Source organism: Mesorhizobium sp. P170090 (genome assembly GCF_057786115.1).
This window is the reverse complement of sequence record NZ_JBYNWH010000001.1, coordinates 6,094,043-6,149,915: the sequence shown is the minus strand read 5'-3', so window position 1 is coordinate 6,149,915 and position 55,873 is coordinate 6,094,043. Positions and strand designations below refer to the sequence as shown.

At 62.7% G+C, this 55,873-nt stretch carries 55 protein-coding genes and 1 tRNA gene (2 of these 56 cut by a window edge); 27 read left to right on the top strand and 29 right to left on the bottom strand.

The window, feature by feature from the left end:
* The 5 genes from AC3EML_RS29670 to AC3EML_RS29650 form a co-directional block, all read left to right on the top strand.
* Positions 1 to 512: the 3' portion of a DUF308 domain-containing protein gene (locus AC3EML_RS29670; RefSeq protein ID WP_023704144.1), read on the top strand. Its footprint begins 64 nt before the window's first position; 512 of the gene's 576 nt are visible here — the last part of the coding sequence; the start codon falls outside the window, past its left edge; the stop codon is at positions 510 to 512.
* A gap of 117 nt (positions 513 to 629) precedes the next feature.
* On the top strand, positions 630 to 839 hold the full coding sequence (locus tag AC3EML_RS29665; protein WP_023671091.1) for a hypothetical protein: 210 nt from the start codon (positions 630 to 632) through the stop codon (positions 837 to 839).
* 59 nt (positions 840 to 898) lie between these two features.
* Entirely contained in the window at positions 899 to 1,168 is a 270-nt protein-coding gene (locus AC3EML_RS29660; protein WP_023726509.1) for a PilZ domain-containing protein, read from the top strand.
* A gap of 187 nt (positions 1,169 to 1,355) precedes the next feature.
* Entirely contained in the window at positions 1,356 to 1,904 is a 549-nt protein-coding gene (locus AC3EML_RS29655; RefSeq protein ID WP_023754306.1) for a dihydrofolate reductase family protein, read from the top strand.
* A 684-nt stretch (positions 1,905 to 2,588) separates the two neighbouring features.
* Complete coding sequence (locus AC3EML_RS29650; RefSeq protein WP_023671095.1) at positions 2,589 to 3,023, top strand: hypothetical protein; 435 nt, start codon at positions 2,589 to 2,591, stop codon at positions 3,021 to 3,023.
* A gap of 311 nt (positions 3,024 to 3,334) precedes the next feature.
* Here AC3EML_RS29650 and AC3EML_RS29645 read toward each other — a convergent pair whose 3' ends face one another.
* From AC3EML_RS29645 to AC3EML_RS29615, 7 genes are all read right to left on the bottom strand, one after another.
* Positions 3,335 to 4,147, bottom strand: a complete 813-nt coding sequence (locus AC3EML_RS29645) for an SDR family NAD(P)-dependent oxidoreductase (RefSeq protein WP_352521463.1) — start codon at positions 4,145 to 4,147, stop codon at positions 3,335 to 3,337.
* Positions 4,144 to 5,139, bottom strand: a complete 996-nt coding sequence (locus AC3EML_RS29640; protein ID WP_352521462.1) for a sugar phosphate isomerase/epimerase family protein — start codon at positions 5,137 to 5,139, stop codon at positions 4,144 to 4,146. The genes AC3EML_RS29645 and AC3EML_RS29640 overlap by 4 nt, the downstream gene beginning before the upstream one ends.
* Before the next feature lie 26 nt (positions 5,140 to 5,165).
* Entirely contained in the window at positions 5,166 to 5,933 is a 768-nt protein-coding gene (locus AC3EML_RS29635; RefSeq protein WP_352521461.1) for an SDR family NAD(P)-dependent oxidoreductase, read from the bottom strand.
* A 44-nt stretch (positions 5,934 to 5,977) separates the two neighbouring features.
* Positions 5,978 to 7,084: an ABC transporter ATP-binding protein gene (locus AC3EML_RS29630; protein ID WP_023828263.1), complete on the bottom strand. Its 1,107-nt coding sequence runs from the start codon at positions 7,082 to 7,084 to the stop codon at positions 5,978 to 5,980.
* A 25-nt stretch (positions 7,085 to 7,109) separates the two neighbouring features.
* Positions 7,110 to 8,015 carry a carbohydrate ABC transporter permease gene (locus AC3EML_RS29625; protein WP_023671100.1) on the bottom strand — a complete coding sequence of 302 codons (906 nt, stop codon included), beginning with the start codon at positions 8,013 to 8,015 and terminating at the stop codon, positions 7,110 to 7,112.
* Complete coding sequence (locus tag AC3EML_RS29620; protein WP_023671101.1) at positions 8,008 to 8,943, bottom strand: carbohydrate ABC transporter permease; 936 nt, start codon at positions 8,941 to 8,943, stop codon at positions 8,008 to 8,010. The genes AC3EML_RS29625 and AC3EML_RS29620 overlap by 8 nt, the downstream gene beginning before the upstream one ends.
* 80 nt (positions 8,944 to 9,023) lie before the next feature.
* On the bottom strand, positions 9,024 to 10,289 hold the full coding sequence (locus tag AC3EML_RS29615) for an ABC transporter substrate-binding protein (RefSeq protein WP_023700959.1): 1,266 nt from the start codon (positions 10,287 to 10,289) through the stop codon (positions 9,024 to 9,026).
* 145 nt (positions 10,290 to 10,434) lie between these two features.
* Here AC3EML_RS29615 and AC3EML_RS29610 point away from each other — a divergent pair, with 145 nt between their 5' ends.
* Positions 10,435 to 11,640 (top strand): ROK family transcriptional regulator, encoded by a 1,206-nt coding sequence (locus tag AC3EML_RS29610; RefSeq protein WP_023707591.1) that lies wholly within the window; start codon positions 10,435 to 10,437, stop codon positions 11,638 to 11,640.
* 29 nt (positions 11,641 to 11,669) lie between these two features.
* On the opposite strand, the gene AC3EML_RS29605 is transcribed toward AC3EML_RS29610, so the two are convergent.
* Both AC3EML_RS29605 and AC3EML_RS29600 read right to left on the bottom strand, forming a co-directional pair.
* A complete protein-coding gene (locus AC3EML_RS29605; protein ID WP_033001303.1) occupies positions 11,670 to 12,710 on the bottom strand; it encodes an aminopeptidase in 1,041 nt (346 codons plus the stop codon).
* A 239-nt stretch (positions 12,711 to 12,949) separates the two neighbouring features.
* Entirely contained in the window at positions 12,950 to 13,183 is a 234-nt protein-coding gene (locus AC3EML_RS29600; RefSeq protein WP_023686482.1) for a hypothetical protein, read from the bottom strand.
* Between the two features lie 185 nt (positions 13,184 to 13,368).
* On the opposite strand from AC3EML_RS29600, the gene AC3EML_RS29595 reads away from it, so the two are divergent.
* The gene (locus tag AC3EML_RS29595; protein ID WP_023671106.1) at positions 13,369 to 15,369 is read left to right on the top strand and encodes an AI-2E family transporter; all 2,001 of its coding nucleotides are present in this window, start codon (positions 13,369 to 13,371) and stop codon (positions 15,367 to 15,369) included.
* 129 nt (positions 15,370 to 15,498) lie between these two features.
* On the top strand, positions 15,499 to 15,657 hold the full coding sequence (locus tag AC3EML_RS29590; RefSeq protein WP_023671107.1) for a hypothetical protein: 159 nt from the start codon (positions 15,499 to 15,501) through the stop codon (positions 15,655 to 15,657).
* Positions 15,658 to 16,086: 429 nt separating this feature from the next.
* Here the strand turns inward: AC3EML_RS29590 and AC3EML_RS29585 are convergent, their stop codons facing one another.
* Positions 16,087 to 16,455, bottom strand: a complete 369-nt coding sequence (locus AC3EML_RS29585; protein WP_023671108.1) for a response regulator — start codon at positions 16,453 to 16,455, stop codon at positions 16,087 to 16,089.
* Positions 16,456 to 16,610: 155 nt separating this feature from the next.
* On the opposite strand from AC3EML_RS29585, the gene AC3EML_RS29580 reads away from it, so the two are divergent.
* The 4 genes from AC3EML_RS29580 (at position 16,611) to AC3EML_RS29565 (ending at position 24,258) form a co-directional block, all read left to right on the top strand.
* Positions 16,611 to 18,404: a PAS domain S-box protein gene (locus tag AC3EML_RS29580; RefSeq protein ID WP_352521459.1), complete on the top strand. Its 1,794-nt coding sequence runs from the start codon at positions 16,611 to 16,613 to the stop codon at positions 18,402 to 18,404.
* A gap of 192 nt (positions 18,405 to 18,596) precedes the next feature.
* Positions 18,597 to 18,890: a hypothetical protein gene (locus tag AC3EML_RS29575; RefSeq protein WP_023704064.1), complete on the top strand. Its 294-nt coding sequence runs from the start codon at positions 18,597 to 18,599 to the stop codon at positions 18,888 to 18,890.
* A 470-nt stretch (positions 18,891 to 19,360) separates the two neighbouring features.
* Positions 19,361 to 19,516 (top strand): hypothetical protein, encoded by a 156-nt coding sequence (locus tag AC3EML_RS29570; RefSeq protein ID WP_352521458.1) that lies wholly within the window; start codon positions 19,361 to 19,363, stop codon positions 19,514 to 19,516.
* Between the two features lie 110 nt (positions 19,517 to 19,626).
* Complete coding sequence (locus tag AC3EML_RS29565) at positions 19,627 to 24,258, top strand: autotransporter outer membrane beta-barrel domain-containing protein (RefSeq protein ID WP_352521457.1); 4,632 nt, start codon at positions 19,627 to 19,629, stop codon at positions 24,256 to 24,258.
* 160 nt (positions 24,259 to 24,418) lie between these two features.
* Here AC3EML_RS29565 and AC3EML_RS29560 read toward each other — a convergent pair whose 3' ends face one another.
* The 6 genes from AC3EML_RS29560 to AC3EML_RS29535 all read right to left on the bottom strand — a co-directional run bounded on the left by AC3EML_RS29560 (position 24,419) and on the right by AC3EML_RS29535 (position 30,701).
* Positions 24,419 to 25,651 carry a MalY/PatB family protein gene (locus AC3EML_RS29560; RefSeq protein ID WP_352521456.1) on the bottom strand — a complete coding sequence of 411 codons (1,233 nt, stop codon included), beginning with the start codon at positions 25,649 to 25,651 and terminating at the stop codon, positions 24,419 to 24,421.
* Between the two features lie 49 nt (positions 25,652 to 25,700).
* The gene (locus tag AC3EML_RS29555; RefSeq protein WP_488505415.1) at positions 25,701 to 26,825 is read right to left on the bottom strand and encodes an amino acid ABC transporter permease; all 1,125 of its coding nucleotides are present in this window, start codon (positions 26,823 to 26,825) and stop codon (positions 25,701 to 25,703) included.
* Positions 26,826 to 26,843: 18 nt separating this feature from the next.
* Entirely contained in the window at positions 26,844 to 28,031 is a 1,188-nt protein-coding gene (locus tag AC3EML_RS29550) for an amino acid ABC transporter permease (protein ID WP_488505373.1), read from the bottom strand.
* Positions 28,032 to 28,202: 171 nt separating this feature from the next.
* Positions 28,203 to 29,216, bottom strand: coding sequence for an amino acid ABC transporter substrate-binding protein (locus AC3EML_RS29545; RefSeq protein ID WP_023735055.1), 1,014 nt, complete (start codon positions 29,214 to 29,216; stop codon positions 28,203 to 28,205).
* Positions 29,217 to 29,368: 152 nt separating this feature from the next.
* Positions 29,369 to 30,328, bottom strand: coding sequence for a LysR family transcriptional regulator (locus AC3EML_RS29540; protein ID WP_352521454.1), 960 nt, complete (start codon positions 30,326 to 30,328; stop codon positions 29,369 to 29,371).
* A 283-nt stretch (positions 30,329 to 30,611) separates the two neighbouring features.
* Positions 30,612 to 30,701: transfer RNA gene (locus AC3EML_RS29535), tRNA-Ser, on the bottom strand.
* Positions 30,702 to 31,060: 359 nt separating this feature from the next.
* On the opposite strand from AC3EML_RS29535, the gene AC3EML_RS29530 reads away from it, so the two are divergent.
* From AC3EML_RS29530 to AC3EML_RS29520, 3 genes are all read left to right on the top strand, one after another.
* Positions 31,061 to 31,807 carry a hypothetical protein gene (locus AC3EML_RS29530; RefSeq protein WP_023671118.1) on the top strand — a complete coding sequence of 249 codons (747 nt, stop codon included), beginning with the start codon at positions 31,061 to 31,063 and terminating at the stop codon, positions 31,805 to 31,807.
* 116 nt (positions 31,808 to 31,923) lie between these two features.
* Positions 31,924 to 32,247 (top strand): hypothetical protein, encoded by a 324-nt coding sequence (locus tag AC3EML_RS29525; protein ID WP_023671119.1) that lies wholly within the window; start codon positions 31,924 to 31,926, stop codon positions 32,245 to 32,247.
* Positions 32,248 to 32,499: 252 nt separating this feature from the next.
* Positions 32,500 to 33,489, top strand: a complete 990-nt coding sequence (locus tag AC3EML_RS29520) for a BMP family lipoprotein (protein ID WP_352521453.1) — start codon at positions 32,500 to 32,502, stop codon at positions 33,487 to 33,489.
* 398 nt (positions 33,490 to 33,887) lie between these two features.
* Here AC3EML_RS29520 and AC3EML_RS29515 read toward each other — a convergent pair whose 3' ends face one another.
* Positions 33,888 to 34,301, bottom strand: coding sequence for a hypothetical protein (locus AC3EML_RS29515; protein ID WP_023671121.1), 414 nt, complete (start codon positions 34,299 to 34,301; stop codon positions 33,888 to 33,890).
* Between the two features lie 13 nt (positions 34,302 to 34,314).
* Positions 34,315 to 34,521 carry a SlyX family protein gene (locus AC3EML_RS29510; protein WP_196813821.1) on the bottom strand — a complete coding sequence of 69 codons (207 nt, stop codon included), beginning with the start codon at positions 34,519 to 34,521 and terminating at the stop codon, positions 34,315 to 34,317.
* 221 nt (positions 34,522 to 34,742) lie between these two features.
* Here AC3EML_RS29510 and AC3EML_RS29505 point away from each other — a divergent pair, with 221 nt between their 5' ends.
* From AC3EML_RS29505 to deoA, 6 genes are all read left to right on the top strand, one after another.
* A complete protein-coding gene (locus tag AC3EML_RS29505) occupies positions 34,743 to 36,275 on the top strand; it encodes an ABC transporter ATP-binding protein (protein WP_023671123.1) in 1,533 nt (510 codons plus the stop codon).
* Entirely contained in the window at positions 36,272 to 37,411 is a 1,140-nt protein-coding gene (locus AC3EML_RS29500) for an ABC transporter permease (RefSeq protein ID WP_352521452.1), read from the top strand. Before AC3EML_RS29505 ends, AC3EML_RS29500 begins: the two co-directional genes overlap by 4 nt.
* A 1-nt stretch (position 37,412) precedes the next feature.
* Positions 37,413 to 38,384: an ABC transporter permease gene (locus AC3EML_RS29495; protein WP_023683182.1), complete on the top strand. Its 972-nt coding sequence runs from the start codon at positions 37,413 to 37,415 to the stop codon at positions 38,382 to 38,384.
* Positions 38,385 to 38,491: 107 nt separating this feature from the next.
* Complete coding sequence (cdd, locus tag AC3EML_RS29490; protein ID WP_023683183.1) at positions 38,492 to 38,884, top strand: cytidine deaminase; 393 nt, start codon at positions 38,492 to 38,494, stop codon at positions 38,882 to 38,884.
* 12 nt (positions 38,885 to 38,896) lie between these two features.
* Positions 38,897 to 39,712 carry a purine-nucleoside phosphorylase gene (locus tag AC3EML_RS29485; RefSeq protein ID WP_352521451.1) on the top strand — a complete coding sequence of 272 codons (816 nt, stop codon included), beginning with the start codon at positions 38,897 to 38,899 and terminating at the stop codon, positions 39,710 to 39,712.
* The gene (gene deoA, locus AC3EML_RS29480) at positions 39,712 to 41,031 is read left to right on the top strand and encodes a thymidine phosphorylase (RefSeq protein ID WP_352521450.1); all 1,320 of its coding nucleotides are present in this window, start codon (positions 39,712 to 39,714) and stop codon (positions 41,029 to 41,031) included. The genes AC3EML_RS29485 and deoA overlap by 1 nt, the downstream gene beginning before the upstream one ends.
* Positions 41,032 to 41,040: 9 nt before the next feature.
* Here deoA and AC3EML_RS29475 read toward each other — a convergent pair whose 3' ends face one another.
* The 3 genes from AC3EML_RS29475 to AC3EML_RS29465 form a co-directional block, all read right to left on the bottom strand.
* Complete coding sequence (locus tag AC3EML_RS29475; protein WP_023740923.1) at positions 41,041 to 41,598, bottom strand: TIGR02281 family clan AA aspartic protease; 558 nt, start codon at positions 41,596 to 41,598, stop codon at positions 41,041 to 41,043.
* A 129-nt stretch (positions 41,599 to 41,727) separates the two neighbouring features.
* Positions 41,728 to 42,357, bottom strand: a complete 630-nt coding sequence (gene upp / locus AC3EML_RS29470) for a uracil phosphoribosyltransferase (protein WP_023671129.1) — start codon at positions 42,355 to 42,357, stop codon at positions 41,728 to 41,730.
* 121 nt (positions 42,358 to 42,478) lie between these two features.
* Positions 42,479 to 43,450: an adenosine deaminase gene (locus AC3EML_RS29465; protein ID WP_352521449.1), complete on the bottom strand. Its 972-nt coding sequence runs from the start codon at positions 43,448 to 43,450 to the stop codon at positions 42,479 to 42,481.
* 133 nt (positions 43,451 to 43,583) lie between these two features.
* On the opposite strand from AC3EML_RS29465, the gene ubiE reads away from it, so the two are divergent.
* The 3 genes from ubiE to coaBC all read left to right on the top strand — a co-directional run bounded on the left by ubiE (position 43,584) and on the right by coaBC (position 47,500).
* Positions 43,584 to 44,360 carry a bifunctional demethylmenaquinone methyltransferase/2-methoxy-6-polyprenyl-1,4-benzoquinol methylase UbiE gene (gene ubiE, locus AC3EML_RS29460; RefSeq protein WP_023691856.1) on the top strand — a complete coding sequence of 259 codons (777 nt, stop codon included), beginning with the start codon at positions 43,584 to 43,586 and terminating at the stop codon, positions 44,358 to 44,360.
* Between the two features lie 31 nt (positions 44,361 to 44,391).
* Positions 44,392 to 45,966: a 2-polyprenylphenol 6-hydroxylase gene (ubiB, locus tag AC3EML_RS29455; protein WP_352521448.1), complete on the top strand. Its 1,575-nt coding sequence runs from the start codon at positions 44,392 to 44,394 to the stop codon at positions 45,964 to 45,966.
* 67 nt (positions 45,967 to 46,033) lie between these two features.
* Positions 46,034 to 47,500, top strand: coding sequence for a bifunctional phosphopantothenoylcysteine decarboxylase/phosphopantothenate--cysteine ligase CoaBC (gene coaBC / locus AC3EML_RS29450; RefSeq protein ID WP_352521447.1), 1,467 nt, complete (start codon positions 46,034 to 46,036; stop codon positions 47,498 to 47,500).
* Positions 47,501 to 47,620: 120 nt separating this feature from the next.
* On the opposite strand, the gene AC3EML_RS29445 is transcribed toward coaBC, so the two are convergent.
* From AC3EML_RS29445 to AC3EML_RS29410, 8 genes are all read right to left on the bottom strand, one after another.
* Positions 47,621 to 49,057 (bottom strand): MFS transporter, encoded by a 1,437-nt coding sequence (locus tag AC3EML_RS29445; protein WP_352521446.1) that lies wholly within the window; start codon positions 49,055 to 49,057, stop codon positions 47,621 to 47,623.
* Between the two features lie 193 nt (positions 49,058 to 49,250).
* Positions 49,251 to 49,730: a DUF992 domain-containing protein gene (locus tag AC3EML_RS29440; protein WP_023683192.1), complete on the bottom strand. Its 480-nt coding sequence runs from the start codon at positions 49,728 to 49,730 to the stop codon at positions 49,251 to 49,253.
* Positions 49,731 to 49,819: 89 nt separating this feature from the next.
* Positions 49,820 to 50,293, bottom strand: a complete 474-nt coding sequence (locus tag AC3EML_RS29435; RefSeq protein WP_023671136.1) for a DUF992 domain-containing protein — start codon at positions 50,291 to 50,293, stop codon at positions 49,820 to 49,822.
* Between the two features lie 258 nt (positions 50,294 to 50,551).
* On the bottom strand, positions 50,552 to 51,406 hold the full coding sequence (locus tag AC3EML_RS29430) for a tetratricopeptide repeat protein (protein WP_023700994.1): 855 nt from the start codon (positions 51,404 to 51,406) through the stop codon (positions 50,552 to 50,554).
* 203 nt (positions 51,407 to 51,609) lie between these two features.
* Entirely contained in the window at positions 51,610 to 51,888 is a 279-nt protein-coding gene (gene rpsU / locus AC3EML_RS29425; RefSeq protein WP_023671138.1) for a 30S ribosomal protein S21, read from the bottom strand.
* A gap of 176 nt (positions 51,889 to 52,064) precedes the next feature.
* Positions 52,065 to 52,451 carry an SET domain-containing protein gene (locus AC3EML_RS29420; protein WP_023671139.1) on the bottom strand — a complete coding sequence of 129 codons (387 nt, stop codon included), beginning with the start codon at positions 52,449 to 52,451 and terminating at the stop codon, positions 52,065 to 52,067.
* 105 nt (positions 52,452 to 52,556) lie between these two features.
* On the bottom strand, positions 52,557 to 53,315 hold the full coding sequence (locus tag AC3EML_RS29415) for an SDR family oxidoreductase (RefSeq protein ID WP_352521445.1): 759 nt from the start codon (positions 53,313 to 53,315) through the stop codon (positions 52,557 to 52,559).
* 134 nt (positions 53,316 to 53,449) lie between these two features.
* Positions 53,450 to 53,818 carry a YrdB family protein gene (locus tag AC3EML_RS29410; protein ID WP_352521444.1) on the bottom strand — a complete coding sequence of 123 codons (369 nt, stop codon included), beginning with the start codon at positions 53,816 to 53,818 and terminating at the stop codon, positions 53,450 to 53,452.
* Between the two features lie 202 nt (positions 53,819 to 54,020).
* Here AC3EML_RS29410 and AC3EML_RS29405 point away from each other — a divergent pair, with 202 nt between their 5' ends.
* The 3 genes in view from AC3EML_RS29405 to AC3EML_RS29395 are tightly spaced (at most 12 nt apart) and all read left to right on the top strand, a layout consistent with a single transcriptional unit that may run on beyond the window.
* A complete protein-coding gene (locus AC3EML_RS29405) occupies positions 54,021 to 55,274 on the top strand; it encodes a sarcosine oxidase subunit beta (RefSeq protein WP_023686460.1) in 1,254 nt (417 codons plus the stop codon).
* Positions 55,274 to 55,696 (top strand): hypothetical protein, encoded by a 423-nt coding sequence (locus AC3EML_RS29400; RefSeq protein WP_352521443.1) that lies wholly within the window; start codon positions 55,274 to 55,276, stop codon positions 55,694 to 55,696. Before AC3EML_RS29405 ends, AC3EML_RS29400 begins: the two co-directional genes overlap by 1 nt.
* A 12-nt stretch (positions 55,697 to 55,708) precedes the next feature.
* Positions 55,709 to 55,873, top strand: the 5' portion of a protein-coding gene (locus AC3EML_RS29395) for a sarcosine oxidase subunit delta (protein ID WP_023683197.1). 147 nt of this gene lie beyond the right edge of the window; 165 of the gene's 312 nt are visible here — the first part of the coding sequence; its start codon is at positions 55,709 to 55,711; its stop codon lies beyond the right edge, outside the window.

Here is a 55,873-nt window from a genome sequence, read left to right as displayed (position 1 = left end):
TTGCCGTGGCGGCGGCCTGGGTGCTGCTGGCCTTTACTGCCTCCAGGACAATGCCGTCCCTGGCAGCCATCATGTTGGTCGCCTATCCCGCCTGGGATGCGCTGGCCAATTTCGTCGACGCCCAGCGCAGCGGCGGGCTAAGCCGCAACAAGACGCAGCTGCTGAATTTGGTCATCAGCATCATCACCACGGCGGCGGTCGCCATTGCTCTGGGCAAAAGCATGAATGCGGTGCTCGCGGTGTTCGGCGTCTGGGCGGTCCTGTCGGGCCTTTTTCAGTTGGCAACCGCAGTCCGGCGCTGGAAGTCCGGCGCGCAGTGGGCAATGGTGCTGAGTGGCGCCCAGTCGGCGCTGGCCGGCATCTTTTTTGTGAGGATGGCTGGCAGCGCTGCGACGGTCGGCATCACCGATGTCGCGCCCTATGCCGCGTTCGGCGCCTTTTACTTCCTGGTCTCGGCAGCCTGGCTGACGGTGAGCGACGCGCGGCGCAAGGCGGCTGAGGCCGCCGGCTGAGGCGCCGATCGTTCGAAACGGGATTTGTGGTCGGCGCCGCCCGCGCGGCGCCCTCGACAGGTGAGTTGAGTTTCCCTGCCGCGGTCGTATGTTGTTGACCGTAGTGGAGGATCACAAATGCCCATTCGACGCAAAGCCACCGAGGCCGGCGTTTTGCAGCCATCCGAACTCGAGCTGTTGGGCCGTGTATTCGAGCAGCTTAAGCGCGACGGTCAGTCGCCCGAAGCACGCGACGCCATCGCATCCCGGATTATCGCGAACTATATGGCCGGCGTGGTCGACGAAGCCGAGCTCGTCAGTCTTTCGAGGCAACCGCTGGGCCGGTAGTGCGCTTTCCATTCCGGGTTCAGAAGAGTTTCAGGTCGTCAAATCAGAGGGATAAGGCAATGCCGGCTGACCCACCGATAGAGCGACGGTCGCATATCCGTGATCTTGTTCTGAAGGAAGCGACAATCCGCGTTGGCGACGCCAGTATCAATTGTCTGGTTTGTAACCAGCACGCCCACGGTGCGGAGCTGCGGGTGAAGGCCGATATCGCAATCCCCGACCGTTTCGTGCTTCACGTGCCGGTCGATCATACCAGCTATCGCGCCGTGGTGCGGTGGAGACGGAACGAGCGACTTGGGGTGCAACTCGATTCGGGACGGCAGGCGTAGATGGCGGTAGCCGGGACGGATCACCCAGCTGTTCAAGTGCAGGGTTGATGGGACAAGGCAGGGCTCGTTTGCGGCACGAACGCTTCTTTCCATGCTGCTTGCGATTTGCAATCAGTTGCGATAGCGTCTGACTGCTTGCAAATTACAAGCGGTTAATCCGTGAACCGACTATGTGAAGGCGCTGCTTATGGCCAAACTTATCTTGGGAATGAACGTTTCCATCGATGGCTATGTCGATGACCTTGCCGGAAATCTGGTCATGGGCGCACCAAGCCAGAAGCACTTCGAGTACTGGATCGAGACGATTCGCAACCATACCGGCGCTGTGTATGGCCGCCGGATGTACGAGGTCATGCGCTATTGGGACGATGATCACGCGGAATGGGACGCTCCGCTTCGCCAGTTCGCGACACTCTGGCGCAAGCTGCCCAAATGGGTCGTTTCGCGCACACTTTCACGGGTAGGCCCAAACGCCACCCTCATCTCCGGCGATATTGAAGCGCAGATTCGCGAGATCGCGGCCCGCACGGAGGGTACCCTGAGCGTTTCCGGTCCGGAACTGGCCGGCCTTATGACCAGGCTGGGGCTGATCGAGGAGTATCACCTGCACGTGAGGCCGTTCGTGCTCGGCAAAGGCAAGCCTTTCTTCCACGAGGCAAGGCCTGCGCTGCAACTGGTGTCGAGCACATTGATCGATGACGATACGGTTCATATGATCTATGTGCCGCGAGGCTGAACGATAAGGCGCTTCAGCGCCAACATGCGAACCTGGAGAGGGCCTGGTCCCGGCCTTCGCGCCGAGGTCTCACATGTCAGCTTGCGTGCTGGGTACCCAAGCAGCAGAGGGTCTGCTGTCGGCCCAAAATCTGCCGGTCAGCAATGCGCCCCATGCCGGTCAAAGAGGCCTTGCCGCCGTTCCTCCATAAGCAGACATTGCAGACCTACAAGGACATCGCTTTTACGCCCGAAGCGCCGCTTGGGTTGGTCCTTCAGTGACCTGGCGGCCCAAGGGCGTCGTCCTCCACCGCCCGACCTCGTCCGCAACTCATCGTTGCCGCCAGCGGCTCTGCTCCTGGCCTTCCCGCGATGACCGAGCGGGTAGTGAAACATCATGGTCAAGCCTGAAAAGCAAGGTCCAACGTAGCCGCCTTTCCGGGCCTGCGTCATCATCGTCCAGCAGTTCAGGATCCTGCGTGCGCCAGCCGGGTCCGTCGGGTCGGCCGGCCGCACAGTTTTTTTCATCCCGCTGGAACATTGGCGAAGGAATGCAGTTGGTGTCGCTGCAGATGCCGCCGCGTGGTGCCTGTGGGCGATTGGTGGCAACACCTGATCGGCCGCCGCTCCTTTACGAGGCGGCTTAGCGTGTGAGCCAATCCTGCAGCAAAGGCCTTGGGATTGGAACGACCAACAGGAGGCAGTCATGAAGCACCAGACACTCGATCAACTCCAGTCAGTCGCGGACATCAGTCCACTATCGCCGGCTCTGCTGGCTACAAGGACGCAACGGATAGAGCGGTGGGCGGAACTGCTCTATCGAAATCCGACGCGCTCCCTTGTGGCTCTCACCGGGACTGAGCATCTGCATCCCTCTGTCCGCGGAGAAGCGCGCGCGGTCGGATCGGCGATCAGTGTCGCCTTTGACGATCCACTGCTGCGTGCATCGGGCATGCAATCGGATACCTACGGGGAAGCCAGACGCTTCTTCGAACTCTCCGATTGGCAGTTGCATGAGATCGTCTGCAGTTGCCACACCGGCGCCACCATGCAGGCTGGCTGGGCCGCCGGGCGTGTCCGCAGGGTCCTCAATGGGAGCAAGATATTGGCTTGGCTGAGAAAAGGATTCATGCCGCACTGAGACACAGCGCTCGCGCCTGAAGAAGCATGCAGGCTCCAGCAGAGATTGCGTCGGCTCCGCGAAGGCATGGCTGACCTCAATGGAGTAGGGCGGCCGAGTTGCTTGCGACTTCAGAAATGACGTTCACCATTGCTTAGTGGACCTCTGGTGCGTCACATGTGCGCTTCGTCAGCGGTATAGCCTGCCAATCCCTCCACAGCCGTTTTGACGCTGCGAAAAGCTCGAGGCGTGAGGGGGCAATTTAACCCAGGAATCCCGAAAACGGACCTTCCGCTTTCGGCCCCGAAATTGAAATCCGAGGCACCCCGCCATCACCCCGGAAAGATCGTAAACCCGCCATCGACGCGGAGCACCTGCCCATTGATAAATCGTGCGCGGGGGCCGGCTAGAAAGGCCACCGCCTCGGCAATCTCCTCCGGCTCGGCATAGCGGTTCAGCGACTTCTTGCTCGAATCCATGCGCTCCGGATCGACCGTGCGGGTCGCCTGGAAGCGTGCCGTCTTCGTGGCGCCTGGGCTGACCGCGTTGATGCGCACGCCGTCGTCGATCAGTTCCTTGGCGAGACAGCGCGTGTAATGCACGACCGCGGCCTTCAAGGTGGAGTAGACGACCTCGGGCGAGCAGCCGAGATGTGCCGCCGCCGACGCGATGTTGATGACGGAGCCGCCGCCGCGCCGTTTCATCGGCGGCACGAAGGCCTGGCAGACCAGCATCGTGCCGATCAGATTGTTCTCGGTGAGCACGCGGATGTCGTCCAGTTCGATGTCGAGGGCGTTGTTGGGGTTCGGCTTGCCGCCCTTGGCGCCGATGTCGCCGCCGGCGCAATTGACCAGCACATGCACGTCGCCGAGATCGGCCTCGATCTTGCGCTTCATCTCGGCCACCGCCTTCTGGTCACCAATGTTGCCGGTTACCGACGTGACCTTCGTGCCGTGCCGCTTCAGGCGTTCGACCACTTCGCCGAGATTGGCGAACTCGCCATATTTGGCCGGCGCTTCCTCGTCCATGTCGTGGATTGCGACATTGGCGCCGAGTTCGGCCAGGCGCTCGGCCATCACGCGGCCGAGGCCACGGCCGGAGCCGGTTACGAAGGCGGTCAGTCCATCGAGTTCACGTGCCGTCATCGGATCTTCTCCATCAAAACAAATTTGCGCATGTTGGCGGCGCTGCGCCGGATCATGTCGAGCTCATAGGAAACCAGGGAAGCATCGGCTTCGCGCTCCCAGGGGGTGCTTGTGTCGGCATCGTCGGGCAGCCGGTTGCGCTGGGCTGCCGCCAGGCAGGCGGCAAACTCGCGCGCCGTCTTCGGGGGATATCCCTGCCACCAGTCGTCACTGAGATAGCGGACATGCCGCGCCTCCAGGGCGCCCGGTTCGAGAACGGCGGTCATGCGATCGTGGTGCTGGCCAAGAATGGCGAACAGCTCGGCAAACGGCACCGCACCGTCGCCGATGGCACAACGGATCAGCCGGTAGCCTTCGGTCGTGAACTGCACGCGGTAATCCTTGAGGTGGACATGGCGGACATATGGGGCGATCACCTTCGTGAAATCGAGCGGCGCTTCGCCGACCGGAAATGTGTTGCCGGTGTCGAAGGTGACGCCCACACTGTCACCACCGACGGCGCAGAAATCGACGAGTTCCCGGCTGGTAAAGTCCTGGTGGTTTTCGATCGCAAGGACATACCCTTCGGTATTCGCGCGGGGACCCCATTCCACCAATCGCTCTCGAATGATGCCGACGTACTCGCTCCATTTTTCGCCGGCGGCGTTGCGGTCGCCGCAGAGAATGGGCGTCAGCGCCGTCCGGATGATTTTGGCCTTGAGCAGGCGCGCGGCCCGAAACGCATCGTCGAGCGGTTCGCCCACCAGCAGGCCGCCGCTGACGACCGGCGTGATGCCAATACCGGCGAGCCGTTCGCGCAGCGCGATCACCGCGTCGTCGGAAAGCTCGGTCAGCCATGGCACCCAGATCTCCAGCACGCGCGCGCCGAGATCGGTCGCGAGCGCGATGAAACCTTCGAGCCCCGCTGGCTGCGGATTGGCGCGTGGCGTGCCGCGGCCCTGGAGGCCGAGATGATAGGTCAGGCCGTAGGGGTTCAGGCCGACCTCGAGCATGAAGCGATCCTTTGAGTCAGGTGTGGTCATCTCAGGCCGGCATCCACGGTGATCGACTGCTTGGTGATCATGCGGCTGTCATCGGCGGCGAGGAACAGCACCGTGCGCGCGATCTCCTCGCCGAGCAGAACCTTGCGGATCACCTGGCGCTGCACGACCTGATCGACCGAACCTTGGGTCTTGTACCAAAGCTCCCGCTGCCGGTCGGTGATGACGGCGCCCGGCTCGATGGCGTTGACGCGGATGTTGTCGGGGCCAAACGCCCGCGCCAGCGCGAAGGTCAGCCCGACCACCGCAGCCTTGGCCGCCGCATAGGGCGCCATCTCTGAGGCGCCGAAACGCCAGGCGATCGAGGAAAAATTGACGATCGAACCAAAGCCCACTTCCTTCATGTGCGGATGCACGGCCTGGGCGGCAAAGAAGTGGTGCCTGAGGTTCACATCCTGGGCATGGTCCCATGTCGCCTGGGTCACGTCGGCGACCGGCTGGCGATTGTCATCGGCGGCGTTGTTGACCAGCACCGCGACAGGCCCTAGGCGGTCGCGCACCGTGCCGATCGCGGCCTGGAGGGCGGGGATATCGGTCACATCGCAGCGCAGGAACAGGGGCGCGTGCGCTGCCGCGGCGGCGAGTTCCCGCGCGAGCGCCTCGCCGGCCTCCTGCTGCAGATCAAGAAACGCCACTCGTGCGCCATTGGCGGCGAAGGCGCGGACCGTGTCGGCGCCGATGCCCGACGCACCGCCGGTGATCAGCACGACACGCTCGGACAGGCTCGGATAGGTGGCGAAGGACAAGGCGGAACTCTTTTCAGATCAAGCTTCGGTCAGATCGGGTCAGATCAGATCAGGCGTTGGGTCGTCGGGTCGAACAGGCAGGCACGCGCCATGTCGATACCGAGCGTCACCGTCTCGCCCATAAGCGGCGTGCCGTCGGGGTCGAAACGGCCGGTGATCTCCTTGCCGCCCAGGCGCAGGACGGCCATGGTCTCCGCGCCTGTCGGCTCGACCAGTTCGACCACTGCATTGATCTGCGCGATGCCCGGCTTGCGGCGCGCAAGGTCGGGATCGAAGCGGTAGATGTGCTCGGGACGGATGCCGAGCACGAGCTGTCGCGGCGTGTCGGATGGGAGCGCCTGGACCATCGGCAGGCTGGCCGTCTTGCCGTCGGCGGTCTGCAACACAACAGTGGCGCGACCGCCTTCCTGGCTCAGTTCGGCTGGCAGAAAATTCATCGCCGGCGACCCCATGAAGCCGGCGACGAACATGTTGGCCGGACGGTTGTAGATCGTGGCGGGATCGTCGAATTGCTGGACCTCGCCCTGGTGCATCACGGCGATGCGCGATGCCAGCGTCATCGCCTCGACCTGGTCGTGGGTGACGTAGACCGTGGTCTTGCCGACGCGGTGATGCAGCTTCTTGATTTCGGTGCGCATGTCGACGCGCAGCTTGGCATCGAGATTGGAGAGCGGCTCGTCGAACAGGAACAGTTTGGGATCGCGCACCAGCGCCCGGCCCATGGCGACGCGCTGGCGCTGGCCGCCCGAAAGCTGTCCGGGCTTGCGCCCTAGCAGCGGTTCGATCTGCAGGAAGGCGGCAACCCGCTTGACGGCCTCGTCCTGCTGCGGCTTCGGGACGCGGCGGCTTTCCATGCCGAAGGTGATGTTCTCGCGCACCGTCATCGTCGGGTACAGGGCATAGGACTGGAACACCATGGCGATGTCGCGGTCCTTCGGCGCCACCGAATTGACCAGCCGCCCGTCGATGCGGATCTCGCCGGAGGTAACGGATTCGAGCCCGGCGATCATCGCCAGCAGAGTGGACTTGCCGCAGCCGGACGGTCCGACCAGCGCGATGAACTCGCCGTTCCGCGCTTCGAGATCGATGCCCTTCAGCACCTCGACCGCGCCGAAGTTCTTGCGCAGCGATCGGATGATCAATGTCGACATGCAATGCCCTTCACTTGATCGCGCCTCATTTGATGGCACCTTGCGTCAGGCCGCGAACAAAATACTTGCCGCCGAAGAGATAGATCAGCAGCGGCGGCAGCGCGCCGATCAGCACGGCGGCGCTCATGACATCGTAGGCGCGCACATTGGTGCCGCTTGCCGTCAGCGCGACGAGCGCTGCCGTGATCGGCTGTTGCTGCCCGGAGGTGAAGACGACGCCGAACAGATATTCGTTCCAGATGCCGGTGAACTGCCAGATCACCGTGACGATCAGGATCGGTGAGGAGAGAGGCAGAATGATCTTGCGGAAGATGCGCCAGAAGCCGGCGCCGTCGATGCGCGCCGCCTTGATCAGGTCGTCGGGGATGCTGACGTAGTAGTTGCGACAGAACAAAGTGGTGAACGAAATGCCCTGGATGACGTGGATGAGGACGAGCCCGTAGACCGAATTGCTGAGGCCGAGATTGCCGAGGATGAACGCCCACGGCATCAACGAAATCTGGCCCGGAATGAAGACGCCGAGCAGCATGCAGGTGAACAAAGCTTCCGAACCTCTGAAGCGCCATTTCGACAGGATGTAACCGTTCATCGCGCCGACCGCCGTCGAGATGATCGTGGCCGGGATCGTCATCTTCAGGGAGTTGTAGAAGTTGCGCTGCATGCCCTCGCAGGTGCCGCCGATGCAATAGGTGCTCCAGGCCTGGCCCCAGGCATCGAGGCGGAAGCTGCGCGGCAGCGAGATCAACCCGTTGCGCGCGATCTCCTGCTGGTCGCGGAATGAATTCAGCACCACCACCAGCAACGGGACCAGGTAGATCGCCGCGAAGACGACCAGCAGCCCATAGATGGCGAAGCGGGTGAGAAAATGCCGGCGCGACGCGACTGCGGCAGCGCGACGGTCGAGCGACTGGTCCAGGGAGACGTCAGCCATGGCCGGCTTCCTTGCGCCGGCGCCAGACCACCCAGAATGAATAGGGCACCAGCACCACGGCAACAGCGGCAAGCATCATGATGGCGGCGGCCGCACCTTCGCCGATCTGGCCGCGTTGGAACATCAGGTCATAGACGTAGATGGCGGGGAAGGTGGTCGAGATCCCCGGGCCGCCTTTGGTCAGGGCCGCCACGAGGTCGAAGGTCTTGATGGCGAACTGGATCTGGATGACGGCGACCGCCAGGAAGATCGGCGCAATGGTTGGCAGAAGCACCTTGCGATAGATGCGGAACGTCGATGCGCCGTCGATCTGCGCGGCCTTGACGAGGTCCTGATCCACCGAGCGCAGGCCGGCCAGGAACAGCGCCATGGCAAAGCCCGAGGCCTGCCAGACACCGGTGATGATCACCGCGTAGATCGCATAGTGCCGGTCGCTGGCGAGTGCGAAACTGAAGCTCGCCCAGCCGAAACCGCGCACCATGGCCTGGATGCCGTCGGTCGGATTGTAGAGCCAGCTCCAGACCGTGCCGGTGACGATGAAGGAGACGGCCAGCGGATAGAGGAAGATCGTGCGCCAGGCCGCTTCGCCGCGCACGCGCTGGTCGATCAGGATCGCCAGCAGCAGTCCCACCGCCATCGAGCCGACGATGTAGAAAGCGCTGAAGAAAAACAGGTTGTTGTAGGCGATGTTCCAGCGCCGGTTCGCCCACAGCGACGCGTAGTTCTCGAGGCCGACGAAGCCGTAGGTCGGCAGCAGCGAGGAGTTGGACAGCGAGATATAGAGCGTCCAGCCGGTGAACACGAAGACGTAGACGAAGCTCGCCACAAGTGAGGGGCCGAGCACGAGCAAGGGCATCGCGGAGCCCAGCCGCTCGCGCCAGGGGCGGGCGGGCGTCGGTACCGACAGGATCAGGTCGTGATTTGACATTCAGAGTACAGCATTGGCAGAGCACGGGACTGAAAGGGAGGACGGCCGGGCGGATAGGCATCGCGCCCGGCCATTCCCGTCTATTTCTGTGCTTCCGCCGCGTCGGCCATCGCATTGGCGCCATCCTCGGGCGACATGTCCGGCGTCGCCACGAACTCGGTAATGGAGTCCATGATCGCGCCGCGCATCTTCTGCGGGATGGTCATATTGTGCGCCATCGAGCGGACCAGCGTGCCCTCCTTGATCGAAGCCTGCAGATCCTTCTGCGAGAGCTGCTGGCACGGATTGAAGCCCTTCGACAGATCGATATCCAGGCGTGCGGGGATCGAGCCCTTGGCCTGGTTGAAGACCGTCTGGAAGTCGGGCGACAGGATCAGGCTGGCCAGCAGCTTCTGGCCGTCGATGTAATCCTGGTCCTTCTGCTTGAAGAACACGACCGAGTCCGAGTTGAGGATGAAGCCGGGTTTGCCCCAATCGGTCGGCGCCTGGGCGCAGACATAGTCGGTGCCTTCCTTGAAGCCGGCGGCGGTCAAAAGGCCGATCGTCCAGTCGCCCATGATGTGGAACGCCGCGTCGCCCTTGCCGACGAGCGCCGACATCGAATCCCAGTCGCGGCCGACCATGCCCGGATCCATGTACCTGCTCGTCATCAGGCGCATCTGCGTGAAGGCCTTGACCATCCCCGGGCTGCGCATGGACTCGACATCGCCTTCGACGAAGGCCTTGCGGTAGAGATCGATGTCCTGGCCGTAGAGCACGACCTCGAACACCGTCGAATCCGTCCAGTCGGCGGTCGAATGCGAGATGCAGATCTTGCCTGTGGCGACGATCTTGTCGCAGGCCGCATTGAACTCGGCCCAGGTCTTCGGCATTTCCGCCACGCCGGCCGCCTGCATGACCTTGGGCGAGGCCCAGAGCCAGTTGATGCGGTGGATGTTCATGGGCGCGGCGACCCATTTGCCGGTCGGCTTCATCACCGGAAGCAATTCCGGCGCCACCACTTTCTCCCACCCTTCCGAGGCCGCCAACTCGTCGAGATCGGCGGTCATGCCGGTCTCGTTCCATTCGGCGATCTCAGGGCCCTTGAGCTGCACGGCAGGCGGGGCATTGCCGGCGATCACGTCGGCGCGCAGCTTGGCCAGCGTATTGGCGGTGTGGCCGGCGATCGAGGTCTGTTCCCATTTGCCGCCCTTGGCGGTGAACATCTCGCCGAGCTTGGCGATCGCCTGGGCGTCCGATCCGGTCGCCCACTGGTGCAAAAGGTTCGTCTTGGGTTCGGCGAAGGCTGCCCCGGCGAAAAATGTGCACGCAGCAGCGGCCGCAAGCGCGGTCATGACGGACTTCATCGTTTCACTCCCATATCGTGTTGCACGGTTCGTCTCGACCGCTTATGGCCGCGGTTTGAAGCCGCCGCCGGCGAGATGCGTCAATCTCGAGTTCTTTCCAAGATGACATATTGGAGCTATCAGTCAACGATGTTTATGTTGAGCCATGACAAAACCTTCGCTTAGAACCTGGCTGATCGACAGACCCTCCGCGTCGCCGGAGAGCATGATCGTGCGCTGCCTGAGCGAGCGCGGCGCACTCTCCGCGTTGCAGATCGCACGCGCCACCGGTCTGGCGCGCTCGACGGTGTCAACCGCGCTTAACGGCTTGAAAAGGTCTGGAATGGTGATCGAAGCCCCGACCAGCCGCGACGGCATCAGAGGCATCGGCAGGCCAGCCGCGGCGGTGACGCTCAATCCGACAGCGGGCACCTGCGTCGGCATTCACCTGGCTCTTCAGCAGATACGGCTCATCGTCGCCGATGTCTCGCATTCCGTCATTGCCGAACAAAATATTCCAATGGCGCTGGACTACCAGCCGCAACAGGCGGCCCAGGCGGTCAAATCGGCGATTGCCCAATCCTACAGGGAAAATGGTCTGCCGATGGCGGGGCTCCTGGGGGTTGGTGTCTCCGTCTCCGGCCCTGTCAGCCGCGATGGAGTGGTGCTGCGCGCAAGCATGGTTCCAACATGGGCCGGCGTCAACATACGAGATGTGTTCGGACCCGTCCTGGAACAGCCGATCTTCGCCGACAATGAGAGCAACTGCGCGGCCATTGCCGAGCTGATGTGGGGTGCGGCCGTCGGCCAGGACGATTTCGTGCTGTTCAAGATCGATCTGGGTGTCGGCGGCGCCATTGTCCAGCATGGCCGGCTGGTGACGGGCGTCGCCGGCGGCGCCGGCGAATTCGGGCACATCAGCATCGATCCCGGCGGCGACCTTTGCCGCTGCGGCAATCGCGGATGCCTGGAGCTCTACGCGAGTTTTACCCGGCCGCTGGAACAGATTTCGCGTGTCGTTGGGCGGCAAGTCACCATGGACGATGTCATCGCCATGGCCGAGCAGGGCGACGTCAGGGCGTTGCGGATGATCGAGGATACCGCCGAGATCGCCGGCCGGGGTCTCGGCCTGATCGGCTCGGTGCTCAATCCGCCGCTTATCATCATCGGCGGCCACATGGCTTTGGCAGGGGACATTCTGTTGACGCCGCTGATCGCGTCCTATGAACGCCATACGCTGATCAAGTCCCGCGATATCGCTCCCGCCCTGCGCACGCGCATCATCGTTGGCAAGCACACCGAGAACGATGCCTTGCTGGGCGCGGTCGGCCTCGTTTTGAGACACCAGACGAAGGAACTGTCGCTGGGGTGATCGTCAGGACCTGCCTGTGCTTGTTCAAGTCAATTGCACGTGTCGGCAGCCTTGAGCGCTTCGGCGCGGGACGATTTGGGCAAATCCGCGATCCGCCGGACAGAAGCGTAAAACCTCGGATAGTCGCCGGAACACAGGTCGAACAAGCGAAGAAAGGCCGGAACCTGTTCACCGTAGACAGAAGTTGCGGCGAGCTTGGCGTTGTTGATCGGGGCAGCGAACCAGGCGTCGTATCCCCGGTATCCCGCCCAGTGCCTGTCGCGCATCCGCCGATAGCGCGCCCGCATCCTCTCGATCGCGGCTGCCTTGGCAGTCGCCATCTGCTCTGGGGTACGGGGACTACCATAGACCTGCCTTAACTCGTCGCGCGTCCTCGCCACCAGTCCGAGAAAATCGGCGCTGCGTTTGCGGTCGGCTTCGTATCGGCGCAATCCGGCCCAGTCGCCGGCGGCGCGCAGCCATTTCCTGACGCCGCTGGTTTCGACGGCAACGGCGAATGCCTCGTTGAATGCGGAATCGCCATCCACATAAAGCCGCTGATGCGCCAGTTCATGAAAAACAAGGCTTGCGAGATAGGTGTCGTCCTGACGCAGCATGGTGCTCAGCAGCGGGTCACTCGACCAGCCAAGCGTGGAATAGGCGGTGACGCCCGAGACATAGACGTCGAGGCCTTGTCTTTGAAGCTCGACAGCGCTTTCAGCCGCGGATTTCCGGGAGAAATAACCCCGGTATGGAACGCAGCCGAAAACCGGAAAGCACCATGTTCGTGGCGCCAGCGAGAATTGCGGCGCGGCAAAAACGGCCCAGGTCACGGCGTCGCGATGGATGTCGACATAGCTGCGGTAGCTGCTGTTCTCGGGCAATGCCAGTTCATCCGTCGCAAACCGTCTTATCGCGCTGGCCGACGCCAATTTCGCGCGCAATGCCTCAGGCGTCGAAGGATCACGGATGAGTTTTCCAATATTTTTGCGGGCGGCCATGATCTGCGCGTGACCCTGCAACGACTGTGCGTAGTAGGAAATGCTCGTGCAGCCGGTCGCCCCGGACGCGATGATCGCCGCGGCAAGCATCCGAAGAACGCGCTTCACTGTTTGCCCACCCTTGCCCATCTCCCTATACAGCAAACGTCCTGGTCACCCTCAAACAGGAGGCACCGGTTTCCGTCAAGAGCTGCAGGGGCAGGGGGTGACACCGACCTGGGCAGGGCAAGGCGGCCATTCGCCTAGGATTGACGAAAGCCCACCGCAGGGCGGAGCGGGCGAGATACGGACCGTCCGTCGAGACGCGGTTTCTCCGAAGCTGCCGCGCGCTACTGGTCCGAAAACTTCACGCTCACGCCGCGCTGGCGAAAATAAGCCTGCATCAACTTACGGCCCGAGCGGTTGTTCTGGGCCAATTTGGCCGGATCGAACACCGCCTGTTTTGCGCCCTCTCGTGTCAGCGCAGCCTTGAGCGTCGCGATATGGGCGTCGATGTCGGCATTGTCCGCCCGCAGCGAGGCATAGATACTTTCGGTCGCTTCGGCCACAGTCGGTTCGCTCACAGATGTCGTCCTTTGGTTGGTTGGGCGGCGGCTTTACCACAGATTTGCGGCTCCGACGATATCGACTGAACCGTCGGAGCACAGCGCCCAGGGCGCAAAACCGCAAAACGTATGTATTCGGCCCTGCTAAACATTGCCCGGCAGGCGAATGGGTCTAACTATCGCTAGGAAACGGGGGGAATCACGTGGCTGCCAATCGTCGAAACGACATCTCATCGTCCGAGCGGGGGCTAGGACGGATTCTTGCGGCAGGCAATGCCCATCCGCGCACAGCTCTGCCTACCGTGGCAACCATCGTCACGACAGTAGCTGCGCTGTATTTCGGTCGTGAGGTGTTCCTTCCCATTGCCATCGCGCTGCTTTTGACCTTTGCGCTGGTGCCGATGGTCTCCGCACTGAAGCGTGTCGGCTTGCCTCGGCTGCCTGCAGTGCTTCTGAGCGTGATTGGCGCATTCGCGGCCCTGGGCCTGTTCAGCTTCATTGTTGCGACCCAGGTAAGCGAGCTTGCTCAGAACATTTCCGTCTACCAGACAAACATTCTGACCAAGGTGCGTTCCCTCAAGGAGACGGGCGTTGGTGGCGGCATAATTGCCAGGCTGAGCGGGGTGATCGAGCGCGTCGGTCAGGAGATCGACAAGCAGGATGTGGCGCCGCCTGCGGCCGACAAGCCCCGGCGCGAGCCTGTTCCCGTCGAGATCGTCGCCCGCGAGAGACCTCTGGAGGTATTGCAGAACATCATCGGACCGTTGATCAGCCCGCTGGCATCAGCTGGCCTGATCATCATCGTCGTCATCTTCATGTTGCTTGAGCGCGAGGATCTGCGCGACCGGTTTATCCGCCTCGTCGGCTATGGCGACCTCCATCGCACAACGCAGGCATTGCAGGATGCCGGCAAACGGGTTGGCCGTTATCTGATCATGCAATTGGTGGTGAACATCGTCTACGCGATACCAATCGCGATTGGCCTTTGGGTGCTCGGCATTCCCAACGCGCTGCTGTGGGGGTTGCTGGCACTGGCGCTGCGCTTCGTTCCCTATATCGGCCCTGTTATCGGCATGCTGCTGCCCTTGTTTCTGGCCTTGGCGGTTGCGCCCGGCTGGTCGCTGGTGCTGTGGACCGCCGCACTGTTTGTCGTGATGGAATTGGTAACCGGCAACGTCATCGAACCGTGGCTCTATGGCTCGCGCACGGGACTTTCTCCTTTGGCAATCATCGTTGCGGCAATTTTCTGGACATGGTTGTGGGGGCCACTCGGCCTGGTCCTTTCGACGCCGCTGACAGTTTGCCTCGTCGTCCTCGGGCGACATGTTCCGCAGTTCGAATTTCTCGACGTCCTGTTTGGCAACGAGCCCGTCCTTGAAGCTCACGCCCGGCTCTATCAACGGCTCCTGGCCGGCGATCCCGACGAGGCAACTGACCATGCCGAGGAGATCCTCGAGGAGAAGTACCTGATCGATTTCTACGACACTGTCGCCATTCCTGCTCTCCTGTTGGGCGAGCAGGACCGCATGCGTGGCGTGATGGGCGATCAACAGCGAAGGCAGGTGGCGGCGAGCGCCCAAATTCTTGTGGCAAATCTTGCCGACGATGCACAGGAAGAGGCAAGCGAGGAAGATGCGCCGGCAACCACCGCGGAAGGGAGCGCGAGCAGGGAAACAGATGGCGTCGAAGAGGAAGAGATCGAGTTGCCCGACGGCAAGGACATGTCGGTGCTTTGTGCCGGCGGTCGCGGCGAACTCGACGATGCCGCTGCCGCCATGCTCGCTCAGGTGCTGGAGGTGCAAGGTGCTACGGTGGCGAAGGCCAGTTTTGTCGATATGGAGCCGGCAGGTATTCGTCGTCTCGAACTAGAGGCGATCGACACCGTCGTGGTCGGTTTCCTGAACCGGGATTCGCTCAAGCATGCCCGCTTTCTGGTCCGGAGACTGAAGCGCGCCAAGGCAGGTTTGAGAATTGGGATTGTGTTCTGGTCAGACGCGGAGCAGGGCGATGTCGGGCAAGAAAGGCAAGCTTTGGCCGCCGACATCAGCGCCGATTTCGTAGCGCACGGCATGGTCAACGCTGTGCTTGGCGCACTTTCTCCAGCGCCGGCCGTTCCCCTCAAAGTCGTTTCGAAACGCCGCGATCGACGCCGTCCGGCCCCTCGAAAACGGATCCCGGCCCAGGCAACGGCCGCAACAGCCTAGCCGCACCGCCATGTCTCAGATTGCCGCGCCGGCGCTGGAATGCCTGGTGCGACGGCAAGATCGTCCCCACTCGCAAACCATGGAACAATCTCGCGGCCTTGCGGTTCCTAACATCGAAGGAGAACCCCCATGCTTAGATTCCTTATCCGCCTCGGCGCGATCTATGCGGCGTTCCAGATCGGCCGAGAGTTCGGCCGCAAGGAGACCGAAATCATGCTCCTGCCGCCGCCCGTTGACTACGAGCGGCAACCGACGTCAAGAAACGAAACCGATTTCGGAGAGGCATAGGACCGGTCAATCTGTCTGGTCGATCTGGCCCATGCTGGCGCCGTCCCTGCGCGGGGCGCTTTATCGTACGAACGGACCCGGCCACTTGGCTGTTGCCAGGATCGTTTCTGGCAACGCAATAATTGAGCCGCTATCTCTGTCGCTCAAACGCGGCACAGCGAGGTTGACCGTGCGTCGAAGAATGAGTCTCAGATCCTGGCGTTGAGCCGATGGAGAAGGCATGATCAGCACGGGCAAGGCACGACCCTAAGAAAGTGGAAGGGAAGAAGCACTGGTGCTGTCAATTGCCAGGGAGACCGGCATCACCGAGGATCACGGGCGCGACCTTGTTCGCCTGATCGGCACCGGCCGCAATTCGCTGCTCCGTGAGGCGCGGCAGCTGCTCCGGCAGCGCCTGGCTAGTTTAGACCGAAGGTGCTCAGAGCACGGCTATCCCGTCGCCTTCTGCTGCCCGGCGGTCATCGCTTTGAGAGCCCGGACCACCTCTGCAGGTCCGGCGGGTTTCATCACTCTTACGCCGGACGAGAACGCTTCGGGGGTTTCCTCGAGCCCCAGGCCGGAATAGACGATGAAAGGAACCGCCCGCCCTGCCAAGGTTTTTGCCGCGTCAACAGCCTCGCCGTCCGACAGCCTGACGTCCAGGATCGCTGCGGCGGGGGTATGGTCCGCAAGAAAACGTTTCGCCTGGGAACATGTCGCCGCCAATGCCACGGCAAAGCCCGCCTCCGAAAGAGTGGACTCCATATCCAGTGCTATCAAGGCTTCGTCGTCGACGACAAGGACCAAGGGTTTGCCCATGCGCGGATGATCGCACGTTTGTAGATGGAAGACGAGTCGAGGCTACGACCCTTTTAGGGTCCGGTTCCCGTACGCAGCGGGTCGAGACCGCGAGCAATGGGAACCAACTGATCCAAGCCGCATTATATTTGGTTGGACTGGACAAGGTGTTTGGGATGCATGAAGCAACACAGGCGAATGTTGTCGCCTTCGAAAACCCGGGGGTGTCCAGCAATGACGGTCTGGATTTCGATTACAAGGATTTCTTCGAAAACGGCGCCGTTGCCCTCCATCTGGTGAACGCAGACGGCGTAATCGTGCATGCCAACCAGGCTGAGCTCGACCTTCTCGGCTATCCCGCAGAGGACTACCTCGGTTGCCACATCGCCGAGTTCTATCCCGACCGGGACGTCATAGAGGACATTTTGGGTCGCCTTGCCAATGGCGAGAAGATCGTAAGATATCCGGCGCGATTGAGGGCCAGCGATGGATCGATCAAGCACGTCGAAGTCACCTCAAGCGGACATTTCCGGGACGGCAAGCTGATCAACACCCGGTGCTTCACGGTCGATGTAACCGACTTGGTGCACACCCGCTCGGAGCTCAGGCAGCATGACAGTACCTATCACCAGATACTCGACGGCCTACCCGTCGCCATCTACACGACCGATCAGGATGGGACGATCACCTACTACAACCGCGCCGCGGCCGATCTGGCAGGCAGGGAGCCTGAGGTCGGCAAGGATAAATGGTGTGTGACGTTCAAGCTGTTCAGTGCCGACGGCAAGGAATTGCCGCACGATGAATGCCCGATGGCCATCGCGCTCAAGGAGAACAGGCCGGTCCGCAATCAGCAAGCTGTTGCGCAGCGTCCCGATGGATCGTTTTTTCCGTTCCTGCCCTACCCGACACCGCTGCGGGACGAGCACGGCGCTCTGATTGGCGCCGTCAACATGCTGCTGGACCTGACGGACCGCCAGCGTGCCGAAGAAACCAGGCAGCACCTGTCAGCGATCGTGGAATCCTCATTTGACGCTATCGTCAGCAAGGATCTCAACACCATCATAAAAAGCTGGAACCACGGCGCCGAACGGCTTTTCGGCTATACCGCCGACGAAGCGATTGGCCGGTCGGTGACCATGCTGATCCCCGAAGACCATCAGGACGAGGAACCCCGCATCCTCCAACGCATTCGCCGCGGCGAGCGCGTCGAACCATTCGAAACGACCCGCCTGCGCAAGGATGGCAGCCTGGTTCCGGTTTCGCTGACGATATCGCCCGTGCGTAACGCAACTGGGCAGATCACCGGCGCATCGAAGATAGCGCGAGACATCACGTCGGCGAAGGAGAATGAATACCGCATCCGCATGCTGATGCGCGAGGTCAACCACCGGGTGAAAAACCAGTATTCGGTCATCCTGTCGATGATCCGGGAGACCAACAAGCGATCGGAGACGCCAAAACACTTTGAAACCCAGGTGCGCGAGCGCATCATGGCGTTGTCGCGATCTCACGACCTGCTTGTTTCGGCGGATTGGAAGGGTGCCACGATCAGCGACCTCTTGGCGGCCCAGGTCGAGCCTTTCCCGCGGGGGGATGTGATCGAAATGTCGGGCCCATCATTGGTGCTCAGTCCCAACGCAGTTCAGTATCTCGGGATTGCCTTCCACGAACTGGCGACCAACTCGGCCAAATACGGCGTGCTCTCAGGGGACAAGGGCCGGATTTCGGTCACATGGGGCATCACCGGTTCCGGTGCTTCGAGGCTCTTTCACCTCACCTGGGCCGAATCCGATGGTCCGCAGGTTCAGACTGTCGGACAAGGTGGCTTTGGAACCGTTGTGCTGAAGCGGGTTGCGCCCGCAGCGGTCAGTGGGCAGGGAATTCTCGAACACGGTCCGCATGGCATAACATGGAGCCTGGAAGCGCCTTTGGCTTCCGTGGCAGCTTCTGCCGTCCATGAAGCTTAGAAGCAGGAAGCAGCCCTGCAACGAGCATTCGTCAATTGGAAGCCCTTGATGCGGCCTTTGCCGAGCGAAAACCCCGTTTCCGCTAAAGATCGCCAGAGCCATTGCTAAAGTCGACAGAGCAAATCACCGGCAGAGGGCGCATTTCGTTGCACGGAACGGGACAGGACCGGCGTAGCCAGAGGCGAGGTAACTATGGACATCGACGAGTTCCGTGCGACCCTTCAGGGTGTAGAGCCCCCGGCGAATCTTGGGATGGCGCTCCACGCTCTATGGTGGGATAGACAGGGCGATTGGGAGCGGGCGCATGAGTGTGTGCAGGCCAACGAATCTGATCCGGCCTCTGTATGGGTTCATGCCTATCTGCACCGCAAAGAAGGCGACCTTTCTAATGCAGCCTACTGGTACCGCCGCGCCGGGCAGCCTGTGGCAACTGGCAAGCTAGACGCAGAGTGGGAGTCGATTACAGAATCACTTCTTGCAGGATAGTGAGGGTCGCCCAAGGGGCAGCCTAGCGCCTCATCGCCCCCGTAGAGGCGAAACTCACCTCCGCCCGATGGGATCGGCTGGGCCCAGGAGGTCCGAACGTTTCCGCATAAATTCATGCAGCGAGATTGTTCTCGCGATTCCGTAAGGTCTCTGTTTAATAAGCTATATCTAATATTGACTATTTTCTGTCGCTCAAAAGTCGCAGACTTCATTTTACTGATCACCGTTAGCTTCTTGGTAGCTCTCACGACTATAAACTTCTTGCGGGCGAATAGCTTTCATGCTGCTTTCGCGCACTCAGGAATCAGGGAGCTTAGGCATGGCGGAGCGGATTGCGCGTGATGGGTTTTGGGTTTTGCATCTCGCGCGCTTGCCGCAAGTCGTGTCGCTTCGCTCCGGCACTTCCGCCTTGACGATCCTAACTGTTGCCCTTGCGCTGAGCGCCGCGCCGGCTCGGGCCGATGGCGGCAATGGTAGCAGCGCAGGCGCTGGACAAGGTGGCGTTGACGGCGCGCTCGCGAGTGCCACGGGTCAGAATGCCGCCAATGGCGCGACCGCTGGTGGCGGTGGTGGTGGCATTGACCTCACGACGGGTGACGGGGCGCCAGGAGGATCGGGAGCGGTAAGTGGGACAGCCAACAACCCAAATGGCGTTGCCGGTGCCACTGGTGCTACGGGTCTGGTCATCTCGACAGACGGGACCATTGCAACCAGCATCAGCGGCGGAGCCGGCGCTTTGGGCTCCCCTGGCACGAATGGCGTCGTCAGGAGCGGCGGCGGTGGCGGTGGCGGTGTGGGCGTCAGTGCCACGGCCGACGTTACAGTCACTGGCACAGGATCGGTGAGTGGTGGCACTGGCGGCCGAGGTGGGACCAATGGCAACAGCGGCAGCGGTGGTGGCGGCGTCGGCATATTCTCGTCCGCAAACGTGTTTGTAGAGGCGGGCGGCAGCGTTACCGGCGGCACGAGTCTCTCCACAATTGGGGTCCAAGCAGGTGGTGGCGGCGGCGCAGCTGCCATCGTCCTGATGGGCGGCAGGACAATCCAGAACAGCGGGAATCTGCTCGGGGGTGCCGGTGGAAGAACAGTTCTCGGCGGCGGTGGGGACGGTGGCGCCGCTGTTCTGCTGCTTTCAGGTGGAACCGTCATCAACAAGCTAGGTGCGACGATCGTTGGCGGCAGTGGCGGTCAGGGCTCCTTGGCAGGCGGCGATGGCGCCGCAGGGATCAAGGGCGCCAACATCGCGGTCATCAATGCGGGTACGATCAGCGGCGGTGCCGTCGGCACCGGTGGCGGAACGCCGGCAGCCGGCAAAGCCATCCAGTTCACCGGCGGCGTCAATTCGCTGGAGATTCAGGCCGGCTCCACCATCACAGGCAATGTGGTCGCTTTCAGCGCCGCGGATACATTCAAGCTGGGTGGCGATATCAGCGCCAGTTTCGGTGTGTCGCAGATCGGCGCTGGCGCCAAATATGACGGGTTTGGGTTCTACGAGAAAACCGGAAACAGCACCTGGACCCTAACGGGGACGACAACTGCCGTCACGCCTTGGACCTTGTCCGGCGGGACCCTGCAAATTTCGAGTGACAACAATCTGGGCGCCCTCTCGGGCGGCTTGACGTTCGACGGCGGCACGTTGCGCACGACCACCAGCTTCGCCACCAATCGCAATGTCCTGATCAATTTGACCGGCGGGTTCGACACGGTGGCAGGCACGCAGTTGGACGTGTCAGGCCAGGTGACCGGCACCGGCACACTGGTCAAGAGCGGCGCCGGCACCCTCAACGTCACCAATTTGTCCAACAGCTATACGGGTGGCAACATCGTCAATGCAGGAACGCTTGCCGGCGACACCGTGGCGATCCGTGGCGACATCCTGGACAACGGCGCTGTCTCGTTTCTCGACCTCGGCCCCCACACCTTCGGCGGAAATATCTCCGGCTCGGGCAGCGTCGACATCGAAGGCTTCGGCACGCTGACGCTGACCGGTGCCAACACCCACAGCGGCGGCACCAAGGTCGGGACCGGCAAAAGCATCTCGGTCGCGTCGGACCAGAATCTGGGTGCCGCTACGGGCCTGCTGACACTCGACGGCGGCGAACTCGGCACGACAGCAAGCTTCGCCATGAGCCGCGATGTCAAGCTCACTTCCGCCTATGGCTACTTCCGCGCGGCGGCGGGTACGACGCTGACCGCGAATGGCGAGCTGAGCGGCGTGGGCGGCGTCTACAAGGAGGGCGCCGGCACCCTGGTGCTCAACGGCGACAGCACCTATTCCGGCCGTACCACGGTCGACGGGGGCAAGCTCGTCGTCGAAGGTTCGCTTGGGAATACCGAAACGACGGTCAACAGCGGCGGCACGCTGGGCGGCTCCGGCTCGATAGGCGGCGCGGTGATCGTCGCCGATGGTGGCGTGCTGGCCCCCGGCTCCAGTCCGGGTACGCTTACGGTCGGATCGCTCAGCCTGAGCTCCGGTTCTATGCTCGACTACGAGCTCGGCCAGGCAGGAATTATCGGCGGCGGTGTCAACGACCTGATCGAGGTGACCGGAGCGCTGACGCTGGACGGCAGCCTCAACATCACCGATGTAGGCGGCTTTGGCCCTGGCGTCTACCGGCTCATCAATTATGGCGGCGCCCTCACCGACAATGGTCTCGAACTCGGCAATCTGCCGGCCGGCGTCACGGCGGCCGATTTGACGGTGCAGACTTCTGTCGCCAACCAGGTCAATCTTATCAGCAGTGTCGGTAACGACCTGTTGTTCTGGGACGGTGACGCGGCCGGGAATGCCAACAACAATCTGGTCGATGGCGGCAACGGCACTTGGACTGCGGCAAGCCCGACGTGGACGATGAGCACCGGCCTGGTGACCGGCGCGATGAAGCCGCAACCCGGTTTCGCCATCTTCCAGACGCTTGGCGGCACCGTCACCACCGACGACAGCGCCGGCGCGCTGGAGGTTACCGGCATGCAGTTCGCTGCCGATGGCTACCGCATCGAGGGCGACTCCGTCACGCTCGCCGACGCCGGTGGCGAGAGCATCATCCGGGTCGGCGACGGCTCCCCGGCCGCAGCGGGCTATATAGCCACCATCGCCTCCGTGCTGACCGGGGCAAGCAGCCTTACCAAGACTGATGCAGGCACGCTGGTGCTCGAAGGCGCCAACACCTACACGGGAGGTACGACCGTCTCGGGCGGCGTGCTTTCGGTTTCGGCCGATAACAATCTCGGCGTTGCTGCCGGCGAGCTGACGTTCTCCGGCGGTACGCTGCGCAACACCGCCGTCTTCTCCTCGGCGCGCGATATCACACTTTTGGCGGCCGGCGGCACCTTCGACACGATGGCTGACCTCACTTTGTCCGGCGTGATCTCGGGGGCCGGCAGTCTTGCCAAGGCCGGCGCCGGCACGCTGACGCTTACGGGAACGAACAGCTATGGCGGCAACACGTTGGTCAGCGCTGGCACGCTGGTCGGCGATGCAACCTCGATTCGTGGCGACATCGGCAATTCCGGCACTGTCGTGTTCGACCAGGCGGCGGACGCCAGCTTCGCCGGCGATATCTCCGGCACCGGCGCAATGATGAAGGATGGCGCCGGCGTGCTGACGCTGTCAGGCACGTCGCTGCTGGACTGGACCGTCAATCAAGGCGGCCTCGTCTCGGCAGCCGAGCGCTTCGGTGGCGATGTCGCGATCGGCGCCGGCGCCTCCTTCACATTCGACCAAGTCGCCTCCGCCAGCTATGCCGGCGTGCTCTCGGGCGCCGGTACGTTCATCAAGGACGGCCAAGGCACGCTGCTGCTTGCGTTGGACAACTCAGGCTTTACCGGCGCCACTACGGTCAGCGGCGGCACGCTTGCCGCGGGCGCTGCGAACGCGTTCAGTTCCTCCTCGCAGTTTTCCGTCGCCTCGGGCGCCACGCTCGATCTTGCCGGCACGTCCCAGACGATTGCGGGGCTGAGCAACGCCGGAACGGTGCGCATCGCGGGTGGCGTCCCAGGCGACACACTTACCGTCAGCGGCGACTATATCGGCAATGGCGGCAACGTCATCCTCAACACGGCGCTCGGTGGTGACGGTTCGCCGACCAATATGCTGGTGATCGCCGGCAACACGTCAGGGACGGGTACCCTTCAGGTCGTCAATTTCGGCGGGTCCGGCGCCCAAACGGTCGGAGGCATCAAGATCGTCGACGTCGGCGGCGTCTCGAACGGCAGCTTCTCGCTCGACGGCAATTATACCTTCGAAGGCGATGCAGCGGTCGTCGCGGGCGCCTATGCCTACAGGCTTTACCAAGGCGGCGTCAGCACACCGGCCGACGGCGATTGGTATCTGCGCTCGGCCCTGGTCAATGGCGATCCCGATCCGCAGCCGCTCTATTCGCCCGGCGTGCCTTTGTACGAGGCCTATGAAGGGGTGCTGCAGGCCTTCAATGAACTGGGCACCATGCAGCAACGCATTGGCAATCGCTCGTGGGGCGAGGGTGCTACGCCGCAAGGTGCGGACCTGCCAGGCCAGGGCTCGGTCGACGGCAAGGCGATATGGGCGCGCATCGAAGCTGCCCATGCCGAGATCAAGCCGGAGACGTCGACCTCCGGCACGAACTATGACGTGACCACCTGGAAGCTGCAGGCCGGCGTCGATGGCCTGCTGCACGAAAGCGACGCCGGTACCCTGATCGGAGGGATTACGGCCCACTACGGAACCGCGTCGTCGGACGTCTCCTCGATCTTCGGGGCAGGGTCGATCGCTGCCACCGGCTACGGCGTCGGCAGCACGCTCACCTGGTTCGGCAGCGGTGGCTTCTACGTCGACGCGCAGGCCGAGGCGACATGGTATGACAGTGACATCCGGTCGGCCACGCTGGGCACCACGCTTGCGGACGGCAACAACGGTTTCGGCTACGGGCTGAGCGTGGAGACCGGACAGAAGATCGCCCTCAACGGCAACTGGTCGCTGACGCCGCAGGCCCAGCTTGCCTATTCCTCGGTCGACTTCGACGCGTTCACCGACCCGTTTGGCGCCGTCGTGTCGCCCGGCAGCAGCAACAGCCTCGTTGGCCGGCTCGGCCTCTCCGCGGACTATGAAGACCAGTGGGTGGACGATGCGGGGCAAGTAAGCCGTACGCACATCTACGGGCTCGGCAACCTTTACTACGACTTCCTCGACGGAAATGATGTCGATGTGTCTGGCACGAAACTGGTCAGCGAAAATCAGGCGCTGTGGGGCGGTGTCGGCCTTGGTGGCTCGCTGAGCTGGGCGGACGGTCGCTACGCCGTCTTCGGAGAAGGGACAGCGCGGACAAGCCTCAAGGATTTTGGCGATAGCCACGCCCTGGGCGCCAAGCTCGGGTTCGCTGTGAAATGGTAGCGGCGATCAAGCTGGACATGTCGACTTTGGCTTGAGGGTCGTGTCCGGCACGGCTATGGATCCGGACTTGCGGGCCACCCGGCTCGTCGCCCTCGGACGTTTCCTTACCGGCTGCCGGCATCAAGTACCAGGCTCGCATCCGAAGCACCCTGGCGGTCGATCACAGGGATGCCAGCGCGCTGGACATGCGCTCCAGTCCTTGGCGCAACAGAGGACGCGGGCAGCCGACATTCAGGCGAATGAAGCCTTCGCCGCCAGGCCCATAGACGCGGCCGTCATAGAGATTAACCCCGGCCCGATCGACAAAGAATTTCTGAATTCCACCCACTCGGCGATCGAGCGCGCACGCATCCAACCACACCAGAAACGATGCGTCGGGCCGCATGGGCGTGATGCCTGGAAGGTGTTCACCGGCGAACTCGCAAACCAGATCGATGTTGCCGGCGATGTAGCGCGTGAGTTGGTCGAGCCACGGCGCGCCGCTGCTGTAAGCAACCTCCAGGGCCAGGCGGCCGAAAAAGTTCGCATTCACCATGAATGACGCCTGCATTGCGGCAAGAAGCGCCTCGCGGCGCTTTTTGCTGGCTACCGAAATGGTTGCCGAAGGAACCCCGGCAAGATTGAAAGTCTTCGTTGGAGCGGTGCAGATGAACGATTTCTCCGCAGCATCTTCCGAGATGGAGGAGAAGACGATGTGGGGGCGATCCGACAACCTTATGTCGCAGTGAATGTCGTCGGATATGACCAGGATGCCATGGCGCTCGCAGATGTCGTTGAACGCCGCCAATTCTTCGAGGGTCCAGGCCATTCCGGCAGGGTTGTGAGGATTGCACAGCAGGAATGCCTTGGCACCGCCGGCCGCCAGTTTCTCGAAATCCTCCAGATCGAGTTCATATCTGTTGTTCTGCAGCCTCAGCCGGTTCGTAAGCAGAACCCGCCCGTTTCCCTGAACAACTTCGAAATAGGGCGAGTACACGGGCGACTGCACAATGACGCCGTCACCGGGCTTGGTGAAGGTTCGCAGTATCGCAGCCACGGACGGCATGATCGCCGGCGCGGGAAGCAAGGTCTCCAGTTTCGGCGACCAGTTGTGCCGGTGCGCGAACCACGATTGCACGATCTCATAGTGGCGCGGATCGCGGCGTGTGTAGCCGTAAATGCCATGCTCCGCGGCCTCGCGCAGTCGCGCGATGACGGTTTCCGGAGCGCGGAAGTCCATATCCGCCGTCCACAGCGACAGCAGGTCCTGGCCCTCGACCTGGGGAGAGAACTCGTCCCACTGGTTGGCCCATTTGACAGATCCGAACTGCTGACGGTCGTGGATCTGGTCGAAATCTATTCCCGCGATATGTCGTTGCCCAAGCGCCGATGCGGGCGTGTCTGCACAAGCCATTTGATGGTCACCTTGCCGCGGGCATTGCTTGTGGCATCATCAGCGCCTCCTAGGATTTGTGGCCACGCGCCAATTGGCGCTCCATAGATTGCGAGTAACGCGACATGCCGAAGCAAAAGCTCCAGTAGACCAACCCCGCAAAGAGGTAGCCGGTTGATGAGATCGTCGGGCCTGCCCAGTTCGGATCGACGCGCGCCGTTTCAACGGCCTTCAGGAAATCCGCGATGCCGACGATGGCGACCAGAGTCGTGTCTTTGAACAGACCGATGAAGGTCGAGACGATGCTCGGTATGACGATCGTCAACGCCTGAGGGAGGACGATCAGGCGCATCATGTCGAAGTAGCCGATCCCGAGCGCCTTGGCCGCTTCGTGTTGGCCCTTCGGGATCGCCTGAAGGCCGGCTCTCACGACCTCGGCCATATAGACGGACGAGAACAACGCTATCGCGATGAGCGGGCGCAACAGTCGATCAGGCGTCAGATAATCCGGGACGAAGAGCGGCATCATGAAGTTCGCCATGAACAACACTGTGATAAACGGCACGCCGCGGACGACTTCGATGAACGTGACGCAAACCGTCTTGACGAAAGGGAGTTCCGACCTGCGTCCAAGCGCCAGGATAACCCCGATCGGTAGCGAGAAGACGATACCCACGATCGACATCAGCAACGTGATCAAGAGACCGCCCCAGAGCGTCGTATCGATGACAGGCAAATGAAGCCAGGCAACGCCGCGCACGAGAACGAACGCGGCCACGGGGTAGACGAGGAAGAACAGCAACGCCGCCACTTTGCGCCGCGGAGCCTTCGTCCACAGGAGCCAAACGATGAGGATGGCGCCGATCGCCTGCGCAAGGTCCACCCGCCACCGCTCGGAAACCGGATACGCGCCGTATCGCAGGTAGTCGAACTTCTCGGCGATGAAAGGCCAGCAAGCCCCCTGGCTGTTCGTACGGCAAGCTTCGTGGCCGCCGCTCCAGACCGCGTTGAAGATCGCAAAGCTCAGGAAGTGATGCAGCAGCCACGCGGCGAGGAGGACAAAGCATATTGTCAGCGCGCCTGAGGACGGCGTCGAAAACAGGTTCTTTTTCATCCAGCTCACTGGACCCGGTCGAACGTCCGCGGGAGGCGCCATGGCTGGTATGAGCGCGCTGATGTCAACTGGCGAACGCATGGACTGATCGCTCATCCGTCACCTTTCAACAATTGCAAAATGTCGGTTACACGCGTTCATGACCAACGACGTGGCAAGGGAGATGACGAGATAGACCGACAGGGTAATCGCCATGACCTGGACGGCGGCTCCGGTCTGGTTGAGCACCGTGCCGGCAAAGATCTGAACGAGGTCGGGATAGCCGATGAACACGGCAAGCGACGAGTTCTTGATGAGGTTGAGATACTGGCTTGTCAAAGGGGGAATGATGATGCGCAGCGCCTGGGGAACGACGACCAGACGAAGCGTCTTGCCCGGCGCCAGCCCCAGCGCATGCGCAGCCTCGGTCTGGCCCTTTGGCACTGCCTGAATTCCACCTCGCACGATCTCGGCGATGTATGAACCGGTGTAGACCGACAGACCGATCAGGAGAGCGGCAAACTCCGGATAGAGCTGATGCCCGCCTTGAAAATTGAAACCCCGCAGCTGCGGAGCGACGAACGAGACCGGCTCGCCAGCCGCCAGGAACACGACCAGCGGAAATCCTATCAAGGTCGCCAGACTGACCAGAAGCACCGGCAGCTGCCTGCCCGTCCGTCTCTGGATGCTCCTGGCGCGAAACCAGAACGCAACGCAGCAGGAAATGGCCGCAACGAATGCCAGGCCCACCAGACCCGCTCCCGGATGCAAATGAATCTCCGGAACGATGAGGCCGCGATTGTTGAGGTAGATGCCGCCGGGAATGGCGATGGACGCCTTCGGCGAGGGCAACGGCTTGAGGACGGCGTTGTACCAGAACAGCAGCTGCAGCAATAACGGAACATTGCGCACAAGCTCGACATAGGCGGTCGCCACCTTCGAAACGATCCAGTTCGGCGACAGGCGGGCAACGCCGATGACGAAGCCAAGCAACGTCGCAAACAGGATTGCGAGGAGACTGACGTAGAGGGTGTTGACCACTCCCACCCAGAACGCCTGACCGTAGCTGGACAATGCATCGTACGGTATCAGGGTTTGATTGATGTCGAAGCCGGCAAACTCATTCCAAAAGTCGAATGAGAGCGGAATCCCCCGGACCCGCATATTCGATGCAGTCTGCATGCCGATGCCCAGCGCCAAGGCCAGCAGGCAGCCGGCGAGCAAGAGCTGGTAGAGGATGCCCCGCACCTTCGTATCGTGCAGCGACAACCTCCTGCGCGACGGCGCGGGAAGCGACAAATGGGACATGGGCTGTTCCTATCGGGTCTGTGCAAGGCGCTGACGGTAACACGCCAGCGCCTTGCAACCATGCCTTTGCCTAAAGCGCGTCGGGTTTGAACGGACTCAGGCGACGCGCTTTAGGGTCTTCGTTATGCATGTCGTTGTCTCAAAACCGGGGCCATTTTTGAGCGACATGCATTAGCGGATCGGCGGAGCGTACTGAACGCCGCCTTGGTTCCAGAGCGCGTTCATGCCACGCTCCATTTTCAGCGGCGAATCCTTGCCGACATTGCGTTCGAACACTTCGCCGTAATTGCCGACCTGCTTGATCACCTCGACCGGCCAGTTATCGCCGAGCCCGATGTCCTTGCCTATGCTGCCTTCCACGCCAAGCAGGCGGCGGATGCTGGGATTGTCAGACGATTTCATGGCATCGACGTTCTTGGAGGTGACCCCGTATTCCTCCGCGGCCACCATGACGTAGAGCGTCCACTTCGCCACATTGAACCACTGGTCGTCACCCTGCCGCACCGCCGGGCCAAGCGGCTCCTTGGAGATCAGCTCGGGAAGAACAATGCTGTCGTCCGGCTTGGCCATGCGAAGCCGCGACGCGTTCAAGGTGGAGGTGTCTGCGGACAAGACGTCGCAACGTCCCTCCTCATAAGCCTTCACGACAGCTTCCTCGTCTGCGAAACCAACCGTCGTGTACTTGATCGACTGCGAGCGAAAATAGTCGGCAAGGTTCAACTCGGTCGTGGTGCCCTGGGTGACGCATATCGATGCGCCGTCAAGTCCCTTGGCTGACGTGATATTGTCCGCCTTGCGCACCATGAACCCCTGGCCGTCATAGAAATACGTGCCGGCAAACAGTATGCCTAGCGACGTATCGCGGGACGATGTCCAGGTTGCGTTGTGGGCGAGAATGTCGATCTCTCCCGACTGCAAGGCGGTGAAGCGATCCTTTGGCGTCAATGGGATGAACTTGACCTTTTGCGCGTCCCCGAGCACGGCAGCGGCCACGGCGCGACAATAATCGACGACAAATCCGGTCCATTTGCCTTCATTGTCGGGAAGGCTGAAGCCAGCCGTGGCCGAATTCGTGCCACAGGTCAGCACGCCATTTTTCTTGACATTGTCGAGGGTTGCGGACCACGCCGAGGAGGCGGTGCACGCGATGGCGAGGGCAAGTAGGCCCTTGAACGTTGATCTCATTTCGGCATTCCCCTGTTATTGTTGAAGGGAATGTGCTCTCCAGCCCAAGTATTCGTCAAATCGATTGTTCTCATTGTGAAAATGAGCGCTGCTCATAGTTGCGAAGCACTCCCAGCTGAAAAGCGGTTGAGTGGTGAAGCAGCGCCCGCGACCTATTTTACGGCCGACCCCGGTGCTCCGAGGGTGCCTTGGTGTCTCTTGCTCCGCGATTCGTTGTAGATTCCCACGATGATTTCCCGGAGCCACCTGGTTCCCGGGTCATTCGCCATCTGGCGGTGAACAATAAGCCAGGCATTCACATTCGCTATCGGAAGGGGTGGCGGGACCAACGTCACCTCACTCCTCTCATCCAGCATTTGCAGGATGGCATCACCGCAATGGGTAATCAGTTCAGTGCCGCGAAGCGCCCAGGGCAGCACCGGATAGTTCGAGATGGTCGCAACGACATTGCGGCGAAGACCCATCTGTTTGAGGGCGGCATCCGCGAGGCCTTCCGCCAGGCCATCTGCGGAAATCTGGAGGTGGGAACTGGCCAGATAGGTTTCCAGCGTCATTGCGCTTCTGGCGATCTTGCTTCCGCTCCACACTGCGCAAAACAATCGGTCCTGACCAAGCTCCACCTTCAAGAGACCTGGGTCGTCGCGTATCGCTGCTCCCGTCAGCGCGCAGTCAACTTGTCTCAGATAGACCGATGAACCGATTTCGGGTCCGTTTGCGGGAATGACGTTCAGCGTCGCGCCAGGAGCTTGCCTGGAAAATTCTCGAATGAGGCCCGGGATGAAAACCATGGCATGATAATCTGTAAGTCCAACGCGAAAGTTGCGTCGCGTCGTTGCTGGATTGAAGATCTGATGCCGGTCGATCGATGCGCGGATCGTTGCGAGTGCGGCGGAAATATTCGACAGCAGCTCAACTGCCCGGGGAGTTGGCCGCATCTCGCCGCCATCTCTGGTGAACAATTCATCCTGCAATAGATACCGAAGCTTCGACAGGGAGTGGCTTACAGCTGATTGTGTTCTGCCCAATTCGGTAGCCGCCCGCGTCACGCTCCTTTCCCGCATCATCACGTCAAAGACCCGCAATAGATTGAGGTCGATATCGTTATAATTCATGGAATTACCTCATCTGCGACCTGAGACCGCACCAGGCGGCACTAACGCGTTGGTTGCGACGGTGACAGATGGGGCACGAAGAGTGAAGACAGAGGTCCGGCTACGCCTTTGAAACTCTGGCGGTTGAACAGGTGACGGCGACCGCCGGATCGCTCCGCGGCATTTCTGAGCCTGGCTTGGCGAGCAAGCCGGCAATCCGCCATGAACCCAGGGCGAGCATGTGAAGTAAAGTCAGCCGCACCCGCTGGGTGGGAAATCGCAGGCGGTTTCATTGGCTTGATAATGGCGGAGAGAGCGGGATTCGAACCCGCGTTACGGTCTCCCGTAAACACACTTTCCAGGCGTGCGCCTTCAACCACTCGGCCACCTCTCCGTCCTTGCATTCGCGCCGGCCGGTTTTGCCACGCGGGTTGGGGAGATGCATCCCTTTGGGATTTGCGGGAAGACCCGCTTGATGGACACCGCCAACCAGCGGATGCCCTTCCCGGCGCCCGTCAATCAAACAGGCGCGGGGCTCATCTAGTCGATCCGGCGCCGAATGCCAAGCCATAACGGCAGTCTATTCGCTTTGCCGGCCATGCATCGTTTCGCGGGGCTTTGAACGGCTCCGCTTCTAAGGCGCTTCGGTTCTGAATGGTGTGCACGGGCAAGGCGGCAGGGCCGGCCGCGCTTGACTTCGCCCCTCGCCACCTGTCGAGTGCGGCGGAGGCTTTGCGGGGGCAACGTCCAGACATGACATCGAGCAATGAACAGCCGGCCAGCGGAACGCCGGCCGGAGGCATGCCAGGCGGGCTGACGCCCGCAGGGCCTCCGGACAGCGGGCTGTCCTTCGTGCCCGTGGTCTGGCTCCTCTTCGTCATGGCATGGTCGGTCTACTGGCTGGTCTCGGCGCGGTGGCTGTTCGAGAGTTCCGGCCTGCCGGACAGGGTCTTCTATTTCGTGCTTGGCGGACTGGCCTTCGACATCGTCACCATCGTGTGGGGGCTTTATCTGCTCGGCCTCGCCTTAAGCCGTTCCGCGCGCTTTCCGCGTCATTTCACCATCTGGCAGATCACCACTATCGCCTGGCGGCTGGCCGAGCAGGTCTATGCGCTGACCGTGCCCGATTTCACCGTCTCCGCCAGGGAGCTTGCGATCGCCGCCACCGAAATCGTCATCGGCCTGTTTTGCATTTACCTGCTGCGCCGCGGCGACGAGGCCAAGGCCTTTTATGCAAGGCCGGAAGCGCAGGCACCGTCAGCCTTTAGTTCGATCGTCGCCGCGCTGGCCGGCATCACCCTCGGCGCCGTCGTCGGCGCCGTCGCCGGCTTCGCGCTTGGCGCGGGGATCGCCGAAGCCACCGACATCAGCTGTTTCGAAGGCGGCTGCGGCTACTTCGCGGTGTTCATCGGCCTTGCCGGGCTGGTGGTCGGGGCCATTGGCGGCGGCGTCCTCGGCGTCTGGCTCGTCCATCGGCGGAGCCGAAAGGTGGCCATATAGGCGGGCGATAGGCTTCAAATTCGCGTATGGCGATTGCACGCGGGGCGTGCGCATTCTATTCCTCGCCTTTGACCGGAAGGTCCTCGGGAGGAACTTGAGGACCGGGGAAGATTTCGATGTTGCGTTTTTTGTTTCGCCTCGCGGCCATGATCGCACTCTCGGTCGCCGTCATCATGGCCGTGCTCGACGCGACGCGCTCGGTGGCGGCTTCCACATTGGTCATGACGCCGCTGAATTCGAGCTGGCTGGCGGTTTCGCCCGACACCCGCGCGGCCTTCGAGACCTTCGTGCGCGCCAAGGTCAATCCGACGATATGGGATGGCGGCATCGCCTGGGTGCTTGCCCAGCCGGGGTTTGCCGTGTTCGCGGTGCTTGCCTTCATCCTCTATGCGATCGGCTACCGGCGCCGGCGGCGCGGCGGAGAATTCGCGCCGGGCTGATGGGTTGTCCCAGCGGACTTGCGACGACAACGCGGCAATCGTCCACAGCTGTCACCGCATTGGGCATGTTTTTCCAACGGGGGGCATGCTTTTCCAAAAGGTCAAAATTCCGCGTGAATTTTGTTTCGGGCCGTGCCAGATTGCCTTGAGCGGGAGGGGAGTACACTCCTGGCTGATGCCGCATGCCTGCCGGAGAACCGGGCAGGCGGGCGGCGCGTAACGGAAAAAAATAACCGACAGGGTGTGGATCACATGAAACGTATCGTTCTCGGCCTCCTGGCCGCAACCGCAATGGTTCTTCCGGCTTTCGCCGCGGATGTCCAGCCGGCCATCCTCTACGATCTCGGCGGCAAGTTCGACAAATCCTTCAACGAGGCTGCCTATCACGGCGCCGAAAAGTTCAAGACCGAGGCCGGCACCGCCTATGTCGAGTTCGAAGTGTCGAACGCCTCGCAACGCGAGCAGGCGCTGCGCCGCTTCGCCGAGGACGGCCGCAACCCGATCGTCATGGCCGGCTTTGCCTGGGAGGATGCGCTGAAGGTGGTCGCGAAGGAATATCCCGATCTCAACTTCGCCATCATCGACGATGCCGTCGATATGCCCAATGTCCGTTCGCTTGTGTTCAAGGAAAACGAAGGCTCCTATCTCGTCGGCATCATGGCGGCGATGGCCTCGAAGTCCAAGAAGGTCTCCTTCATCGGCGGCATGGACATTCCGCTGATCCGCAAGTTCGAATGCGGCTATGTCGGCGGCGCCAAGGCGGCCGGTGCGACCGACGTCATCCAGAACATGACCGGCGACACGCCCGCGGCGTGGAACGATCCGGCCAAGGGCGGCGAGATCGCCAAGACACAGATCGACCAGGGCTCCGACGTGGTCTATGCCGCGGCCGGCGGCACCGGCGTCGGCGTGCTGCAGGCGGCGGCGGATGCCGGCAAGCTCGGCATCGGCGTCGATTCCAACCAGAACGGCCTGCAGCCCGGCAAGGTGCTGACCTCGATGCTGAAGCGTGTCGACGTGGCCGTCTACACCGCCTTCATGGACGGCAAGAACGGCACCTTCAAAGGCGGCCTGCAAAATCTCGGCCTCAAGGAAGGCGGAGTCGACTACGCCATGGACGACAACAACAAGGCGCTGGTCACCGACGAGATGAAGGCGGCGGTCGAAAAGGCGAAAGCCGACATCATCGCCGGCACGATCCAGGTGCACGACTACACCGCCGACAACGCCTGCCCGTATTGATCGGCAAGTTATTTCTTTGTTTTGACGCAATTCCGGACGGAAAACCGCTTCACACTTTTCCTGAAATTGCTTTAGGTTTCGAACCGCCGGGTGAAAGCCCGGCGGTTTTGTTTTTGGAGGGTTGGAAGGACGTTGAAGATTGGCGAAGATCTCGGCGACGTCCGATCTCCCCCCTTGCGGGGGAGATGCCTGGCAAGGCAGAGGGGGGTGCTGTCCCTCGGCCTAACAGCCAATTCACCGTTCATTCCCAACGGAAGCCATTAAGGTTGGCGATCCTTCACACCCCCCTCTGGCCTGCCGGCCATCTCCCCCGCAAGGGGGGAGATCGGCAGTTCCGGCGTTGCGGGCTCGGCGAAGCTGAGACGGAGAGGGGAGCGCCGTATGCGGTTGGCCGTAGGTCAGGGCAGAAGCGCACTTCCTGTCGACAACAGACCGACGAGATAACCCACCGCAAACACCACGATCAGCGCGATGGCGATGACGGCGCCACGCCGGCCGCCGAGCGAATGCACGCCGACGCCATAGGGCTTCCGCTCCAGTCTGCCGATCACCGGCTTTACCTCGTCCTGGCCGACTACACGCATCTGCGGCAGTTCGGCGATGCGTTGCGAGATCAGCTGCCAGCGATCGCTGCCGCCCGATGGCCGCCCCGTGCGATCGAAGACATGCATACGCTCGGCCAGCCGCATCACCGTGTCGCGGAAGGCGGGATCGATCTCCAGGTCGCGCTCGGCACGCTCGCGGTCGCGATCGTTCATCAGGCCAAGCACATAGTCGCCCGCCCGCGCAACGCGATCGCTTTCACCGGCCATCGGCTTCTCCTTGCTACCAGTGCGGCGGTTTGGTTATCGGCACGTCGGGGGCCGACTGTTCCTCCAGCGCCATGAAGCGCCCGGTCAGCGCATCGAGCTTGCGCTGCATGCGTTCGATCGCCGTCCACTGTTCGGCGATCTGGCCCGACAGTTCCTCGATGGTCTTTTCCTGTTCAGCGGCGCGGATTTCCAGCGTCGTCAGCCGGTCGACAGGCATGATCATTCGAAACTCCCTAGGTCTTGGTGCACGCAGTTGCAGCATGATGATGCGACTGTTGACCCTTGCATATTAGTGAATGTGAAGGTCTGCGGCCACGTTCGAAATTGACAAGCGCACCGGGATTTGTCGAGAGTGGCCACTGCGCCGCCAATTGGCACGGGTGGGGCATCATGCTAGGCGTTTTGACCAAGCGATAAAAAAATAAGAGTGGGACAGGCTGCATGGCGCAAGCCGCAATCGAACTGATCGGCATCAACAAGAGTTTTGGCGCCGTTCGCGCCAATCGCGACATCAATCTGGAGATCGCACGCGGCACCATCCACGGCATCGTCGGCGAGAACGGCGCCGGCAAGTCGACGCTGATGTCGATCCTCTACGGCTTCTACCAGGCCGACAGCGGCGAGATCCGTGTCGGCGGCAAGCCGGCGTCGATCAAGACCTCCAACGACGCCATCGCGCTCGGCATCGGCATGGTGCACCAGCACTTCATGCTGGTCGACAATTTCACCGTGCTGGAAAACATCATCCTCGGCGCCGAAAGCGATGCGCTGTTGAAAAAGAGCATCGCCAAGGCGCGCTCCGAACTGGAGCGGCTCGAGCGCGAATACGGGCTGGAAGTCGATCCCGACGCCATCATCGAGGAATTGCCGGTCGGCCTGCAGCAGCGTGTCGAAATCCTGAAGGCGCTTTATCGCGGCGCCGAGATCCTGATTCTCGACGAGCCGACGGGCGTGTTGACGCCGGCCGAGGCCGACCATCTGTTTCGCATCCTCAGGCAATTGAAGGACCAGGGCAAAACGGTGGTGCTGATCACCCACAAGCTGCGCGAGATCATGGCCATCACCGACAATGTCTCGGTCATGCGCCAGGGCACGATGGTGGCGACGCGCGAGACCAGCAAGACGACAGTCGGCGAACTGGCCGAACTGATGGTCGGGCGGCGCGTGCTGCTGCGGGTCGAAAAGGGCGAGACGGAGGCCGGTGCGGTCAAGCTCGCAGTCAAGAACCTGACGGTGAAAGACCAGCGCGGCGTCACCATGGTCGACGACATCTCCTTCGATATCCGCGCCGGCGAGATCGTCGGCATTGCCGGTGTCGCCGGCAACGGCCAGTCCGAACTGCTCGAGGCGATTTCCGGCATCAGGCGCGCGGTTTCCGGCTCGGTGATGCTCGATGGCAAGCCGATCGACCTGACCGGGGCCGCCGATCCCGGCGAGTTGCGCGACCGTGGGCTCGCCCATGTGCCGGAGGACCGCCATCATGTCGGCCTGGTGCTGGCCTTCGAGGAGAACGAGAATTCGATCCTCGGCTACCATGACGACCCGCGCTACCTCAATGGGCCGTTCCTCAACATCGACGCCATCATGACCGATGCCAAGGACAAGATAGAGAAGTACGACATCCGTCCCGGCAATCCGCGTCTGAAGACGGCGAATTTCTCCGGCGGCAACCAGCAGAAGATCGTGCTGGCGCGGGAAATGGAGCAGGACCCCGGTGTTCTGATCGTCGGCCAGCCGACGCGCGGCGTCGATGTCGGCGCCATAGAATTCATCCACAAGCGGCTGATTGCCATGCGCGACCAGGGCAAGGCGGTGCTGGTGGTGTCGGTCGAGCTCGACGAGATCCGTTCGCTGTCCGACCGCATCCTGGTGATGTTTGCCGGGCGCATCGTCGGCGAACGTGGCCCTGAGGCGACCGAGGGCGAGCTTGGCCTGCTGATGGCAGGCATCGATCGCCAGGAGGCGGCAGAGTGAGCACGCCTTACGCCAAACTGCCGGCCTGGGCCGATTATGGGCTGATCCCGCTGATCAATCTGTCCGTGGCCTTCATCGTTGCCGGTTTCGTCGTCATGCTGGTCGGCGAAAACCCGCTTCGTGCCGCCGTCATCCTGGTCGAGGGCGCTTTCGGCAAGGGAACCGGCATTGCCTTCACGCTGTTCTATGCCACCACCTTCATCTTCACCGGCCTGTCTGTGGCGGTGGCCGCGCATTGCGGCCTGTTCAACATCGGGACCGAGGGCCAGGCCTATATTGCCGGCCTTGGCGTGGGCGTGGTCTGCCTCGCCTTCGACACTGTGCTGCCGTGGTGGCTGACCTTTCCGCTGGCGATCGTCGCCGGAGCCGCCGTCGGTGCGCTGTGGGCGCTGATCCCGGCCTATCTGCAGGCCAAGCGCGGGTCGCACATCGTCATCACCACCATCATGTTCAACTTCATCGCGGCCTCGATCATGGTCTACCTCCTGGTCGGGCCGTTGAAGCCGGCAGCGTCGCAGGCGCCGCAGACGCGCAACTTCCTCGCCGGCGCCGAACTGCCCAAACTCAACTGGATCATCGAACTGTTCGGCGCCAAGATCCGCTCGGCGCCGTTCAACATCTGCTTCATGCTGGCGCTGCTCATGGCATTCCTGGTCTGGCTGCTGATCTGGCGCACCAAGCTCGGCTACGAGATGCGTACCTATGGGCACAGCCCGAAGGCGGCGCGCTATGCCGGCATTTCGGAGACCCGCATCATCATCATCGCGATGATGATCTCGGGCGCGCTGGCCGGCATGATGACACTCAACCCGGTAATGGGCGACCAGCACAATGTGGCGATCGATTTCGTCTCCGGCGCCGGCTTCGTCGGCATTGCCGTGGCGCTGATGGGCCGCCTGCATCCGGTCGGCATCGTGCTGGCGGCGATCCTGTTTGGCATGCTCTACCAGGGCGGCGCCGAACTTGCCTTCGAGATGCCGGCGATTTCCCGCGACATGATCGTCATCATCCAGGGCCTGGTCATCCTGTTTGCCGGCGCGCTGGAGCACATGTTCCGGCCCTATGTCCAGGCGCTGTTCGCCTCGTTCAGTCCAAGGTCGGTCGGCATCGAAGCGGTCAAAGGGAAGGGCGCCTGAGATGGACGTCTTCATCGCCATCGTGCAGATCCTGGACTCGACCATACGCCTGTCGGTGCCGCTGCTGCTCGCTTGCCTCGCCGGCCTCTATTCGGAACGCGCAGGCGTTTTCGACATCGGGCTGGAAGGCAAGATGCTGGTCGGCGCCTTTGCAGGTGCGGCCGCCGCTTCGGTCTTCCATTCGGCCTTCCTCGGTCTCGGCATGGCGATCGTGATGTCGGTCGCCTTTGCCCTGGTGCACGGCTTCGCCTCGATCACCCATCGGGGCAACCAGATCGTCTCCGGTGTGGCAATCAACTTCGTTGCCGCCGGCTCGACCATCATTCTGGGCCAGGCCTGGTTCCAGCAGGGCGGGCGAACGCCGGCGCTGCAGCCGGGCGAGCGTTTCGAGGCCATCACTCTGCCAGGTGCTGCCGCCATCCACGACGTGCCGATTATAGGGCCGATCTATTCCGAGCTTTTGTCCGGCCATTCGATTCTGGTCTATCTCGCTTTCGCCATGGTGCCGTTCACCTGGTGGGTGTTGTTTCGCACCCGCTTCGGCCTGCGCCTGCGCGCCGTCGGCGAGAACCCGGCCGCCGTCGACACCGCCGGCATCTCGGTCGCCTGGCTGCGCTACCGGGCGCTGATCTGCACCGGTGTGCTGACCGGCATTGCCGGCGCCTACCTCTCGATGGTGCAGAATGGCGGCTTCGTGAAGGACATGACCGCGGGCAAGGGCTACATCGCACTGGCGGCGCTGATCTTTGCCAAATGGCGACCGGTCAACGCTATGTTCGCATGCCTTCTGTTCGGCTTCCTCGACGCGGCGGCGATCCGCCTGCAGGGTTCGCCGCTGCCGTTGATCGGCAAGGTGCCGGTGCAGTTCATGCAGGCGCTGCCCTATGTGCTGACCGTGATCCTGCTTGCCGGCTTCATCGGCAAGGCGATCCCGCCGCGCGCCGGCGGCGTGCCTTATGTCAAGGAACGTTGATCCGGGCGCCCAGGAGCACTGAGCCGAACATGCGGCTGGTGCTCGAAAGGCGCCAGCAAAACGCAAATGGCCGGGTTTTGACCACGATCGTCGGAGAGAACACCTGAATGTCGCATGATCTGTTCGAAGCCGCGCAGGAGGCCATGGCCAAGGCCTACGCGCCCTATTCGAAGTTTCCGGTGGGTGCGGCGTTGCGCACCGAGGACGGCCGTGTCTTCACCGGCGCCAACATCGAGGTCGCGTCCTATCCGGAAGGCTGGTGCGCCGAGACCACGGCGCTCGGCCATTACATCATGGGCGGCGGCGGCAAGATCGTCGAGATCGCCGTCATTGCCTCGCGCATGGCCAAATGCTCGCCCTGTGGCGGCTGCCGGCAAAGGCTGGCGGAGTTCTGCCGGCCGGACACGAAGCTCTATCTTTGCGACAACACCGGCGTGGTCGAGACCGTGACGATGGGCGACATGCTGCCCTACGGGTTTCGTGGCGACATTTTGAAGTGAGAGTTGGCTGATATGAAGGAAGCTCTGGACCACCTCGTCGAAAGGCTGGACGGGTTAGCGCCGACAACGGCGATGGTGCTGGGGTCGGGCCTTGGCGGGCTTGTCGACCAGGTCGAGAATGCCGTGCGCATCTCTTATGCCGACCTGCCGGGTTTCCCCCGCAGCGGGGTGACTGGCCATGCCGGCGAGGTGGTCGCGGGGCTTTTCGCCGGCACGCCGGTGCTGATGCTGTCCGGCCGCGCCCATTACTACGAGCACGGCGTTGCTGCTGCAATGCGGCCGGCGCTGGAGGTGCTTGCCGGCATCGGCATCACCAAGCTGATCCTTACCAATGCCGCCGGCTCGGTCGATCCCGACATGCTGCCAGGATCGGTGATGCTGATCACCGATCACATCAATTTCTCCGGCTCCAACCTGCTGATCGGCGAACCGAGCGACCGCCGCTTCGTCGGCCTGACCGAAGCCTATGATGCCGGCTTGCGCGCGGCGATCGAACGGGCGGCGAAGGCGACAGGGACGGCGCTGCACAAGGGCGTCTATATGTGGTTTTCCGGTCCGTGTTTCGAAACCCCTGCTGAAATCCGCATGGCGCGCGTCATGGGCGCCAATGCGGTAGGGATGTCGACCGTACCGGAGGTCATTCTCGCCCGCTTCCTTGGGCTTCGGGTAGCCGCCTGTTCGGTGATCACCAATCTCGCCGCCGGGATGACCGGGGCGGAACTGTCGCACCAAGAGACCAAGGACATGGCGCCGATCGGCGGCGCACGGTTGGCGACGATCCTTGCGCATGTGTTCCAGGATGGGTTGCCGGAGCCAAAGGGCACCTGATGCTTCCCCAGGAAATCATCCGCCGCAAGCGCGACGGCCAGAAACTGTCGGCGCAGGAGATTTCGGCCTTTGTCGCCGGCGTAACTTCGGGCAGCGTCTCGGACGGTCAGGTCGGCGCCTTTGCCATGGCGGTGTTCTTCAACGGCATGAACCGCGACGAGGCGGTGGCGCTGACACTGGCGATGCGCGATTCCGGCGATGTGCTCGACTGGTCGGATCTGCCGGGTCCGGTCACCGACAAACATTCGACCGGCGGCGTCGGCGACAATGTCTCGCTGATGCTGGCGCCGATCGTCGCCGCTTGCGGCGCCTATGTGCCGATGATCTCCGGCAGGGGCCTTGGGCATACCGGCGGCACGCTGGACAAGATGGATGCCATCCCAGGCTATATCAGCCAGCCGGATATCGCGCGCTTCCGCAAGACGGTGCTCGAGACCGGCTGTGCCATCATCGGCCAGACCGCCGATCTCGCGCCCGCCGACCGTCGGCTCTATGCGATCCGCGATGTGACCGGAACGGTGGAATCGGTGCCGCTGATCACTGCTTCTATCCTGTCGAAGAAACTCGCGGCTGGCCTGCAGTCGCTGGTGCTCGACGTCAAGGTCGGCAATGGCGCCTTCATGGAGAAGTCGCGCGACGCGACAGCACTGGCCAACAGCCTGGTCGAGATCGCCAACGGCGCCGGCCTGAAGGCCTCGGCGCTGGTCACCGGCATGAACGAGCCGCTGGCGTCGGCGGCCGGCAACGCGGTCGAGGTGCGCAACGCCGTCGATTTCCTCACCGGGAGGCTCCGCGACAAGCGACTGGAGGATGTGACGCTGGCGCTGGCCGCCGAGATGCTGCAATCGGCAGGGCTGGCGTCGTCCAATCAGGACGGTCTCAGGCGCGCGGCCGAGACGCTGGCCGGCGGCCGCGCGGCAGCCGCCTTCGCGCGTATGGTGACAGCGCTTGGCGGTCCCGCCGATTTCGTCGAGAAGCCGGAAAAATACCTGCCGAAAGCGGCGGTGGAGTTTGCGGTCAAGGCGACAGGCAACGGTTTTGCCACCGGTATTGCCACTCGCGATATCGGCCTTGCTGTGGTCGGGCTCGGTGGCGGGCGCACGCGGCCGGACGACAGGATCGACCATGCGGTCGGCATCACCAGGCTACTGCCGCTCGGCGCCGAGGTGCGGGCCGGCGAGCCGCTGGCGCTGGTCCACGCCCGCACGCAAGTGGAGGCCGAAGCGGCCGCAGCCGCCGTGCTTTCGGCCTATACGATCGGGGCGTCGAAACCAGCCGCCGACAAGACTGTCATCCGGCGCGTGCTGCCGCGCGGGTAGCGGAAGGCGCTACTGCACCAGCAACAGTGTGCCGTTTTCGACCTGGTATTTTGCCAGCCGCTGCAAAAAGCTCATGCCGATCAGGTTGGTGCGCAGCGCCTTGTCGTCGAGGACCACGGCCTGGATGTTGTCGACGCTGATCTTGCCGATCTGCAGGCGGTCGATGTTGACCACAGCGGCCCTGATCGCGCCATTGGCGGTGTTGACCTGATGGCTGAAATCCGACGGGTTGAGCGAGATGCCGATGCGGCGCGCCGTCGAGGTGTTGATGGCGACCAACGTGGCGCCGGTGTCGATCATGCCGTCGACCTGGCGGCCGTTGAGCTTGAAGGCGGAGGTGAAATGGCCGCGCTCGTCGGCCGCCACCAGGACCTTGCGACCGGTGGGCAGCGGTGCGGCCGGCTTGTCGGGAACCGAGGCGAGGCTCAGCTCGGGCTGCGGTTGCGGCTTGCCGGCGACGGTCGACTTCAACAGGTTGTCGAGAATCTGCGGGTTCGACTGATAGACGATCGGGATCGATGCCGACGTTCCGGCGAACACGCCCAGAATGAGAAGCTTGCGCAGCATGAACGGACCTTCGTGAAGGCCCATTCTCGTGCGCACGTGGTGTTTGCCGCTTTAACGCCAACCCCAAACCGCGGCTTTGCGTAAACGGGCGGTAAACGACTGGATGTCAGCTGGCCTTGCCAGCCGCCGTCATTTGGTTCCGTACATGCGGTCGCCGGCATCGCCGAGGCCGGGCATGATGTAGCCCTTCTCGTTGAGCTGGCGGTCGATGGAAGCGGTAAAGACCGGGACATCCGGATGCGCCTTGGTGAAGCGCTCGATGCCTTCTGGCGCCGCCAGCAGGCAAAGGAAACGGATGTTGGTGGCTCCGCGCTCCTTCAGCTTGTCGATGGCCGCGATGGCCGAGTTCGCGGTCGCCAGCATCGGATCGACGACGATCACCAGCCGGTCGGCGAGATCGCTCGGCGCCTTGAAGAAATATTCCACCGCCTCCAGCGTTTCGTGATCGCGGTAGAGGCCGACATGCGCGACGCGGGCCGCCGGGACCAGGTCGAGCAGGCCTTCGAGCAGGCCATTGCCGGCGCGCAGCACCGAGGCGAAGACCAGCTTCTTGCCCTCCAGCGTCGGCGCTTCCATGGTTTCCATCGGCGTTTCGATGGTCGTCGTCGTCAGTTCGAGGTTGCGGGTGACCTCGTAGCCGAGCAGGAGCGAGATCTCGCGCAGCAGCCGCCGGAAACCAGCGGTCGACGTCTCCTTCTTGCGCATGATGGTGAGCTTGTGCTGGACAAGCGGGTGGTCGACGACGGTGACGCCCTGCATGGGTTGCTCCAGTGAATGGTGAATAGTGAATAGTGAATAGTGAGCAGGTTTGCGAGTCCCGATGGATCGATCATTGCCGTTGACAGGCCGAACCGCCGGCAAACCAGTCACCAGTCACCAGTCACCTCTTCGCATCGAGCCGGGCAAGCAGCGCGCTTTTCGTCTTCCTGTCGACGAAAGCCGCTTCGATCGCCGTCCTGGTGACGGCGGTCAAAGCTTTTTCATTCATGGAGAAATGCTCGGCGGCGATGTCGTATTCGCGCTTCAGCGAGGTCCAGAAATAGGGTGGGTCGTCGGAGTTCAGCGTCACCTTGCAGCCGGCCGCCTGCAGGGCAGGCAAAGGGTGATCGGCGAAACTGTCGTAGACTTTGAGCGCGATGTTGGAGCCGGGGCAGCATTCGAGCACGATGCCCTCATCGGCGATGCGGCGCACCAGGTCGGGATTTTCGATGGCGCGCACGCCATGGCCGATGCGCGAGGGGCGGATGTGGTCGAGTGCGGCCTGCACCGTCTCCCAGCCGGTCAACTCGCCGGCATGGATGGTGATGCCAAGACCCGCTTCACGGGCGATCTCGAAGGCCCTGACATAATCCTCCATCTCGCCCATGCGTTCATCGCCGGCGACGCCGAAGCCGGTGACCAGCGGATTTCCGCAGCGCGCCGCAAAACGCGCCGCCTGCTCGATCGATTCGACGCCGACATGGCGTACGCCGGTGACGATCATGCGGCCCTCTATGCCGGTCTTGGCTTTGGCGCGCAGCATGCCTTCGCCGAGCGCATCGGTGTAGGCCTTGGGCGACAGGCCGGCCCTGACGGCATGGTCGGGCGAGGTGAAGACTTCGGAATAGATGGCGCCGTCGCGGGCAAGGCTGGTCAGATAATGGTCGGCGAGGCGGGCATAATCCTCCTCGGAGCGGAACAGGTCGGCGGAAAAGTCGTAAGCCGCGAGGAAAGAGGTGAAGTCGTGCCAGACGAACGAGCCGTTCTGGATATAGGGCGAGGTGTCCTTGCCGTATTTCTGCGCCTGGCGGACGACGAGTTCGGGCGCCGCTGCCCCCTCGATGTGGCAGTGCAGTTCCGCTTTCAAAGGCATGCAGTTATCCCGTCTCATCAGTCCAGGCCGTAAGCCCACCACCTGGAAGCGCGGCCGAACACCGCGCCTTAAACAATAGCGCCCGCACCATCGATCGGCTATGGTCCCGCCGGTTTTATGACGGATCAAAATAATGTCAGTTGAGAGAACCACGGCCGCGGGCGGCATGGAAACCTCCTATGGTTTCAAGAAGGTAGGGCCAGGCGACAAGCAGCCTCTGGTCAATGAGGTTTTCCACAAGGTGGCGAACCGCTACGACCTGATGAACGACCTGATGTCGGCCGGGCTGCACCGGCTGTGGAAGGATGCCATGGTGACATGGCTCAATCCGCCGAAACGTCCGGGCTGGAAAGTGCTTGACGTGGCGGGCGGCACCGGCGACATCGCCTTCCGCATTGTAGACGCCAGCCATGGCAACACGCATGCCACGGTGCTCGACATCAACGGCTCGATGCTTAGCGTCGGCCGTGACCGCGCGGAGAAAAAGGGCCTGTCCGGCAACACCGATTTCGTCGAGGCCAATGCCGAGGAACTGCCTTTCACCGATAGCACCTTTGACGCCTACACCATCGCATTCGGCATCCGCAACGTGCCGCGCATCGATGTCGCGCTGACGGAAGCCTTTCGCGTGCTGAAGCCCGGCGGACGGTTCCTGTGCCTGGAGTTTTCCGAGGTCGAGATGCCGCTGCTGGACAAGGTCTACGAAGCCTGGTCGTTCAACGCCATTCCGCAGATCGGCAAGATGGTGACGGGCGAGGGCGAACCCTATTCCTACCTGGTCGAATCGATCCGCAAATTTCCCAATCAGCAGAACTTTGCTGCCATGATCACCCGCGCGGGCTTCGAGCGCGTGTCGTTCCGCAACTATTCCGGCGGCATCGCAGCGCTTCATTCGGGCTGGAAGCTTTGAGGCCGGACAATTTGCAGCAGCAGGGTAGACGATGAGCAGCGTCGGCGCCGCCTTTCGGCTCGCACGGGCCGGCTGGGTGTTGGTCCGCGAGGGCGTGATCGCAGCACTGCCGGGCGACGAACTCAGCGGCCTGCCGAAATTCGGCTGGCGCATGGCGCGGCTGTTTACCCGCCGCCGCGCGCTCGCTTATGAGCGCAGCGACCGGCTGGCCAAGGCGGTGGTCCGGCTCGGACCCTCCTACGTCAAGCTCGGCCAGTTCCTGGCGACGCGGCCTGATGTCGTCGGCAACGACATGGCGCTCGACCTCGCCATGCTGCAGGACAAGATGCACACTTTTTCGCAGGCGGAAGCGGTGGCGGCGATCGAGGGCTCGCTCGGGCGCAAGATCGGCGAACTCTATACGCAGTTCGGCGGGCCGGTCGCGGCGGCCTCCATCGCCCAGGTTCATCCCGCGCAAGCAATGCATGACGGTGTCGATACCAAGGTGGCGGTGAAGGTGATCCGGCCTGGCGTGCGCCGCCGCTTCTTCCAGGATCTCGAAAGCTATTTCCTCGCCGCTCGGCTGCAGGAGAAATACATCCCGTCGTCGCGCCGGCTGCGGCCGGTCGAGGTGACCGAGACGCTGGCGCAGACCACCAAGATCGAGATGGATCTTCGCCTCGAGGCGGCCGCACTTTCGGAACTGGGCGAAAACACCAAGGACGATCCGGGCTTCCGCGTGCCGTCGGTCGACTGGGAGCGCACCGGGCGCGATGTGCTGACCATGGAATGGGTCGACGGCGTCAAGATGAACGACATCGCCGGCCTCGCGGCGGCGGGGCACGATCTGAAGGCGATCGCCACCAACCTGATCCAGTCGTTCCTGCGTCACACGCTGCGCGACGGCTTCTTCCATGCCGACATGCATCCAGGCAATCTGTTCGTCGAGGCCAATGGCAATATCGTCGCCGTCGATCTCGGCATTGCCGGACGGCTCGGCAAGAAGGAGCGCCGGTTCCTCGCCGAAATCCTCTACGGCTTCATCACGCGCGACTATCTGCGCGTCGCCGAGGTGCATTTCGAGGCCGGCTACGTGCCGCGTCGGCACAATGTCGCGGCTTTCGCGCAGGCCATTCGCGCCATCGGCGAGCCGATCCATGGCCAGCCGGCTGAAACCATCTCGATGGCGAAGCTTCTGACGCTGCTCTTCGAGGTCACCGAACTGTTCGATATGGCCACGCGGTCGGAACTGATCCTGTTGCAGAAGACCATGGTGGTGGTCGAAGGCGTCGCGCGCACGCTCGACCCGGCTTTCAACATGTGGAAGACGGCCGAGCCGGTGGTCGGCCAGTGGATCGCCGGCAATCTCGGCCCGAGCGGCCTGCTGATGGACGCGCGCGACGGCGCCAAGGCGCTGCTGGCGCTGGCCCGCCAAGCGCCCGATCTTGCCGCCCGCACCGAACGGCTGTCGCGCGAGATCGATTTTATGGCCGAACACGGCCTGCGCTTCGACGAAGCGACATCGCGCGCCATCGGTAAGGCCGAAGCGCGCTACACCCGCTCCGGCCGCATGGCGCTGTGGGTCATCGCGCTGACGCTGGTGTATATCGCGTGGAAGCTGCTTTGATCGCTTGCAACGCTAGCAACTGTGGTGCTAGCGTTGCAGTCGCGCTATTGATGTCGCGGAGCAAGTCATGGGCACCATTACTGTCCGCAATCTAGCTGACGACGTGAAGCAGAAATTGCGTGAGCGCGCTGCGGCGCGCGGGGTGTCGATGGAGGAAGAGGCGCGTGATGCGCTTGCCAAAAGCGTGCTGTCGGCGGAAGCCGGCATGCCCGAGAGCGAAACCCTCTATGCAACAATCCGCCGCTTGGTTGAGCCTCATGGAGGTTTTGACATCGATCTGCCCGAGCGAGGTCAATCCACAAAAACGCACAAAACCCTCGACGGCAAGCGCATCCTGCTGATCATCGGCGGCGGCATCGCCGCCCACAAGGCGCTGGACCTGATCCGCCGGCTGCGCGAGCGCGGTGCGGCGGTGCGCGTCGTGATGACATCGGCGGCGCAGGAGTTCGTCACCACGCTTTCGGTCGGCGCGCTTTCGGCCGACCATGTCTTCAGCGAATTGTTCGACCGCAATGACGAGCACGATGTCGGCCATATCCGCCTGTCGCGCGAGGCCGACCTTCTGGTAGTGGCGCCGGCCACTGCCGATCTGATGGCCAAGCTCGCCAACGGCCATGCCAACGATCTGGCCTCGACGGTGCTGCTCGCCACCGACAAGAAGGTGCTGATGGCGCCGGCGATGAACCCGAAAATGTGGTCGCATGCCGCGACGCGCCGCAACCGGGCGACGCTCGCCAAGGACGGCATCGCCTTTGTCGGCCCGGCCAGGGGCGAGATGGCCGAGAGCAATGAGGTGGGCGAAGGCCGCATGGCCGAGCCGCTGGACATCGTGGCAGTGATCGAGGCACTGCTCGACAGCAGGCCGAAGCCGCTGGCCGGCCGCAGGATCATCGTCACCTCGGGGCCGACGCATGAGCCGATCGACCCGGTGCGCTACATCGCCAACCGCTCTTCGGGCAAGCAGGGTCATGCGATTGCGGCAGCGCTGGCAAGACTGGGCGCGGATGTACGCCTGGTCTCCGGTCCGGTCGGCATTGCCGATCCGGCCGGCGTTGTGACGACGCATGTGGAGACCGCGGCCGAGATGAAAGCGGCCGTCGAACAGTTGTTGCCGGCGGACGCCGCGGTCTTCGTAGCTGCCGTCGCCGACTGGCGCACCGCTGGCACGGCCGGCGAGAAGATCAAGAAGGTGGCGGGCCAGGGCCCACCGGCGCTGCAAATGGTCGAAAACCCCGACATTCTCGCCGGCGTCGGTCATCACGGGCAACGCCCGGGGCTGGTTGTCGGCTTCGCCGCCGAGACGCAGGACCTGATTGCCAATGCCGAGGCCAAGCTGAAGAAGAAGGGCGCTGATTTCATTGTCGCCAACGATGTCTCGCATGAAAGCGGTGTCGGCCCCACCGGCGTCATGGGCGGCGACCGCAACAAGGTGCGCATCGTCTCGAAGGACGGCGTCGAGGAATGGCCTGAGATGGGCAAGGACGAGGTGGCGGCGCGGCTCGCCGCGCTCATCGCCGAGCGTTTGCAAGCCTGAGCGGCCGCCGGTTCCGCAATCGGGCAGGCCATGGTCTTGCAAGCAGCCTTGTGGTCGAGGGCATTTGACGCCGACAGCGCCGGCGGAATGCTGTCGCCAAATTCTCCATCCGCCGTGCCCTCAGCCTGTCGCCAATTGCGGCCGGCGTGCCGCCAAAGCCATCTTCAACACCGCCAGGCAACCGACAATGCCGAGCGGCACGAAGGCCAGGTACAGCCAGCCGGCGACGTGCGCTGCTGCCTCGCGGTTCAGCCCGTCCGAAAAGCCGCTGGCATTGGCGATGATGCCGGCCATGGCGGCGCCCACGGCGTAGCCGATGCGCTGCATGGTCGGCACGGCGGCCGAGGCGATCGTCTGCTCGCCGTCGCGGGCCGAGGCGACGATGATGCGGGTCAGGAAGGGCCATGACACGCCGAAGCCACCGCCTTGCAACAAAGCGCAGAGCAGGATCATCGGGATCGAGCCGGCGGGGATGGCATAGGCGAAACCCGCGAGGCCGGCTGCAATCATCAGCGCGCCGATGACGAGGATCTGCCGTTCGCGGTGCAGCGGCGCATTGGCGACGGCGATCGACAGGATCGACCAGGCGATCGATTCGGCGGCGATGATGTAGCCTGTGGTCAGGATCGGGATGCCGTGCAGCGTGGTAAGCAGAAGCGGCCCGTAGATGGAAAAAGAGACTGTCGCCACCGAGAAGGCGGCAACCATGGTCATGCCGCTGCCGACCGGCGAGCGCCATGAGAACAGGCCCGACGGGAACAGTCGCGATTGCGGCTTCATGGCGTCGACGAAAACGAACAGCGCCAGGCCGGCGAGGCCGAGGGCCAGCAGCAGCGACGAGCGCAGCAAGGCGACGTCGACGCCTGCGGTGGCGATCAGCACGACGGCGATGGCGAGGCAGCCAAGTGCTGCATAGGGGAAGGGCGGCGATGTGCCGGCGGCGGCCTGCGGCTTCGCCGCTTCCGGCGTGTTCAGGACGATGAAGCTTGCCGATGCCATGGCAATGCCACCCAGCACGAAGACGCCGAAGGCCCAGCGCCAGGACAGGAGCTCGACCATGATCGCGCCGAGCATCGGGCCGCTGAACGCGGCGACGCCCCAGATCGCCGACATTATGCCGAACAGCTGTGGCCAGATGTTGCGGTTAAACAGCCGCTCGACCGAGACGAAGGCCAGCGACACCAGCGCACCGCCGCCGAGCCCCTCGACCAGACGGCCGGCAAGAAACACCGGCATGGACGGCGCGGTGGCGCAGATCAGGGCGCCCACGGCATAGAGCAGGGCGGCGACCGTGACGTTGGAGCGTAGAGCGACATAGCTGACCAGCCGCCCCGCCGCAGCGCCGGCGACAATGGCGCCGAGCTCGTAGACGGCCAGCGACCAGCCGACGAACTGCACACCGGCGAGGTCTCCGACCATGGCCGGCATGACCGTCGCCACCATCGTCTCGTTGGTGGCGTGCAGCAGGATGCCGAGGCTGATGAAGCAGAAGCGCGCGAGGTCGCCGCTTGCCCACAATGCCCGCCAGTCGACCTTGTTGCTGGTGATTTCAGTCATTCTTTTACCCTGCCTTTGCATATCTCGATGCCGGCGCATGGCGCCAGAAGCCAGTCGGGCTTTCCGGCGGGGCCATGCGCGCTGTTTCAGTCAGGCGAGTTGTAAAACCTCAAGCGCAGTTGAGCTCAAGTGGCTTTTTATCGAAGTGCAAACGGTCGAGATTGGCCGGAAGCCTCTCCGCTTGATGCGCCGGTCAGTTCTCAATGCTGCGCAGCTGAAACTGGCTGACGCCGATGGCAATGTTGATACCGGTCTGCGTCTGCAGGCTGAGCGGCTGCAGGGTGAAGGCCTGCGAGGAGCCGCCGACCAGGAGATTGGCGCCGGCGCCGACCGCCGCCGTCACTTCGGCGCTGGCCCCGATATAGTCGCCGGCCAACGCGCCGGGCGCATAGATGTTCCTCAGCGGCGTCAGCACCAGCCATTGCATGACGGTCTGCTTGGTGGTGCCGATGTCGAGCCCGTATTTGTTGACGGCGCCGAAATAGGCTTCCGGCGAAAAGCTCTTGTCGGCCGGCGTGAAGGTGCAGCTCAGATCCTTGCTGGAGCCGAAGATGAAGCCGGTGCCGCCGCCGATGGCGCAATCGAGCACACCGAGTTCGATGCCCTGGTCTTGCGCTTGGGCCTGGGCGGTACAGATGATGGTGATAGCGGCGGCGATGGCTGGTTTCAGCACGGCGGATCCCCCAAAAAGCATGCGGCGCGAAACAGTAACCTGTTCCGCGCCGCGCGTAGAGGGATCAGTCGATACTTATTTGCCGATGCTTATTTGAACGAGTGGATCAGCTCCAGGGAGGTCACGGCGACCGCTACATTGACGCCGGTCTGCGCCTGGACGCTGAGCGGCTCCAGCACAAAGGCGCCGTCGAGCCCGCCGACCAGCAGATTGGCGCCGCCGCCGGTCACCACGCTCGCCTCGGCGTTGACGCCGTAATAATGGCCGGCAAGGTCGCCCTCGTCATGGCCGCGGGTGGCGGCCAGAACCGCCCACACCAGCTGGCCCTGATGCGTCTGGCCGAGATCGACCCCGAGCTTGGAGATCATCCCCGTGTATTTCTCGGACGGCCCATGGTGATAAGGGCGGAACGTGCAGTCGACGCCCTTGTTCGACGTGATGACGTAACCGACGCCGCCGTCGATGGTGCAATCGAGCGTGCCGAGCTGAAGCTTGCCGGCGCTGGCGGGAACGGCAAGCAGCGTCGTGGCAAGTGCCGCGGCACAGATGATTTTCTTGATCATGGGTCAGTCCTTTCGAAAATGCCTTCAACAACGGTTGAATGGCCCGGAGCGTTCCGCTGAAAACTTGGCGCGATCAAGGCAGGGGTTAGCGCTTTGCCCCCGGTGGTTAAGATTGGGTGATAGTGGGGTTTTCTGGATACGCAATCCCTAGGGGAAGGGCTCTGCGCTTTCCCTTGGGAGAAACCGCTCACGCGGCGCACTGCATCAGGAATGGAACGTTGTATAAAAGGCCGACGATGGCGGCGCGCCGGCCGCATCTCAGCCGGCCGTGGCGCCCGATGTGCGCGACAGGCCGTCCTTGGCCGGCTGGTAGGTCGGGTCGAGATGGACGGCTTCGCGGTAGGCCTTCGAGGCCTTGACCTTGTCGCCGCGGCGCTCGTAGATCAGCGCCTGGTTGGACCAGGCTTCGGCGTTCTTGCCGTCGAGCTTGATGGCCATGTTGAAGTCGGAGAAGGCGTTGTCCTCGTCATTCATGGCGAGATAGGAGAGGCCGCGGCCGTTGTAGGGTTCGGCGGCGTCCGGCGCCAGCGAGATGGCGGTCGAGAAATCCTCGATGGCAAACTTGTGCTGGCCTTGGCTCTGATAGATCAGGCCGCGATTGTGGTAGGCACGGGCATCCGTGGTGTCGAGCTGGATCGCCTTCTGGAAATCGTTGAAGGCCTGCTGGGTCTGGCCGGCCTTGCGATAGAGGTTGCCGCGGCCGATATAGGCGGCGTCATAATTTGCATTGATCTGGATCGAGCGGTTGTAGTCGGCAAGGGCGGCCGCCTGGTTGCCGAGGAAGCGCTGGATCAGCGCCCGGTTCGAATAGGCCTGGTAGAAATTCGGGTTGAGCTGGATGGCGGTGTCGAAATCCTTCAGCGCCGCCTGATACTGGCCGCCACGGCCATAGGCCGAGCCGCGCACATTGTAGCCTTCCGGATCCTGCGGATTGCGCTGGATCACCGCCGACAGCGAGGAGATGTTCTCGCTCGAGCCTTGCGCCTTGTCGATGTTGTTGAATTCGCCGGTCGGAACGCTCTGGCAACTGGCAAGCACCAGGCCGGACATCAGGGCTGCCGCCAGGGCCAAACCGCGCATTGTGGTTCTGCGCTCTACGCCGATTGCGTTCATGTCTGCCCTGTCCTCACTTCAGCCTCGCCGTCCAGGTCCCCCTCCGGGCCGGGTCACAGATTCTCGTAACAAAATCTAGAACGCCGTTTGCGCGTTCAAGGGAACGGCCTCCAACAGAATGGCGGCGCTCCAAACAAAAAGGTGGCGGCGATTCCGCATCGCGCCACCTCTGAGTATCCTTCGAAAAGGACGAAAAATTGGCGTCAGAACCGCGGCGGACGCGGAGCACCACCAGGACCACCGGCGGCGCCGGCAGCAACCGGGCGCGGCGTCATCGGCAGCAGGCCTTCGCGCTGGGCGCGCTTGCGGGCCAGCTTGCGGGCGCGGCGAACGGCTTCGGCCTTTTCACGGGCGCGCTTCTCGGAAGGCTTCTCGTAATGGCCGCGCATCTTCATTTCGCGGAAAATGCCTTCGCGCTGCATCTTCTTCTTGAGAGCGCGAAGCGCCTGATCAACGTTATTGTCGCGGACGAGTACCTGCACGGGCAATCCTGTCTTTCGGGTTTGATATCAACAGGCAAGTGGCCATAGCCACATGCCTCCGCGGCGCTTTACACCACGAATTGTGGCGGCTGATAGCAGAATCAGGCCGCGCTGTCCACACTGGAAATGAAGGACAACCGCCAATTTGCCACGGCAGCCCCGAGATAGGGCGCCAACTAGGCGCTGGCCAGATGGAGCCGTGCGAAATCCTCGAAGAATTCGCCGTAATCGCAGGTAATTTCCTCGCCGGCTGATATATCTCGAGTGGCGGTGGCGCCGCCATATTGCGAAAAATCCGTGTTCGGCCGCTCGGCGTGGTTCATGAAGCGGCCATTATCGACTTCATAGACCATGAAGCCGGGACGGTCGGGGCTCGGATAGGCATAGCGGTCGAGCAATTCCTTGAGGTGCGGCGGCGCCGCCTCGTATTTGTCCATCGGGATCAGCCGGTCGAAATCCGGATCGAGCCGCCATATCGAGGCGCCCTTCCTGATCGGCTCGGCGGCGAACACGCCGACGCCTTCGATTGCGCTCTGGGCGACATAGGTCCTGATCAGCAGCATGTCCGTCCTCCTCACCCGAAACCGAATCGCCAAATCGCGTGGAAAAAGCAAGTCCGGTTTCGGGTTCTATGGCTGATCGGCGCGGGCGATGACCCGCGAAATGCTTCACGTCCGGGTGATCGAGACGCCGCCATCGGCAAACAGCGCCGATCCTGTGGTGAAGCTCGACGCATCCGATGCCAGGAAGAGCGCAGCGCGGGCGATCTCTTCAGGCACAGCGACACGTTTCAAGGCATGCAGGTTTTCCACGAAAGCGCGTGATTCCGGCGTCTTGAATGTTGCCGACGGGGTGTCGGTGCCACCCGGCATCAGCGCGTTGACCCGCACGCCCCTGGGGCCGTATTCGGCGGCCAGGACCTGCGTCAGGCCGATCAGTCCGGCCTTGCTCGCGGCATAGCTGGTCATGCCCGGCATGCCGACTGTGTGACCGACGAAGGTCGAGGTGAAGATCAGCGATCCGCCGCCGCGTTCGACCATCGCCGGCACCTGGTATTTCGCGCCGAGAAAGGCGCTGGTCAGATTGGCGTCGAGCGTCTCGCGCCATCCGTCCAGCGACAGTTCCGAAATCGGACCCATCGTTCCGACGGAGCCGACATTGTTGAAGGCGATATCGAGCCCGCCGAATTTTTCGACGGCGAGATCGACGAGGGCTTTTGCATAGGCTTCGTCGCGGACATCGCCGGCAAGCGCGACTGCCGTGCCGTCGGCGTCCTCGATTTCGACGACCAGCGCATCGAGTTCGGCCTGGCGGCGGGCGGCGATGACGACCTTGGCGCCTTCTTCGGCGAAGAGTTTTGCGGTGGCGCGGCCGATGCCGGAACTGGCGCCGGTGACGATCGCTATTTTATTGGTGAGTGCGAACATTTTTTTACATCCTTTCATCGCGCCGGCTGTGCCGGCAACCGGGATGTTGATCGCAGTTCGGGACGGTGCTAGCCACCCGATACGTGCTCGACTTGCTGAATGGCTTCGCAGCGGCACAAGCGCCGCGCGCCGGACTATTGCTTCAGCAGCCAGCCGAGGCGATCGAGCGAAAATGCGTAGCTGATGGCGATGAGCAGCGTGATGACAACGCTCGTAGTCGTGTGACCGGCGGCATAGAATCCGGCTGCACCGCCAAACAGGATGGCCAGTTCAAGCACCAGCCTGACTGCGCCTGGTACAGGAACCGGCGCGCGTCCGGACCGGCTCGGATCGCCGCGCACCGCGAAGGTTCCCCACAGCGCAGCTGCAATGAACGGCAAGGCCAAGGCGAAGAGCCAGCGCCACCATCCGCCGGAGAGGCTCCAGCCGGCAAAGCCGAGGCCAAGCAAGGCGGCAAGTTCCAGCAGGAAACGCAACGTCAGATTCCACCAGGCGTTGCCCATATTCGTCCTCCAGAGTCTCGCGATCGCCAGTGTGTCCGAACGCAGCCATGCCTGCCAGCCCGGGCAGGTCTTTTCCACCGCGGCGCAAAACGGCAAGCGCCGTCGCAAACAGCGCAAGGGTGGAAGCGCCGTTTCGCTAGTGATACACCTCGCGCGCCGGGGCTGCGTAAAATACCCCATCGCCATTTGCGAGGCTGGAACGTTGAAAAAATATTCGGTATTCGCCATCGCCCGCGAGGCCATGCGCGGCCACAAGGGCTGGGAGGAACAATGGTCCTCGCCGGAGCCGAAGAAGGAATATGACGTCATCATCGTCGGCGCCGGCGGTCATGGCCTGGCCACCGCCTACTATCTCGCCACCGTGCACGGCATCACCAATGTCGCGGTGCTGGAAAAGGGCTGGCTAGGCGGCGGCAACACCGGGCGCAACACCACCATCATCCGCTCCAACTACCTTTACGACGAGAGCGCCGGCATTTACGACCATGCACTGAAGCTGTGGGATGGGCTCTCCCAGGAACTCAACTACAACGTCATGTATTCGGCGCGCGGCGTCATGATGCTGGCGCACAATGTGCACGACATCCAGGTGCTGAAGCGCCATGTCCATGCCAACCGTCTCAACGGCATCGACAATGAATGGCTGACGCCTGAGCAGGCGAAGGAATTCTGCCCGCCGCTCAACATTTCCAGGCAGGCGCGCTATCCCGTCGTCGGCGCCGCCTTGCAGCGGCGAGGCGGCACGGCGCGTCACGATGCGGTGGCCTGGGGCTATGCGCGCGGCGCTTCGGCGCGCGGCGTGCACATCATCCAGAATTGCGAGGTCACCGGCGTCAAGCGGGCGGCCAATGGCGCGGTCATGGGCGTCGACACGACGCGCGGCTTCATCGGCGCCAAGAAGGTCGGCGTGGTGGCTGCAGGCCACTCCTCGGTGATCATGAACATGGCCGGCGTGCGCATGCCGCTGGAAAGCTATCCGCTGCAGGCGCTGGTGTCGGAGCCGGTCAAGCCGGTGGTGCCGTGCGTGGTTATGTCGAACACGGTGCACGCTTATATCTCGCAGTCCGACAAGGGCGAGCTGGTGATCGGCGCCGGCACCGACCAGTATGTCTCCTATTCGCAGACCGGCGGCCTGCATATCCTGCAGCACACGCTCGACGCCATCTGCGAGATGTTCCCGATCTTCACCCGCATGAAGATGCTGCGCTCGTGGGGCGGCATCGTCGACGTGACGCCCGACCGTTCGCCGATCCTGGCCAAGACGCCGGTATCAGGCCTCTACGTCAATTGCGGCTGGGGCACGGGCGGCTTCAAGGCAACGCCCGGCTCAGGCCATGTCTTTGCCCACACGATTGCCAAGGACGATCCGCATCCTATCAACGCGCCCTTCACCATCGAGCGCTTCCGTACCGGCCGCCTCATCGACGAGGCAGCGGCGGCGGCGGTGGCGCACTGATGATGGTGGAGTTGGCTGTAGCGGTGCCGCTGGTGCTGGCGGGGGAGCAGGACCTGTTCCATTTTCCGTCACCGGACGAGGTGCGGACGCAGCCGATCAGCCGCGCCGGCAACGAAGCCAATTGGCCGTTTTCGATCGACGCCGGCATTCTGGCATGCGTGTGGAGTGGTGGCCAGAAGGTGGTCATCTTCATGGAGAACAGGCCCTCCGATCTCGGCGAGGACGACACATTCGAGCCGCGCAGCGTCATCGTGACGACCGATCCGTTTCAGCTCACGATCGGCAACATGGCGTATCGCGAGCTGTTTCGCCCCGCCGCAAGCGTGGAGGGGCGCATTCGGCTCGTCGCGCCTTTTGCGGCGATGGGCCAGAGGCTTTGCAACCAACCGGCCGGCGCGCATGTCGGCCACGGCGAATTGTAGGAACGAACGATAATGCTTCTCATCCGCTGCCCCTATTGCGAGGAAGAGCGCCCGGAGCTCGAGTTCCGTAACGCCGGCGAGGCGCATATTGCGCGCTCGGCCAACATGGCGGGCGAGAGCGACGACGATTTTGAAAAGTTCTTCTTCATCCGCTCGAACCCGAAGGGCATCATCTAT

Bases quoted from the DNA above. Each gene is read 5' to 3' on its own strand.
- AC3EML_RS29665 (WP_023671091.1), top strand. From the start codon at position 630: ATGCCCATTCGACGCAAAGCCACCGAGGCCGGCGTTTTGCAGCCATCC.
- AC3EML_RS29660 (WP_023726509.1), top strand. From the start codon at position 899: ATGCCGGCTGACCCACCGATAGAGCGACGGTCGCATATCCGTGATCTT.
- AC3EML_RS29655 (WP_023754306.1), top strand. From the start codon at position 1,356: ATGGCCAAACTTATCTTGGGAATGAACGTTTCCATCGATGGCTATGTC.
- AC3EML_RS29650 (WP_023671095.1), top strand. From the start codon at position 2,589: ATGAAGCACCAGACACTCGATCAACTCCAGTCAGTCGCGGACATCAGT.
- AC3EML_RS29645 (WP_352521463.1), bottom strand. From the start codon at position 4,147: ATGACGGCACGTGAACTCGATGGACTGACCGCCTTCGTAACCGGCTCC.
- AC3EML_RS29640 (WP_352521462.1), bottom strand. From the start codon at position 5,139: ATGCTCGAGGTCGGCCTGAACCCCTACGGCCTGACCTATCATCTCGGC.
- AC3EML_RS29630 (WP_023828263.1), bottom strand. From the start codon at position 7,084: ATGTCGACATTGATCATCCGATCGCTGCGCAAGAACTTCGGCGCGGTC.
- AC3EML_RS29625 (WP_023671100.1), bottom strand. From the start codon at position 8,015: ATGGCTGACGTCTCCCTGGACCAGTCGCTCGACCGTCGCGCTGCCGCA.
- AC3EML_RS29620 (WP_023671101.1), bottom strand. From the start codon at position 8,943: ATGTCAAATCACGACCTGATCCTGTCGGTACCGACGCCCGCCCGCCCC.
- AC3EML_RS29615 (WP_023700959.1), bottom strand. From the start codon at position 10,289: ATGAAGTCCGTCATGACCGCGCTTGCGGCCGCTGCTGCGTGCACATTT.
- AC3EML_RS29610 (WP_023707591.1), top strand. From the start codon at position 10,435: ATGACAAAACCTTCGCTTAGAACCTGGCTGATCGACAGACCCTCCGCG.
- AC3EML_RS29605 (WP_033001303.1), bottom strand. From the start codon at position 12,710: ATGCTTGCCGCGGCGATCATCGCGTCCGGGGCGACCGGCTGCACGAGC.
- AC3EML_RS29590 (WP_023671107.1), top strand. From the start codon at position 15,499: ATGCTTAGATTCCTTATCCGCCTCGGCGCGATCTATGCGGCGTTCCAG.
- AC3EML_RS29585 (WP_023671108.1), bottom strand. From the start codon at position 16,455: ATGGGCAAACCCTTGGTCCTTGTCGTCGACGACGAAGCCTTGATAGCA.
- AC3EML_RS29580 (WP_352521459.1), top strand. From the start codon at position 16,611: ATGCATGAAGCAACACAGGCGAATGTTGTCGCCTTCGAAAACCCGGGG.
- AC3EML_RS29575 (WP_023704064.1), top strand. From the start codon at position 18,597: ATGGACATCGACGAGTTCCGTGCGACCCTTCAGGGTGTAGAGCCCCCG.
- AC3EML_RS29570 (WP_352521458.1), top strand. From the start codon at position 19,361: ATGGTAGCAGCGCAGGCGCTGGACAAGGTGGCGTTGACGGCGCGCTCG.
- AC3EML_RS29560 (WP_352521456.1), bottom strand. From the start codon at position 25,651: ATGGCTTGTGCAGACACGCCCGCATCGGCGCTTGGGCAACGACATATC.
- AC3EML_RS29555 (WP_488505415.1), bottom strand. From the start codon at position 26,825: ATGCGTTCGCCAGTTGACATCAGCGCGCTCATACCAGCCATGGCGCCT.
- AC3EML_RS29550 (WP_488505373.1), bottom strand. From the start codon at position 28,031: ATGTCCCATTTGTCGCTTCCCGCGCCGTCGCGCAGGAGGTTGTCGCTG.
- AC3EML_RS29545 (WP_023735055.1), bottom strand. From the start codon at position 29,216: ATGAGATCAACGTTCAAGGGCCTACTTGCCCTCGCCATCGCGTGCACC.
- AC3EML_RS29540 (WP_352521454.1), bottom strand. From the start codon at position 30,328: ATGAATTATAACGATATCGACCTCAATCTATTGCGGGTCTTTGACGTG.
- AC3EML_RS29530 (WP_023671118.1), top strand. From the start codon at position 31,061: ATGACATCGAGCAATGAACAGCCGGCCAGCGGAACGCCGGCCGGAGGC.
- AC3EML_RS29525 (WP_023671119.1), top strand. From the start codon at position 31,924: ATGTTGCGTTTTTTGTTTCGCCTCGCGGCCATGATCGCACTCTCGGTC.
- AC3EML_RS29520 (WP_352521453.1), top strand. From the start codon at position 32,500: ATGAAACGTATCGTTCTCGGCCTCCTGGCCGCAACCGCAATGGTTCTT.
- AC3EML_RS29515 (WP_023671121.1), bottom strand. From the start codon at position 34,301: ATGGCCGGTGAAAGCGATCGCGTTGCGCGGGCGGGCGACTATGTGCTT.
- AC3EML_RS29505 (WP_023671123.1), top strand. From the start codon at position 34,743: ATGGCGCAAGCCGCAATCGAACTGATCGGCATCAACAAGAGTTTTGGC.
- AC3EML_RS29495 (WP_023683182.1), top strand. From the start codon at position 37,413: ATGGACGTCTTCATCGCCATCGTGCAGATCCTGGACTCGACCATACGC.
- cdd (WP_023683183.1), top strand. From the start codon at position 38,492: ATGTCGCATGATCTGTTCGAAGCCGCGCAGGAGGCCATGGCCAAGGCC.
- AC3EML_RS29485 (WP_352521451.1), top strand. From the start codon at position 38,897: ATGAAGGAAGCTCTGGACCACCTCGTCGAAAGGCTGGACGGGTTAGCG.
- deoA (WP_352521450.1), top strand. From the start codon at position 39,712: ATGCTTCCCCAGGAAATCATCCGCCGCAAGCGCGACGGCCAGAAACTG.
- AC3EML_RS29475 (WP_023740923.1), bottom strand. From the start codon at position 41,598: ATGCTGCGCAAGCTTCTCATTCTGGGCGTGTTCGCCGGAACGTCGGCA.
- upp (WP_023671129.1), bottom strand. From the start codon at position 42,357: ATGCAGGGCGTCACCGTCGTCGACCACCCGCTTGTCCAGCACAAGCTC.
- AC3EML_RS29465 (WP_352521449.1), bottom strand. From the start codon at position 43,450: ATGCCTTTGAAAGCGGAACTGCACTGCCACATCGAGGGGGCAGCGGCG.
- ubiE (WP_023691856.1), top strand. From the start codon at position 43,584: ATGTCAGTTGAGAGAACCACGGCCGCGGGCGGCATGGAAACCTCCTAT.
- ubiB (WP_352521448.1), top strand. From the start codon at position 44,392: ATGAGCAGCGTCGGCGCCGCCTTTCGGCTCGCACGGGCCGGCTGGGTG.
- coaBC (WP_352521447.1), top strand. From the start codon at position 46,034: ATGGGCACCATTACTGTCCGCAATCTAGCTGACGACGTGAAGCAGAAA.
- AC3EML_RS29445 (WP_352521446.1), bottom strand. From the start codon at position 49,057: ATGACTGAAATCACCAGCAACAAGGTCGACTGGCGGGCATTGTGGGCA.
- AC3EML_RS29435 (WP_023671136.1), bottom strand. From the start codon at position 50,293: ATGATCAAGAAAATCATCTGTGCCGCGGCACTTGCCACGACGCTGCTT.
- AC3EML_RS29430 (WP_023700994.1), bottom strand. From the start codon at position 51,406: ATGAACGCAATCGGCGTAGAGCGCAGAACCACAATGCGCGGTTTGGCC.
- AC3EML_RS29420 (WP_023671139.1), bottom strand. From the start codon at position 52,451: ATGCTGCTGATCAGGACCTATGTCGCCCAGAGCGCAATCGAAGGCGTC.
- AC3EML_RS29415 (WP_352521445.1), bottom strand. From the start codon at position 53,315: ATGTTCGCACTCACCAATAAAATAGCGATCGTCACCGGCGCCAGTTCC.
- AC3EML_RS29410 (WP_352521444.1), bottom strand. From the start codon at position 53,818: ATGGGCAACGCCTGGTGGAATCTGACGTTGCGTTTCCTGCTGGAACTT.
- AC3EML_RS29400 (WP_352521443.1), top strand. From the start codon at position 55,274: ATGATGGTGGAGTTGGCTGTAGCGGTGCCGCTGGTGCTGGCGGGGGAG.